General features: G+C 59.2%; 59 protein-coding genes and 1 riboswitch (2 of these 60 only partly in view). Of the genes, 34 read left to right on the top strand and 25 right to left on the bottom strand.

The window, feature by feature from the left end; all coding sequences use genetic code 11:
- The 11 genes from CWM54_RS12200 to tssE all read left to right on the top strand — a co-directional run.
- Positions 1-448, top strand: partial view of a DUF2345 domain-containing protein gene (locus CWM54_RS12200; protein ID WP_100697267.1) — the 3' portion only. Its footprint begins 2033 nt before the window's first position; only the last 448 of its 2481 coding nucleotides appear in the window; the start codon falls outside the window, past its left edge; its stop codon occupies positions 446-448.
- Between the two features lie 19 nt (positions 449-467).
- A complete protein-coding gene (locus tag CWM54_RS12195) occupies positions 468-2261 on the top strand; it encodes an esterase/lipase family protein (RefSeq protein WP_100697265.1) in 1794 nt (597 codons plus the stop codon).
- Positions 2236-3357 carry a T6SS immunity protein Tli4 family protein gene (locus tag CWM54_RS12190; protein ID WP_100697263.1) on the top strand — a complete coding sequence of 374 codons (1122 nt, stop codon included), beginning with the start codon at positions 2236-2238 and terminating at the stop codon, positions 3355-3357. Before CWM54_RS12195 ends, CWM54_RS12190 begins: the two co-directional genes overlap by 26 nt.
- Positions 3358-3453: 96 nt before the next feature.
- A complete protein-coding gene (locus tag CWM54_RS12185; RefSeq protein ID WP_100697261.1) occupies positions 3454-4554 on the top strand; it encodes a T6SS immunity protein Tli4 family protein in 1101 nt (366 codons plus the stop codon).
- 179 nt (positions 4555-4733) lie between these two features.
- Entirely contained in the window at positions 4734-4994 is a 261-nt protein-coding gene (locus tag CWM54_RS12180) for a PAAR domain-containing protein (RefSeq protein ID WP_071839042.1), read from the top strand.
- A gap of 1 nt (position 4995) precedes the next feature.
- Entirely contained in the window at positions 4996-6144 is a 1149-nt protein-coding gene (locus tag CWM54_RS12175; protein WP_100697259.1) for a hypothetical protein, read from the top strand.
- Positions 6144-9479 carry an ImcF-related family protein gene (locus CWM54_RS12170; RefSeq protein WP_100697257.1) on the top strand — a complete coding sequence of 1112 codons (3336 nt, stop codon included), beginning with the start codon at positions 6144-6146 and terminating at the stop codon, positions 9477-9479. Before CWM54_RS12175 ends, CWM54_RS12170 begins: the two co-directional genes overlap by 1 nt.
- Before the next feature lie 124 nt (positions 9480-9603).
- Positions 9604-11364, top strand: a complete 1761-nt coding sequence (gene tssF, locus CWM54_RS12165; protein WP_100697255.1) for a type VI secretion system baseplate subunit TssF — start codon at positions 9604-9606, stop codon at positions 11362-11364.
- Positions 11328-12410: a type VI secretion system baseplate subunit TssG gene (gene tssG / locus CWM54_RS12160; RefSeq protein ID WP_100697253.1), complete on the top strand. Its 1083-nt coding sequence runs from the start codon at positions 11328-11330 to the stop codon at positions 12408-12410. The genes tssF and tssG overlap by 37 nt, the downstream gene beginning before the upstream one ends.
- Positions 12391-12924, top strand: a complete 534-nt coding sequence (gene tssJ, locus CWM54_RS12155; protein ID WP_100697251.1) for a type VI secretion system lipoprotein TssJ — start codon at positions 12391-12393, stop codon at positions 12922-12924. Before tssG ends, tssJ begins: the two co-directional genes overlap by 20 nt.
- Before the next feature lie 3 nt (positions 12925-12927).
- Complete coding sequence (gene tssE, locus CWM54_RS12150) at positions 12928-13353, top strand: type VI secretion system baseplate subunit TssE (protein WP_004181152.1); 426 nt, start codon at positions 12928-12930, stop codon at positions 13351-13353.
- Between the two features lie 224 nt (positions 13354-13577).
- Here tssE and cobT read toward each other — a convergent pair whose 3' ends face one another.
- The 21 genes from cobT to pduF form a co-directional block, all read right to left on the bottom strand.
- Positions 13578-14633 carry a nicotinate-nucleotide--dimethylbenzimidazole phosphoribosyltransferase gene (gene cobT, locus CWM54_RS12145; protein ID WP_100697249.1) on the bottom strand — a complete coding sequence of 352 codons (1056 nt, stop codon included), beginning with the start codon at positions 14631-14633 and terminating at the stop codon, positions 13578-13580.
- 43 nt (positions 14634-14676) lie between these two features.
- Positions 14677-15222 (bottom strand): bifunctional adenosylcobinamide kinase/adenosylcobinamide-phosphate guanylyltransferase, encoded by a 546-nt coding sequence (gene cobU, locus CWM54_RS12140; protein ID WP_004205511.1) that lies wholly within the window; start codon positions 15220-15222, stop codon positions 14677-14679.
- Positions 15216-16739: a cobyric acid synthase gene (locus CWM54_RS12135; protein WP_100697247.1), complete on the bottom strand. Its 1524-nt coding sequence runs from the start codon at positions 16737-16739 to the stop codon at positions 15216-15218. The genes cobU and CWM54_RS12135 overlap by 7 nt, the downstream gene beginning before the upstream one ends.
- A complete protein-coding gene (locus CWM54_RS12130; RefSeq protein ID WP_100697245.1) occupies positions 16736-17560 on the bottom strand; it encodes an energy-coupling factor ABC transporter ATP-binding protein in 825 nt (274 codons plus the stop codon). Before CWM54_RS12130 ends, CWM54_RS12135 begins: the two co-directional genes overlap by 4 nt.
- An 8-nt stretch (positions 17561-17568) precedes the next feature.
- Positions 17569-18246, bottom strand: coding sequence for an energy-coupling factor ABC transporter transmembrane protein (locus CWM54_RS12125; protein ID WP_100697243.1), 678 nt, complete (start codon positions 18244-18246; stop codon positions 17569-17571).
- Positions 18233-18514, bottom strand: a complete 282-nt coding sequence (locus tag CWM54_RS12120) for an energy-coupling factor ABC transporter substrate-binding protein (protein ID WP_012967312.1) — start codon at positions 18512-18514, stop codon at positions 18233-18235. The genes CWM54_RS12125 and CWM54_RS12120 overlap by 14 nt, the downstream gene beginning before the upstream one ends.
- Before the next feature lies 1 nt (position 18515).
- Positions 18516-19253, bottom strand: coding sequence for a cobalt ECF transporter S component CbiM (gene cbiM / locus CWM54_RS12115; protein WP_061153455.1), 738 nt, complete (start codon positions 19251-19253; stop codon positions 18516-18518).
- Positions 19253-19963 (bottom strand): cobalt-factor II C(20)-methyltransferase, encoded by a 711-nt coding sequence (locus CWM54_RS12110; protein ID WP_100697241.1) that lies wholly within the window; start codon positions 19961-19963, stop codon positions 19253-19255. The genes cbiM and CWM54_RS12110 overlap by 1 nt, the downstream gene beginning before the upstream one ends.
- Complete coding sequence (gene cbiK, locus CWM54_RS12105) at positions 19960-20754, bottom strand: sirohydrochlorin cobaltochelatase (protein WP_100697239.1); 795 nt, start codon at positions 20752-20754, stop codon at positions 19960-19962. Before cbiK ends, CWM54_RS12110 begins: the two co-directional genes overlap by 4 nt.
- 10 nt (positions 20755-20764) lie before the next feature.
- Positions 20765-21550 (bottom strand): cobalt-precorrin-6A reductase, encoded by a 786-nt coding sequence (locus CWM54_RS12100; RefSeq protein ID WP_100697237.1) that lies wholly within the window; start codon positions 21548-21550, stop codon positions 20765-20767.
- Complete coding sequence (locus CWM54_RS12095; RefSeq protein WP_061153452.1) at positions 21547-22272, bottom strand: precorrin-3B C(17)-methyltransferase; 726 nt, start codon at positions 22270-22272, stop codon at positions 21547-21549. Before CWM54_RS12095 ends, CWM54_RS12100 begins: the two co-directional genes overlap by 4 nt.
- A complete protein-coding gene (cbiG, locus tag CWM54_RS12090; RefSeq protein ID WP_100697235.1) occupies positions 22272-23327 on the bottom strand; it encodes a cobalt-precorrin 5A hydrolase in 1056 nt (351 codons plus the stop codon). Before cbiG ends, CWM54_RS12095 begins: the two co-directional genes overlap by 1 nt.
- Positions 23308-24081, bottom strand: coding sequence for a cobalt-precorrin-4 methyltransferase (locus tag CWM54_RS12085; RefSeq protein WP_004149602.1), 774 nt, complete (start codon positions 24079-24081; stop codon positions 23308-23310). Before CWM54_RS12085 ends, cbiG begins: the two co-directional genes overlap by 20 nt.
- Positions 24074-24643, bottom strand: a complete 570-nt coding sequence (locus CWM54_RS12080; protein WP_100697233.1) for a decarboxylating cobalt-precorrin-6B (C(15))-methyltransferase — start codon at positions 24641-24643, stop codon at positions 24074-24076. Before CWM54_RS12080 ends, CWM54_RS12085 begins: the two co-directional genes overlap by 8 nt.
- Entirely contained in the window at positions 24633-25238 is a 606-nt protein-coding gene (locus CWM54_RS12075; RefSeq protein ID WP_100697231.1) for a cobalt-precorrin-7 (C(5))-methyltransferase, read from the bottom strand. Before CWM54_RS12075 ends, CWM54_RS12080 begins: the two co-directional genes overlap by 11 nt.
- Entirely contained in the window at positions 25232-26371 is a 1140-nt protein-coding gene (gene cbiD, locus CWM54_RS12070) for a cobalt-precorrin-5B (C(1))-methyltransferase CbiD (protein ID WP_100697229.1), read from the bottom strand. The genes CWM54_RS12075 and cbiD overlap by 7 nt, the downstream gene beginning before the upstream one ends.
- The gene (locus tag CWM54_RS12065) at positions 26368-27003 is read right to left on the bottom strand and encodes a cobalt-precorrin-8 methylmutase (protein WP_002915711.1); all 636 of its coding nucleotides are present in this window, start codon (positions 27001-27003) and stop codon (positions 26368-26370) included. Before CWM54_RS12065 ends, cbiD begins: the two co-directional genes overlap by 4 nt.
- 10 nt (positions 27004-27013) lie before the next feature.
- Positions 27014-27973, bottom strand: coding sequence for an adenosylcobinamide-phosphate synthase CbiB (cbiB, locus tag CWM54_RS12060; protein WP_100697227.1), 960 nt, complete (start codon positions 27971-27973; stop codon positions 27014-27016).
- Complete coding sequence (locus CWM54_RS12055; protein WP_100697225.1) at positions 27970-29346, bottom strand: cobyrinate a,c-diamide synthase; 1377 nt, start codon at positions 29344-29346, stop codon at positions 27970-27972. The genes cbiB and CWM54_RS12055 overlap by 4 nt, the downstream gene beginning before the upstream one ends.
- 92 nt (positions 29347-29438) lie before the next feature.
- Positions 29439-29617: riboswitch (cobalamin riboswitch) on the bottom strand.
- A gap of 280 nt (positions 29618-29897) precedes the next feature.
- Positions 29898-30809, bottom strand: coding sequence for a transcriptional regulator PocR (pocR, locus tag CWM54_RS12050; protein ID WP_032736359.1), 912 nt, complete (start codon positions 30807-30809; stop codon positions 29898-29900).
- A 202-nt stretch (positions 30810-31011) separates the two neighbouring features.
- Positions 31012-31821 (bottom strand): propanediol diffusion facilitator PduF, encoded by an 810-nt coding sequence (gene pduF, locus CWM54_RS12045; protein ID WP_012967303.1) that lies wholly within the window; start codon positions 31819-31821, stop codon positions 31012-31014.
- 525 nt (positions 31822-32346) lie between these two features.
- Here pduF and pduA point away from each other — a divergent pair.
- The 21 genes from pduA to CWM54_RS11940 all read left to right on the top strand — a co-directional run bounded on the left by pduA (position 32347) and on the right by CWM54_RS11940 (position 49117).
- On the top strand, positions 32347-32631 hold the full coding sequence (gene pduA, locus CWM54_RS12040; protein ID WP_002915737.1) for a propanediol utilization microcompartment protein PduA: 285 nt from the start codon (positions 32347-32349) through the stop codon (positions 32629-32631).
- On the top strand, positions 32628-33440 hold the full coding sequence (gene pduB, locus CWM54_RS12035) for a propanediol utilization microcompartment protein PduB (protein ID WP_008806300.1): 813 nt from the start codon (positions 32628-32630) through the stop codon (positions 33438-33440). The genes pduA and pduB overlap by 4 nt, the downstream gene beginning before the upstream one ends.
- Before the next feature lie 18 nt (positions 33441-33458).
- Positions 33459-35123, top strand: coding sequence for a propanediol dehydratase large subunit PduC (gene pduC, locus CWM54_RS12030; RefSeq protein WP_032731191.1), 1665 nt, complete (start codon positions 33459-33461; stop codon positions 35121-35123).
- A gap of 10 nt (positions 35124-35133) precedes the next feature.
- Positions 35134-35823 (top strand): propanediol dehydratase medium subunit PduD, encoded by a 690-nt coding sequence (gene pduD / locus CWM54_RS12025; protein ID WP_100697223.1) that lies wholly within the window; start codon positions 35134-35136, stop codon positions 35821-35823.
- A gap of 14 nt (positions 35824-35837) precedes the next feature.
- Positions 35838-36362 carry a propanediol dehydratase small subunit PduE gene (gene pduE / locus CWM54_RS12020; protein WP_100697221.1) on the top strand — a complete coding sequence of 175 codons (525 nt, stop codon included), beginning with the start codon at positions 35838-35840 and terminating at the stop codon, positions 36360-36362.
- Between the two features lie 12 nt (positions 36363-36374).
- The gene (locus tag CWM54_RS12015; RefSeq protein ID WP_100697219.1) at positions 36375-38207 is read left to right on the top strand and encodes a diol dehydratase reactivase subunit alpha; all 1833 of its coding nucleotides are present in this window, start codon (positions 36375-36377) and stop codon (positions 38205-38207) included.
- On the top strand, positions 38197-38547 hold the full coding sequence (locus CWM54_RS12010; protein ID WP_100697217.1) for a glycerol dehydratase reactivase beta/small subunit family protein: 351 nt from the start codon (positions 38197-38199) through the stop codon (positions 38545-38547). Before CWM54_RS12015 ends, CWM54_RS12010 begins: the two co-directional genes overlap by 11 nt.
- 18 nt (positions 38548-38565) lie before the next feature.
- Positions 38566-38841, top strand: coding sequence for a propanediol utilization microcompartment protein PduJ (gene pduJ, locus CWM54_RS12005; RefSeq protein ID WP_002915806.1), 276 nt, complete (start codon positions 38566-38568; stop codon positions 38839-38841).
- Positions 38842-38862: 21 nt separating this feature from the next.
- Positions 38863-39312: a BMC domain-containing protein gene (locus CWM54_RS12000; RefSeq protein ID WP_100697215.1), complete on the top strand. Its 450-nt coding sequence runs from the start codon at positions 38863-38865 to the stop codon at positions 39310-39312.
- Positions 39312-39944 carry a phosphate propanoyltransferase gene (locus CWM54_RS11995; RefSeq protein WP_012540670.1) on the top strand — a complete coding sequence of 211 codons (633 nt, stop codon included), beginning with the start codon at positions 39312-39314 and terminating at the stop codon, positions 39942-39944. The genes CWM54_RS12000 and CWM54_RS11995 overlap by 1 nt, the downstream gene beginning before the upstream one ends.
- On the top strand, positions 39941-40432 hold the full coding sequence (pduM, locus tag CWM54_RS11990) for a microcompartment protein PduM (RefSeq protein ID WP_100680760.1): 492 nt from the start codon (positions 39941-39943) through the stop codon (positions 40430-40432). Before CWM54_RS11995 ends, pduM begins: the two co-directional genes overlap by 4 nt.
- 3 nt (positions 40433-40435) lie before the next feature.
- Positions 40436-40711, top strand: coding sequence for a EutN/CcmL family microcompartment protein (locus tag CWM54_RS11985; RefSeq protein ID WP_008806309.1), 276 nt, complete (start codon positions 40436-40438; stop codon positions 40709-40711).
- Positions 40712-40721: 10 nt separating this feature from the next.
- On the top strand, positions 40722-41738 hold the full coding sequence (pduO, locus tag CWM54_RS11980) for a two-domain cob(I)yrinic acid a,c-diamide adenosyltransferase PduO (protein ID WP_061153436.1): 1017 nt from the start codon (positions 40722-40724) through the stop codon (positions 41736-41738).
- Positions 41735-43123: a CoA-acylating propionaldehyde dehydrogenase PduP gene (gene pduP / locus CWM54_RS11975; RefSeq protein ID WP_100697213.1), complete on the top strand. Its 1389-nt coding sequence runs from the start codon at positions 41735-41737 to the stop codon at positions 43121-43123. Before pduO ends, pduP begins: the two co-directional genes overlap by 4 nt.
- Positions 43124-43134: 11 nt before the next feature.
- Positions 43135-44247: a 1-propanol dehydrogenase PduQ gene (pduQ, locus tag CWM54_RS11970; protein WP_100697211.1), complete on the top strand. Its 1113-nt coding sequence runs from the start codon at positions 43135-43137 to the stop codon at positions 44245-44247.
- A complete protein-coding gene (locus tag CWM54_RS11965) occupies positions 44244-45596 on the top strand; it encodes a 4Fe-4S dicluster domain-containing protein (protein ID WP_100697209.1) in 1353 nt (450 codons plus the stop codon). The genes pduQ and CWM54_RS11965 overlap by 4 nt, the downstream gene beginning before the upstream one ends.
- Before the next feature lie 2 nt (positions 45597-45598).
- Entirely contained in the window at positions 45599-46153 is a 555-nt protein-coding gene (gene pduT, locus CWM54_RS11960) for a propanediol utilization microcompartment protein PduT (RefSeq protein WP_023298168.1), read from the top strand.
- A complete protein-coding gene (pduU, locus tag CWM54_RS11955) occupies positions 46153-46503 on the top strand; it encodes a propanediol utilization microcompartment protein PduU (protein WP_016161761.1) in 351 nt (116 codons plus the stop codon). Before pduT ends, pduU begins: the two co-directional genes overlap by 1 nt.
- A gap of 4 nt (positions 46504-46507) precedes the next feature.
- Entirely contained in the window at positions 46508-46948 is a 441-nt protein-coding gene (gene pduV / locus CWM54_RS11950; protein WP_100697207.1) for a propanediol utilization protein PduV, read from the top strand.
- Positions 46945-48159: an acetate/propionate family kinase gene (locus CWM54_RS11945; RefSeq protein WP_100697205.1), complete on the top strand. Its 1215-nt coding sequence runs from the start codon at positions 46945-46947 to the stop codon at positions 48157-48159. Before pduV ends, CWM54_RS11945 begins: the two co-directional genes overlap by 4 nt.
- Before the next feature lie 91 nt (positions 48160-48250).
- Positions 48251-49117, top strand: coding sequence for an L-threonine kinase (locus CWM54_RS11940; protein WP_133123757.1), 867 nt, complete (start codon positions 48251-48253; stop codon positions 49115-49117).
- Between the two features lie 3 nt (positions 49118-49120).
- Here CWM54_RS11940 and cobD read toward each other — a convergent pair whose 3' ends face one another.
- Together cobD and amiC are read right to left on the bottom strand one after the other, a co-directional pair.
- Positions 49121-50197: a threonine-phosphate decarboxylase CobD gene (cobD, locus tag CWM54_RS11935; protein ID WP_100697203.1), complete on the bottom strand. Its 1077-nt coding sequence runs from the start codon at positions 50195-50197 to the stop codon at positions 49121-49123.
- A 17-nt stretch (positions 50198-50214) separates the two neighbouring features.
- Positions 50215-51468: an N-acetylmuramoyl-L-alanine amidase AmiC gene (gene amiC, locus CWM54_RS11930; RefSeq protein WP_008806319.1), complete on the bottom strand. Its 1254-nt coding sequence runs from the start codon at positions 51466-51468 to the stop codon at positions 50215-50217.
- Positions 51469-51695: 227 nt separating this feature from the next.
- On the opposite strand from amiC, the gene argA reads away from it, so the two are divergent.
- Both argA and CWM54_RS11920 read left to right on the top strand, forming a co-directional pair.
- A complete protein-coding gene (gene argA, locus CWM54_RS11925) occupies positions 51696-53027 on the top strand; it encodes an amino-acid N-acetyltransferase (protein WP_100697201.1) in 1332 nt (443 codons plus the stop codon).
- Positions 53028-53258: 231 nt separating this feature from the next.
- Positions 53259-53579 (top strand): hypothetical protein, encoded by a 321-nt coding sequence (locus tag CWM54_RS11920; RefSeq protein ID WP_100697199.1) that lies wholly within the window; start codon positions 53259-53261, stop codon positions 53577-53579.
- 58 nt (positions 53580-53637) lie between these two features.
- On the opposite strand, the gene recD is transcribed toward CWM54_RS11920, so the two are convergent.
- Positions 53638-55482 carry an exodeoxyribonuclease V subunit alpha gene (recD, locus tag CWM54_RS11915; RefSeq protein WP_100697197.1) on the bottom strand — a complete coding sequence of 615 codons (1845 nt, stop codon included), beginning with the start codon at positions 55480-55482 and terminating at the stop codon, positions 53638-53640.
- A protein-coding gene (gene recB / locus CWM54_RS11910) for an exodeoxyribonuclease V subunit beta (protein WP_100697195.1) crosses the window boundary here: on the bottom strand, positions 55479-56940 show its final stretch. 2075 nt of this gene lie beyond the right edge of the window; only the last 1462 of its 3537 coding nucleotides appear in the window; its start codon lies beyond the right edge, outside the window — the gene reads right to left on this strand; the stop codon is at positions 55479-55481. The genes recD and recB overlap by 4 nt, the downstream gene beginning before the upstream one ends.

The following is a 56940-nucleotide window of genomic DNA, read 5'->3' as shown; positions in this document are numbered from 1 at the left end:
CAAAGTGGAGATTCAGGCACAAAGCGATGAAATGCTCCTGGATGCATGTAAAGATCTGCGCATAAGCAGTAGCGACGGAAAAATTCTTATTAGCGCAAAAAATGAAATCATCCTAACCAGTGGTGGTGGATATATTCGAATTGGAGGCGGCACGGTGGAATGTGCCGCACCAGATAAAATTATAGAGCGTGGAGCGGTTTGGCAAAAATTCAGTGGTCAGAGTATCAGTCAGGCCATGCAGGAATGGGATTCCACTGATTTTGCCATCACCCCTGAGATCCTCTGGAAGCAAACCGGCAAACCGGCAAAGAATCAAAAGGTACGCGTTACCCGCGGCGATGGCACTATCGTTGAAATGACGACTGACGATCAAGGGAAACTACCTGTGCAGAGCGGGCTTTTTGTTGAATCAATAAAAATTGATCTGTTAGATAATCAGGAAGATTAAGGATATTCGGAGGGAATATATGTCTACGACGATGCATATGGATCGTGCCGATAAAAATAAAGTTGGCACCGCGGAGATTGAGGATCGGCGGGTAATTCCGGTTATTTTTCTGCCAGGAATAATGGGAACGAATCTTAAAGTAAAGCCCAAAGATGATGGTGAAGATTCGATAGCCGTGTGGCGGTATGATAGCAAAACCTCACTGCTGGGCTGGACGCTTCCTTCATCAGGACCAAAAGAGAGAAAACGGCTACTACATCCTGACCGGGTGAAGATTGACAACAGAGGGCTTATTCCCATGTCGCCAGATGTACAGAAATATATTGATCTGGTAATAGCCACGCAATACCCCAGTAATATCGCTGATAAAGAAGAAATGGAGCGATTTACAAAAGCTTTACTAAAGGCTGAGGAAGAAGATCATCCCGAAAAAAAACTCTTTGGCTCACGACACGATCGGGGTTGGGGCGAGGTAGCCGCCCCAAGCTACGGCGCTTTTCTTGATGCACTACAGACTGCTCTGTACCGGGATAAGCCAACGATAAAAGACAATACGCTGAGTGCGATTTATCAAAAATTAGTTGATGAACCACTAGGGCTGGAATTTGGCGTGGATTCACTGGATGAAACATACCTTGAAGTCATGAAACTGTATCAGTTTCCAGTACATGTCGTGGGCTACAACTGGCTAGGCTCCAATGTACTCTCGGCAAAAAGACTTGGCGAAGAAGTCGATAGGATTATTGACAAGTATCAAACTCAGGGCATGAAGTGCAGCAAAGTCATTCTGGTGACCCATTCTATGGGAGGACTAGTGGCACGATATTATTCCGAATGTCTGGAGGGCAGAGATAAGATTTACGGTATTGTTCACGGTGTGATGCCGTCTATTGGCGCGGCGGCGACCTATACCCGCATGAAGCGCGGTACTGAAAATACAGAGTCCGGTTTGGCTGGCGCTGTAGGATATCTCACCAGCCATATCCTTGGCCGCAACGCAGCAGAGATGGTGGCGATTGGCTCTCAGTCTTCCGGCGCGCTGGAGTTACTCCCTGCCAACGATTATGGTGACGACTGGCTTAAGGTCGTTGACCGTGACGGTAGTATATTAACGCTGCCCCGAGATCTCCCGGTTGGAGAAGACGATAAGAAAGAAAACTGTCTTTATAGTGGGCTTTATCTGAACCGAGAGAAATGGTGGAAGCTAATGGATGAAAACCTGTTGAATCCGTTTAACACTACATTGAATTCAAGTCAAATTAATACAGATTGGGAAGCTTATAGTAATTTACTGGCTGATGTTCAGGCATTTCATGAAAATCTGATGGGGAAATATCATCCCCAGACCTACTCATTTTATGGAAAATCAAAAGGGGGAGAATTACCCGCAGCGCATCGGACTCAGGAGACGGCGGTCTGGAGCGGGGCGCTGGCAAGCGGCCAAATAGGAGAGACGCCGCCAGCACCAAAAATGAATGACGAACGCCTTTATTTAAGTGAAATCGGTGCCGATAGAACGGTGATGGATGAGCTTTCGCCGGAAGAGCAGGCATGGACATTCAAAGGCGATAACAACGTAGTATATGGCTGGGTAGGACAACGTTTTACACTACGGGATGCCTGTGAAAATGGCGACGGTACGGTGCCTTTGCGCGCCGGTCAAATCGTTCATAAGAATATTCGGGAGCGTCTGGCAGTACAGGTTCTCCATGAAGCCGCTTACCGGGATACTCTCAGTCAAGCTTTTGTCTTACGCTCTATTATAAAAATTGCCCAGCAGGTCAATAATGATAAAGAAATGGTTTTTGCTTAATGGCCCACATCGCCTGAGAAACGGCCTGCTGCTGGCGACGGTGATATTTATCACGGGATGGCTGGCATTCAAACCCGGCGCGTATCAGTATTCATTAAATGACAGGGAGAAAGTGATGGTCACCTCATTATTGCAGCACCCCGAAACGCGGTACTTTGGTTTTTATTCTGTGGCGCTTCCGGCTGAATTTACGCCAGCCGGGATGGTGATGTTTATCCAGGGTTCAGAGATGACCCCAGTGGAAACAAAACGGCAATACTATCCTCCGTTCCGGCAGTTTCTGACGCGCTATGAAGAAAAGCTCAGGAATACGTCCGTCGTCGATCCGCAGGATGCGCCTTACCTGAAGGGAGTTTATCCACTAACCTCACCAATGAGCGGTGTCATTTTTGAGCGGATGGCGGCTGAGCATACTCCAGATATGGCAAGAGTACTGGATGCCTGGAAATGGGCAGATGGCATTACGTTTTCAGTTAAAATGAAAGCAAGAGACGAACGGGCTGCCCGTTATGATGTTTATTGGTATGGTAAAAGTAAAGAAGTCACTGATACCTTTCGATATAATGTCCCGCAGAAAAAATCACAATTACTGGCTATTCTGTCAGGGTTGCAACCCCGTCAGGATAATCAGCGTCCCTCAGGCAATCAGTTAGCTATTCAGTATGGGCAGGTTGATGCCTCACTGCTCGGAGAGTATGAAACCTCCGTAAGCTATAAAAACGGTAAAAAAGTGTTCGTTGCACTAAAAACAGATAACGACAGTTATACCGGTACACCGCTGCTGGATAAAGACGCCCGGGTGGTGGAAACAGAACACGGAAAAACCCTGTACAAAGGCAAACGTAAGGTCAACGGCCTTGAAATTTCAGAATGGTGGATTAAAAGACTTGTAGTTAATGACGCAGACCCATCGCTAAGTTATATTTTTTATCTCACTATCCATGAAAATAAAATTAATGGCAGCAAACCGCTTGATCTGAAAATGTCTTACCGAATTGATTTCCTAAACCCTGGAGATGTATTAACCGAGAACGAACTGGTAGCGCTGTGGGAGAATATAACCGAAACAATTAAATATCACTCCACCCGGTGGTGAAAACAGATTATCATACAGCGCCTGATTAACGATAACATTTCAGCTATTTTTTGGCTTTACACGCCATAATAATGATTTCCCGGCAGGTCAATTACGATGAAAAAATGGTTTTTGCTTAATGGCCCACATCGCCTGAGAAACGGCTTGCTGCTGGCGATGGTGATATTTATCACGGGATGGCTGGCATTCAAACCCGGCGCGTATCAGTATTCATTAAATGACAGGGAGAAAGTGATGGTCACCTCATTATTGCAGCACCCCGAAACGCGGTACTTTGGTTTTTATTCCGTGGCGCTTCCGGCTGAATTTACGCCAGCCGGGATGGTGATGTTTATCCAGGGTTCAGCGATGACCACGGTGGAAACAAAACGGCAATACTTCCCTCCATTTCAGCAGTTCTTGATACGACATGAAGAAGAACTCAGAAACATGCAGCCTCAACTTCCTCAAGATGCGCCTTATCTTAAACAGATTTATCAACTGCCTTCTGACATGAAAGGAAAAATATTTGAATATATAAATATCAATTCAATTTCCGATGTGTTCAGAACGCTTGAGGCCTGTAGGTGGAACGATGGAGTATCCTTTATTATAAAAATGAAAGCTCAGGATTCTCGTGATAAAAAATATGACATTAAAAGAAAAATATTTAGTCTAAAATATAACATCCCTGAGAAAAAATCACAATTACTGGCTATTCTGTCAGGGTTGCAACCCCGTCAGGATAATCAGCGCCCCTCAGGCAATCAGTTAGCTATTCAGTATGGGCAGGTTGATGCCTCACTGCTCGGAGAGTATGAAACCTCCGTAAGCTATAAAAACGGTAAAAAAGTGTTCGTTGCACTAAAAACAGACAACGACAGTTATATCGGTACACCGCTGCTGGATAAAGACGCCCGGGTGGTGGAAACAGAACACGGAAAAACCCTGTACAAAGGCAAACGTAAGGTCAACGGCCTTGAGATTTCAGAGTGGTGGATTAAAAAACTTGTAGTTAATGACGCAGACCCATCGCTAAGTTATATTTTTTATCTCACTATCCATGAAAATAAAATTAATGGCAGCAAACCACTTGATCTGAAAATGTCTTACCGAATTGATTTCCTAAACCCTGGAGATGTATTAACCGAGAACGAACTGGTAGCGCTGTGGGAAAATATAACCGAAACAATTAAATATCACCCCAGCCAGTGGTAATGACAATAACATGCTTAGCAAGCGTCTGTTTTTTGGAAAATTAAAATACATCAGCGCAATATTACAATACTGTCTACCACAGTAATGAACGCGTTGAATATTATAGCTATATCTTCACACCCTGCCCTTTTATAACGCTTTATAATTTCTTTTACCAACCGTTCAACAGGATAGAAAATATGCCAGGACTTGTTTGTTTAGGTGATGCTACTACTCATGGAGGTAAGGTCATAACCGCATCTTCAACCATGTTTATTAACGGCGTACAGGTTGCATTGGTAGGAGATTTAGTTTCCTGTCCTAAACACGGGGTTAATCCTATACAGGAAGGTGATTCGACAGCGATGGAACAAGGTAAAAACATCGTCGTGAATAATTGCCAGTGCGCATGTGGATGCCGTGTCATAAGCTCCCAATCGGAAAACAGTATAGAGTCATAATATGGGATGGATGATACCCGTAGTACCGGAAAGAAGCCCTCTTCCTAAACCAAATTACAGACGTTGGATTATATTGTTAATTCCCATGTTAACCATAGGTGGACTGTGCGGGCTATTTGCCTTTAATCTTGTCACATATGGTGACGTATTGATATATGGCATATTACCAGCATTACTCCTCTGGTTATGCATCATGGGCGTTGTGATCAATAAATATGAACAATCCGTTGCCTCCTGCCTGGCGTGGAACACTGAAAAAGAGCAAATAAAAGAACACTGGCGGAAATGGAGTCAAAAACAATTAGCAGTAGTTGGCAATATTATTTACACTCCAGATGGCGAAGGAATAGATTCATTACTGGGACCACTTAAGGATATTCCTGCATATCCACAAAAAGCGAGACCTCTCTCTTTTCCATTGCGCAACACTATCACTGCAATAACGAGTAACATCCATCAAAACCTGGAGCATCAGTATCCAGGTTATCGCAACTATTTGCAGACAATTTATATATTACAGTCTAAAAACAAAGAGTGTAAAACAATAGAGCAAGCGGTTCTCTCGCAGTGGGATCTGGTTCCAGAGACAGTCAACTCCATTGAATGCATTGAGTCATTCTATGATAATGAAAATTTCGACGGTTTGGTTTTAGTCATTTGCCTACAACGCTGGTCAGGAGATGCCTCTGGCAAACACAGTGAATTAGTTTCTGGTCAGTTAATTACTTCTTATTCATTTGCAAAACGACATGCCATCCCCGTTATCGCTGGCATAGGTCGAACCATGATATTAGAACCCGAGGGGCTGAAATCGAATTTAAATACACTAGTTGAATACAATCAATTAAATAAAAACAAGTTACAACACATCTGGGTTTCTAATATTAATAATGAACTAATAGAAAACATTATGCAGTATGCTAACCAATACGAATGGGAACTGCCAAGGAGACAGCCGCTGCACATGATTGACCATTCTTTTGGCCCAGGAAGTGAGTTAGCCTTTCCATTATCTCTGGCGATATTAACTGAAGCCACCAGGAAAATGAGCAAAGAACAGTTGGTTATTTGTCAAACATCACAAAAAATTGAAACAAAGTGGCTTTGTTTAATTACACCAGGCCACTATTTTGAGCGTGAGGAAAAATAATGCATACTGCGCGCTATGGTTTCTGGGGCTATCTTCTTCTTATTATAGGGCTGGCAGGAATTTGTGCCTTATTGATTTTCATTAATCAGGATTTGTTGGCAAGGAGAGGAGTATCCGCCCAACAGGCGTGGTCACTATGGGGAGGGATATTTGCAATCCTGTTATTCGGACTGGTGTGTTCACCATTCTGGTGGCTCAGGAAACAAAAGAAAGAGCAGACGATTTATCGGCCTGAAGTGCCGGCCAAAAATGAAAAGCGACTATCTGATGATTTTTACATCCTTCTTAAATCAAAACTTCGGTCCCGCTATGGCCTGCTCTGGCGACATAAAGTCCGCCTGCTATTGGTGATGGGTGAATCGACGCAGGTGGAAGCGATTGCACCAGGATTAACGGCGCAGCGCTGGCAGGAAGGCGAGTACACAGTGTTAATATACGGAGGCTCCGCGTCGGCAGCCCCGGATACGACACTTTTGACATCCCTGAAAAGACTGCGCCATTTCCGTCCGCTGGACGGCATTATCTGGCCGCTGACGGAAAAACAATGTTGCCAGACGGCGCAAGTGGATAAAGGTTGGCGTGAGCTGGCTACCTGCGGAAAATTGCTCGGTTTTCAGGCCCCGTTATATCTGTGGCAAGTTTGTGATGACGGTGGTTATCAGGCTGGGCGTACGCTACAAAGCGTCGGTTGCCTGTTGCCTGAACGCTGCGTGCCGGAACAACTGGCGTCGCTGCTGGAAGCGCGGACACTGCAGTTGACCGCACAGGGAGTACAGCAGTTACTGAATAACGACCACCACGATTTCCTGTTACGGCTTGCCCATCAGCTCGCTGAAGGCGGTATTGTTAAATGGAAGACGGCGCTAAAACCGCTCCTTGCCGGTGGCGCGTTTTCTTGCATGCAACTGCGTGGTCTGATGTTCAGCCCTCCGCTTCCCCCCGCGCCAGAGGCCGCGATCCACGCATGGTTGCCATCGCCGGTATGGTTGGGCGTGACTGGCGATAATGAGCGGGGGCGCAGAGTGGGTTTTCCGTGGTGGCGCACTATGTTAGCGATCTGCGCCTGTGTGCTGGCGGTATGGGTGGCCGGAATGATGACCTCCTTTTTCGCCAACCGTGCCCTGATTCAGGAAACCGGGATACAGGCGACGCGGGCGCGTGATATCCGACTGCCGCTTTCAGAACAACTGACCGCACTGCATACCTTACAGAGCCAACTCGAGCGTCTGCAGTACCGTATTCGCCACGGTGCGCCGTGGTATCAGCGTTTCGGTCTTGAACGTAACGCGCATCTGCTCAGCGCCGCCTTTCCTGGTTATGCCCAGGCGGCAAACCGGCTGGTGCGCGATGTCGCAGCCGCGTATCTGCAGCAACAATTGAACGCCTTTGTCGCCCTGCCGCCGAACAGTCCGCAACGCACCGCAACGGGAGAACAGCGTTATAAACAGCTTAAGGCGCTGCTGATGATGTCCCGCCCGGAAAAATCTGACGCCGCCTTTTTCAGCACCACGCTGATGGCAGAGCATCTGCGCTATGCAGCTGTACCGGAAGGTACCCGGCAAAGCGTGCTGCCATCGCTGCTGACCTTTTGGATGGCTAATCTGCCGGAGCATCCACAGTGGAAAATCGCCCCGCAGCCGCAACTGACCGGTGAGGTACGCAAAATTCTGCTGCGCCAGATTGGGGCGCGCAATGCGGAAAACACCCTCTATCAGAACGTCCTGAAACAGGTCTCCCGTAACTACGCCGATATCACGCTGGCAGACATGACCGGCGACACGCTGGCGGACCCGCTTTTCAGTACCGAACAGACCGTGCCGGGAATGTTTACCCGTCAGGCGTGGGAAGGACAGGTAAAAGAGGCAATAGAACAGGTGGTCACCGCCCGGCGTGAGGAAATCGACTGGGTGCTCAGTGACCGTCGGCAGGACGCATCCGCCGATATCTCGCCGGAGGTGCTGCGCGCCCGCCTGACAACACGCTACTTCACTGATTTCGCCGGTAGCTGGCAGACCTTCCTCAACAGCATTCGCTGGAAGAAAGAGGACTCGCTTTCCGGCGTGCTTGTCCAGTTAACGCTGATGGCTGATGCCCGCCAGTCGCCGCTGATTACGCTCACGGATACCGTGGCATGGCAGGCGGCAACCGGAAGGGAAAGCGCAGGCCTGTCGGATTCATTGGTAAAGTCGGCAAAAGCACTGTTTAACGGCAAGGAAAATACGTCGCATGCCGTCCGTAAAGATGAAACACCGGCGGGACCAATGGACAAAACGTTTGCCCCGCTGTTGCGACTGACCGGGGATACAACCGGAGGGCGGGGTGATACTCAGCTCAGCCTGCAAACCTGGCTGACCCGCGTCACCCGTGTGCGCCTCAAGCTGCAACAGGTGATTAACGCCCCCGACCCGCAGGAGATGACCCAGCAGCTGGCGCAGACCGTATTTCAGGGGAAAACGGTCGATCTTACCGATACCCGCGATTATGGCCGTCTGATAGCCGCCAGTCTGGGTGAAGAATGGAGTGGTTTTGGCCAGTCGTTGTTTGTTAGCCCGGTGGAGCAGGCATGGCGACAGGTGCTGACGCCCGCAGCGGATAGCCTTAACCGGCAGTGGCAGCGCGCTATTGTCAACCTCTGGGAGCAGGATTTTGCCGGGCGCTACCCGTTCAAAGACACAGCGAATGACGCCTCACTTCCCCTGCTGGCGCAGTACCTGCGTGACGACGGGCGGATAAATCAGTTTATTGCCACCAGCCTCACCGGAATGTTGAAACGCGAAGGCCGGTACTGGGTGGCTGACACCATGAACACGCAGGGACTGGCGATCAACCCGGCGTTTTTACGCGCCCTGAATCGCCTGCGCGATGTGGCCGACACAGCCTTTGCCAGCGGCGATGCCGGGGTACATTTTGAACTGATGGCAAAACCGGCACGTGACGTGATGAAAACGCATCTGGTGATTGACGGCCAGCAACTGGAATATTTCAACCAGAAAGAACGCTGGCAGCGTTTCAGCTGGCCGCATGAGCAGTGGCTGCCCGGCGCATCGCTGAGCTGGACCAGTACGCAGAATATGGAACGTATTCTGGCCGACTTCCGGGGAAGCTGGAGTTTTATTCGTCTGCTGGAACAGGCGCAGGTCACACAGCTGGACAGCAGCAGCTTTAAGCTGCTGTGGCAAGCGCCGGACGGTCTGCCGCTGCATTACCTGATGCGCGTCGAGCAGGGCAAAGGCCCGTTGGCGCTTCTGACGCTGAAAAACTTCCGCCTGCCAGGGCAGGTATTCCTGACAGAGAAAGGGGCGGCGGACAGGAGGGAATATGGAGAGGATGAGTGACTGACTGCAACTGTAAACCCGCTGGCGGGTAAAGGCCCCTGCAACCAGAAGCCGCCATATGCCTGACAGGGAAAGCCTCCACGACAGGCCATTATCATCACCGGCTATCAAGGAACCGCTCATTATGGATGATTTAACCCAACGCTATTACGAAGCCGAAATGCGCTACCTGCGTGAAGCGGGTAAAGAGTTTGCACAAGCGTATCCTGATCGCGCCGCTATGCTCAATCTCGATAAGCCCGGCGCGCGCGACCCTTATGTCGAACGTCTCTTCGAAGGTTTCGCCTTCCTGATGGGCCGCCTGCGGGAAAAACTGGATGACGATCTACCTGAACTGACTGAGGGGCTGGTGAGCCTCCTGTGGCCTCATTATCTGCGTACAATCCCGTCGCTGTCGGTGGTGGAACTGTTAACCGATCATCGACAAATGAAGCAGAGCGAAACACTGAGTGATTTTCAGGTGCTCTCGAGGCCCGTCGGCGAACACCGGACACGTTGCTGCTACAGCGCCACGCGGGATATCACCCTGCTTCCGCTGGCTTTACCAGAGGTGTCGTTACAGTACGAACAGGACGGACGCTCGGTTATCCGTCTGCGCTTTGAGTGCAGCCCGCTGGCTGGCGACGGGTCACAGATTGATTTATCGAGACTGCCGCTCTATCTCAATGCGGACAGTCCGCTGGCCTGTGCATTACACCGGGCGCTGACGCTGGGGGTGCAGCAAATCTGGTTTCGCCTGCCGGGGGAGGAACGTCGGACACTGGACGGCTATTTTTCCCCGATGGGGTTCGGTAAGGACGATCCGCTCTGGCCAAAAGGCGAATCGGCCTTCAGCGGCTACCAACTGCTGCTGGAGTATTTCACCTTCCGCGAGAAGTTTATGTTTGTCGCCCTCAACGGGCTGGAGAATGTGGTCTGGCCGGCAGGAATGAGTGGATTCGAAATTGATGTGGTGCTGGCGGAAAGCTGGTCTCACGATCTGCCGTTCAGTACCGAAAATATCCGCCTGCACTGCGTACCGGTGATCAACCTGTTCCCGCTGGAAGCCGATCCACTGCATCTTTCTCCGCTGGAAAATGAATACTTGCTGCGCCCCATGCGTATTCAGGACGGGCATACGGAAATTTACTCCGTCGATAATATTATTTCTTCGCGACACACCGGCAGTCAGGCATATGTGCCCTTTTCCAGTTTTCGCCACCGGGGCGGGATGTTGCGTCATGATTCGCCGGAACGTTATTACCATACGCGGGTAAAACGCGGCCCTTCCGGTTTGCATGATACCTGGCTGATCCTTGGGGGCGACGCATTCGATATCGACCGCCTGCTGGAAGACGAAACCCTGTCCCTGAGTCTGACCGGCACCAACGGTCAGCTTCCGCGTAAAGCGCTGCAAAGCACGGTGCTGGACACCCCCGTCAACGCCATGCAGCATGCACTGCGGGTGCGCAACCTGTGTGCGCCGACGCAGCCCTGTTATCCCCCGGCGCGTGACCGTTTCCACTGGCGGGTACTCAGCCACTTAGGCTCCAACTTCCTGTCAATGATGGACAACGCCGAAATCTTGCGCGGCACGCTGGCGCTGTACGACTGGACGGAAAGCGAAATGAACCGACGCCGTCTGGAGGCGATCGTTGACGTTCAGCATCACCTAATTCAGCGTTTTGAAAAAGGTTTTCTACTGCGCGGCGTGGATATTCAGATCACGCTGGACAGCAACGGTTTCGCCGGCGAAGGCGATATCACCCTGTTTGGCGAACTGCTGCACCGCTTTTTCGCCCTGTATGCCGACATCCACTTATTTACTCAGTTGACGCTGATTCTGCAACCTACAGGAAAATGTTTGCAATGGACAGAACACCACAGCCAGCGCGTACCGGGCTGACGGAAAGGCTTGCTCCGGACATTAACCGAATTAACTTTTACCGTTTCTGCCAGCTTCTTGAACAAAGCCAACCACAGACGCCACCGCTGGGGAGCACAACCAATCCGGCAGACGATCCCGTCCGTTTTCGTCCACATCCGGGGATGGGGTTCCCGGTAAGCGAACTAAAAAGCGTCGAACAGGATTTGGATCATCCTGACGCGCCACACACGGTGCGCACCACGTTTCTGGGGCTGTACGGTGTGGATTCACCGCTGCCGACAGCCTATCTCGACTACATCGCGCAGCGCCGGGACGGCCATGAAGCGATGATGGCGTTTCTGGACATTTTTAACCATCGTTTTATCACTCAGTACTATCGTATCTGGCGCAAATATAATTACCCTACGTCGTTTGAACCGGGAGCCGTGGATAATATTTCCCGCTGCCTGCTGGGATTGATTGGTCTGGGCATTCCCGGCAGCGAAAATCATATCGCCACGCCAGTCTCGCGTTTTCTGGCATTACTCAGCGTGATGCGTCTGCCGACGCGTACAGCAGAAGGCATAACGGCGCTGGTCAGATTACTGGCCCCAAAGACGAAAGCGATGGTTATACCGCACGATCCACAACAGATTGTCCTGCCTGAACCTGCGGGTTTATCAAAAAGATCGCGTATTTGCCTGAAAACTCGGGCACTGCTGGGCAACACCGGCACTGACGTTAACAGCCAGTTACTGCTGAAACTGTATACCGAAGATGACGGAGAGGCACGCGGCTGGCTGCCAGGTGGGCAACTACATACCGACCTGCTGGTGCTGTTGCGTGTCTATCTGGGCTGGCGCTACCAGACCCGCCTGCAACTAACCTTGCCCGTCAGTCTGCTGCCTCCGGCACAGTTGGGAAAACAGCGCGTTCAGGTAAGCCGAACGGGCGTGCTGCGGGCGTCTTTTGCTGCCCCAGTCGCCGGTACGGTCACGGTCAGTCTCGGGCGTTATCAGGGACTCATGCCCACATCATCCACCCGCAACAGGGAGAGTGTTACTCATGTTTCTTACACCCTATAAACGACATGCTGTCAGCGCACTTGCCGCCGCGACGCTGCTGAGCGGCTGCGGTCTGACCCAGAGAGTGACTGACGGCACTAAAGAAGTAGCATCGGCCATTTTCTACAAGCAGATCAAAACGCTGCATCTCGATTTTGTATCGCGCAGCGCGCTGAATACAGATGCGCAAGACACACCGCTTTCCACGATGATCCATGTCTGGCAACTGAAAACACGTGAGCGTTTTGACGAGGCCAACTATGACACGCTGCTTATGCAGGAAGAAAAAACGCTGAAGTCAGATGTACTGGCCAAACATACCGTCTGGATGAAGCCAGCGGGTGCGGTTTCCCTGAATGTCCCTCTGGATAAAGAGACCCAGTTTGTCGCCATCGTTGGTCAGTTTTATCACCCCGATGAACAAAGCAACAGTTGGCGACTGGTACTCAAAAGGGATGAACTGGAAGCTGACAGGCCCCGCACCATAGAGCTGATGAGAAGCGATCTCCGCCTGCTCCCCCTTCAGGATAAGTAACCGATGGCAGCATCTTCTTTATTTGAAATGCTGACTTTCAGCTTCAGTGGTGAGCTGCCGCTGGAGCAGGTCAGCGAGCGGGATCAGCTTATTCTCTCCGTTATGGACAACATGCAGCGCATCATCAACTGCCGGGCAGGAACGCTGGCGCATTTACCGGATTATGGTTTGCCGGACCTCAGCATGATTCATCAGGGAATGACCGCGGGTATTCATGGTTTGATACACCAGATAGAAGAGACGTTACTGCGCTACGAACCCCGCCTGAGCCAGTTGCGCGTGGAGTTGCAGCCGCAGCCCCGTCCGGGGCACCTCAATTATCTTATTTATGCCCAACTTCCCGATACCGGCTGGATACGCTTTGATGGTATATTTTCTGCGGAAGGCCGGATTGTGCTGCGTCATCTCAAACAGCAGGAGCGCGCGTGACTTATGTCAGGTAGCGCACCTTCATTGAGCTTGCAGATTGCGCCAGAAAAGTAACAAGGAAAATCAATTTATTGATTTTCGGTTGATAACCACAAAGGAGGAAAAACTACGCTTTTTCCTTTTTTGCCAGCAACCTGAAACACCCTCAAGGGTGTTTTTTTGTTTCTGCCGCCAGCAAAACCTCTGCCGAAAACGGGAACGGCTATTGCCGCCCCCTCACCGGTTTACCCCTTCGGTAACACAATATTGCTTGCCGACAGCATGCCCATGCGATGGTACATCGCACAGGCCGCCTCGACGATCGGCATCGCCAGCGCCGCGCCGCTGCCTTCTCCCAGACGCATACCCATATTGAGATACGGTTCGAGTCCCAGGTGCGCCAGCGCGATACGCGCCCCCTTCTCCGCCGAATAGTGGGACGGGATCAGATACGGTTTCACCTCCGGCGCTATCTGGCACGCCGCCAGCGCCGCCGCGTAGGAAAGAAAGCCATCCAGCACCACCGGCAGCCCGCAGGCCGCCGCCCCTAGCATCACCCCCGCCATCCCCAGCAGATCGAAACCACCGACTTTGCTCAGCACGTCGAGGCCATCATTCGAGTCGGGCTGATTGACGGCGATAGCCCGCCGCACCACCTCCACCTTGTTGCCAACCTTCGCCAGCGGCAGATTGGCGCCAATCCCAACCACCTCCTGCGCATCGCTGCCGGTCAGGACGCTGACGATCGCCGCCGCCGGCGTGGTATTGGCCATCCCCAACTCGCCGACACCAAACAGAGTAACGCCCTCCTGGGCCAGCGCGCGGGTGTAGCGCATCACCTCCAGCAGCAATTCCTGCCCCTGCTCGCGGCTCATGGCCGGGCCGCGGGCAATATTGCCGCAGCCCCACGCCACCCGCATATTCACCACGCCGGGGAGCGGTTCGCTATCGATACCGACATCAATCACATGCACTTTCGCCCCGGCCTGGGCGGCGAGCACGCAGACGCCGGTGGTGCCGCGGGTCATATTCGCCGCCTGGATGGCGGTGACCGCTTTCGGTGAAATCGCCACCCCTTCGTCCCACACCCCATGATCGGCGCACATCACCAGCAGGGCCTTTTTCGCCACCTGCGGCTGGCCGCCCAGGCCGGGCATTCCCGCCAGCTGCACCGCCAGCGCCTCCAGACGCCCGAGGCTGCCGGGGGGCTTGAGTAAGCCGTCGATGTGTTGCTGTGCCCGCGCCATGGCGTCGGCGTCCGGCGCGGGGATCGCCCGCAGAACCGTGTTTAAATTTTCCATACAGAATCCCTGCCAGGGCTGGCCCGGTCAGCCAGCGATTGAGTTATTTGATTTTGACGCCGATACCAGAGACCACCAGCCAGACTGCATCCGCCGCGGCCGCCAGGCGCTGATTGACCCGCCCGGCAATATCGCGAAAATGCCGCGCCAGGCGATTCTCCGGCACAATGCCCATCCCCACCTCGTTGGTCACCAGCACGACGTGCGCCGGACAGCGCTGACAGGCGGCAATCAGCACGCCAATTTCGTCATCAATAGCCCGCTCCATGGCGGCGTAATCCCAGCCATCGGGGTCGCTGTCGCCGCCGAGCGCGAACAGCAGGTTGGTGACCATGGTGGTGATGCATTCCAGCAAAATCGCCTCCTCTGGGGCGATATCCGGGGTGATCAGTTCATCAAGCTGCTGCCAGCGCTCGGCGGTGCGCCAGTGGGCGGGCCTGCCGTCGCGATGATGCTGGATCCTTGCGGCCATCTCGTCGTCAAAGATTTGCGAGGTGGCGATATATAACACCTGCGGCGCATCGGCAATCAGCGCCTCGGCATGGCGGCTTTTGCCGCTGCGCGCGCCGCCGGTAACCAGAGTCAGCATAGGGGCTCCTGATGTTGGCGCATGATGGCGTAAATTTTATCGATGGCGATATGTTCGCGCATGGCGTCCGCCAGCCGATCAAACTGCTGGGTTTTATAGCGGGCATATTCCAGCGCGCTATCCAGCGGCGCCAGCCCTTTGCGCTGACGCAGGCCGTTGAGCAGCGCCCGGGTAAAGGCATCGCTGTCGAACAGGCCATGGAGATAGGTGCCGAATGCCAGCCCGTCGTCGCTTATCGCCCCGTCCTCTACTGACTGCCCCGCTTTATGCAGTTGCAGCAGCGGCGGGCAGCCTGCCTCGCGGCGCGTCTCGCCCATATGAATTTCGTAGCCACTGACGCGCAGACCCGCCGCGTCGGCTAACCAATCCGGGAGCGCAGACCCCAGAGTCGCCTGTACCTGGGTGGTGGTTTTGTGCTGGGCGAAGTGGGTCACGGTCTTCAGCACCGCCAGTCCGGGCTGAGTGCCAAGGCCAGACTCCACCTCATCGATAATGGTTTCGCCCAGCATCTGATAGCCGCCGCAGATCCCCAGCAGCGGCACCTTGCGTTGCCGGGCCTGCTCGACCGCATGCGCCATGCCGCTCTCGCGCAGCCAGCACAGATCGCCGAGGGTATTTTTACTGCCCGGGAGAATGACCAGGTCGGCGTCGGCCAGCGCCTGCGGATCGCGGACATAGCGCACCCGGACGTCAGGCTGCGCCGCCAGGGCGTTAAAGTCGGTAAAATTGGCGATATGTGGCAGGTGAACCACGGCGATGTCGATGTCGCGCCGGTCGGTGCGATGGTATTTCCCGGCCTGCAGCGCGACGCCGTCCTCATCCTCGAGATCCACGTCAAGCCACGGCATAACGCCCAGCACCGGCACCCCGGTCAACGCCTCAATTTGCTCGATCCCCGAGCGCAGGAGCGCCACATCGCCGCGGAATTTATTGATGATCACCCCTTTCACCCGCGCCCGCTCCTCGGGCTGGAGCAGCGCCAGCGTGCCGTAAATCGCGGCAAACACCCCGCCGCGGTCGATATCGGCCACCAGGATCACCGGACATTGCGCCATCTCGGCCATGCCCATATTGACGATATCGCGGTCGCGCAGGTTAATCTCCGCCGGACTGCCGGCGCCTTCCAGCACCAGCGCCTCATACTCCCCGGCCAGGCTCTGGTAGACCGCGAGGATCTGCTCGCGCAGGCGCGGCTTGTACTGGTGATAGCTCACCGCGTCCATGCTGGTCGCCACCTGCCCCATCAGCACCACCTGCGCCTGACGGTCGCTGGTGGGCTTGAGCAAAATCGGGTTCATGCGGACATCCGGCGCGATCCCTGCCGCTTCGGCCTGGAAAATCTGTGCCCGGCCCATCTCTTTGCCATCCGGCGTAATGCCGGAGTTCAGCGCCATATTCTGTGATTTAAACGGCGCGGTACGCAGCCCATCCTGATGAAAAATGCGGCACAGTCCCGCCACCAGCACGCTTTTCCCGACGTCGGAAGCCGTGCCCTGTAACATCACTGCCAGCGTCATGACTCCTCCTTTATCGCGCCTATCGCGTTGTTGTGCATCCGCTGAAAAAACTCCGCTTCGGTTTTACACAGCGGCAACCCCAGTTCGCTATGAAGTTTCACCAGCCACGGCTGCGTCAATCCCGCCTGGGCCATGATCGCCGCGCAGGCAAATACCTCGCCGGGATCCCCCTCGGCCAGCACTTCGCCGTGACGCAGAACGTAAACGGCGTCGCTCACCTCATAGATCAGATCGATATCGTGACTGGAGATCACCACGCGTCGCCCCTGCCCGACAATGCGCTGGATGATGGCGATCATCTGCGCCCGCCCCCGGGGATCGAGGCCCGCGGTGGGTTCGTCAAGCAGCAGGTAACGCGCCTGCAGCACCAGCGCCCCGGCGATCGCCACCCGTTTTTTCTGCCCATGGCTGAGGCACTGGATCGGCTGCTGGCGAAACCCCTGGGCATCGACGAGGGTCAACGCTTCATCCACCCGGCGGGCGATCTCCTCTTCCGCCACCCCGAGGTTACGCAGACTAAAAGCGATATCGCTGTCGATATCGGTATAGAAGATTTGCTGGTCCGGATCCTGAAAAACCGTCGCCACCTGCTGGCGCAGCGCCAGCAGACCGCGCTTGCTGTAATTCAGCGCCTCTCCCTGCCACAGCACCGCCCCCTGCTGCGGGCGCAGCAGGCCGCTCAGGTTCATAAACAACGTCGACTTTCCGCAGCCGTTGGCCCCCACCAGGCCGGTCACCGCGTGGCGGGAAAAATCCAGCGTCAGCCCTTTGAGTACCGGCTCATCCTGATAGCGAAACCAGAGATCGGTTGTGGCAAGCATACTTATCCTTAGAGGTGAAAATCACCCTGGTACAATTTGATATCCAGCGCCGTGCTCATCTGCTGATAGCGCAGGAGGACGCGGGTGAACAGCAGTCCCACCAGCATCGCCAGCGAGCGATAGCCCTGCGGCACGCTACCATAGCCAAAACGCAGGGTTTGCGCGCGGTGAATCGCCATCGCCTCGTCTAACAGAATAAAAATGAAGCGCCAGGTCAGCAGGATCTGCTCCGTCAACAGTCGCGGTACGCGACCGCGCTTGAGTAAGATAATCAGCTGCGGGAAAGGCAGATTAAGCACCAGCCAGAGCGTGGCCGCCATCGCCGCCAGGCTGCGCCAGAAGGTCTCCCCGGCCACGGCCAGCCCTTGGGCGGAAATCCCTATCGAGAAAGCGCCCAGCCGAAAGCTCGTTAACAGCATCTGCGGATCGCGGCTGATGCTGAACAGAATGGTCAGCACGCCGACCAGCAAAAAGCCAAAGGGCAGCGCCATCCACCGGCACCAGCGCCAGAATGAGACCCGCAGCAGCCAGCAGGTCAACGCGGCGGTCAGCGCCAGCGTCAGCGCCTGGCCCCACGCCGGCAGCGTAAAGGCCAGCACCATCAGCAGCAGCCAGAGCAGAAACTTCCGCTCTGGCGCCACCTGCAACCAGCGGCTCTGGTAGCTGAGTCGGTCAAACCCGGTCATCACGGCGCTGCCTGCCCCTCGCATACCCGAGAATGTAAAAAATCACCGCCGCGCCCAGCGAGCCCTGCAGGGTAAACAGCAGGCTCTCAATCTCACCGCTCGCCGGTTCGTACAGCGGCTGGAACCAGGGTTGATAATCTGGTGCCACCACCTGGATCTGGCTCTCCGCTTCGCCGTCCGAGCCGCCAAACTCACCACCGTGGTTAATAAAAAAGGGCAGGATCATCAGGGCAACTACCATCGCTAACAGGATCAGCGTCTTTTTCATATTAATGTCCCTCCGCGGCGATCAGCCGCCGTTTGGTCAGTTGATCGTAGATCATCACGGTAAGCAATCCTTCCGCGATGGCGATCGGGATCTGCGTCAGGCAGAAGATCCCCATAAACTTGACGATCGATCCGCCTGCCCCGGTGGCCGGATCGGGAAAGGCCACGCCGAGCTGGACGGAGGTGACAAAGTAGGTCATCAGATCCGCCAGCATCGCGCAGAGAAAGACCCCGACATCGCGCCGGATCCCCGCCCGGCAGGCCAGCTTCCACACCAGATAGCCGACCATCGGGCCGATCACCGCCATCGACATCCCGTTGGCGCCAAGAGTGGTCAGGCCGCCATGCGCCAGCAGTAACGCCTGGAACAGCAGAACGATCGCCCCCAGCACCGCCACCACACCCGGCCCGAAGAGGATCACCGCCAGACCGACGCCGGTCGGGTGCGAACAGCTGCCGGTCACCGACGGGATCTTCAGCGCCGAAAGAACAAAAATAAACGCCCCGCAGAGGGCCAGCAGCACCTTCTGATTGCTCTCCTCCTGGACGATACGCCGCAGGCGCACCAGGCCGTACCACAGGCAGGGTAAAAACAGCAGCCACCACGCCAGCGCCCACATCGGCGGCAAAAAGCCCTCCATGATATGCATGGCGAACGCCTCCTGCGGGACGATGATCAGCAGAACAGCCGCTGCCAGCCCCCCGTACGAAAGCTGCTTCAGCGATTTCACCTGATTCATTACGCCTCCTCCCACTGTTTGTTAACCAGGATGGTCGAGAAATAGGGCAGCGGCTGGTCATCGCTGACCTCGCGCAGACGGCGCCAGCACTGCTCGCCCGGCAGGGTGGCCTCTGACATCATCAGCGCCGCATCCAGCAGCCCCGCCTGCGCCAGCAGCGCCTTAATGCGGGCGAAGCGGCCGTAGACTTTCATCAGCACCAGACTGTCATGCTGGCGCAGCGCCGCGGCAATGTCCGCTTCCGGCGCGGTGCAGGAGATCACCGCCAGCGACTGCTGTTCCATAGCCAGCGGGGTTTTCGCCCGCGCGGCAATGGCGGCGAAGGAGGTAACGCCAGGGACAATCTCCAGCCAGTCCGGGCAGCCAATCCGCTGCAGCAGAAAGACCCAGGTGCTGAACAACATGGCGTCGCCGAGGGTGATAAATCCGACCTGCCTGCCCGCCACCACCTCCTGGGCCAGCGCCGCGGCAACGCCGTTCCACACCGCCTCTTTTTCCGCGCTGTCGGCGCTCATCGGAAAATGGCAGCAGCGGACCTCCGTGTGTGCGCCAAGGTACTCGCGCACGATGGAGAGGGCCAGGCTGTCGCCGCCTTTGCGGCCGGCTGGCGCATACAGCACATCCAGCTGGCCGAGGATCCGCGCCGCACGCACGGTGATCAGATCGGCCGCCCCCGGCCCGGTGCTCAGGGCGTAGAGTTTGCCGCTCATGCTGCTTTCTCCATCGCGTCGTTCAGCGCCTGCTGCAGATGGGCAACAAACATCGCCCGCACCGCCGGATTCTCCCCTAACCCGTTCAGCCACGGCGTGGCGGGGATGCCGGCGGCATTGAAGCGGGTTTTCCACGAATCGTCTTCGTCGGAGGCCATATCATTAATGGCATGATCGCCGGCCACCAGCATCAGGGGCATCAGATGCACGCCGGTCACGCCCTGCCGGGAGAGTTCGTTAATCACGATGTCCACTTCGGGATAGCTTTCCACCGCCCCCACCCGCGCCGGAAAACCCTGCACCGCCATCATATGATCCAGACAAGCGTAGGCCGCGAAAGCGTGGTGGCTGGCGCCGTGCCCCATAAACACCACTCGCTCCGTCGCCGCCAGCGGCGGCATCTGCTGGCGCAGGGCCTGCATCAGCTGAACATAATCGCTATGCCCGCTCAGCAGCGGCACGCCCAGCGTCAGACGCTGAAAGTGCGGGCGCATGCTCTGCACTTCGCGAACGATCTTCTCGTACTCGTCGCCGTTGATAATGTGCAGGGACTGGATCGCCACATCCTGATACCCCTGCTCGACCAGCTTTTGCAGGGCCTGCAGCGGGGTATCGATATGGATACCGTCGCGCTGCCGCAGTTTGCGAATAATCATCCCCGAGGTGAAGGCGCGGAACAGCGTGCGGTCCGGGCAGCTGGCGGCCAGATCGCGCTCGCAGGCGGTAATGTTCTTCTCGCGGGTGTCGTGATAGCTGGTGCCGAAGCTCACCACCAGAAGTGCTTTTTTCATATCCTGTTCCTCAAGTCGCCGACAGCCAGCGCGTCAGCCGCGCAGCGAAATCGGCCTGGCTTTCCAGTAATTCATCGCCCTTCACCAGCGGCGCCGGGCGGGTAATGACGATGCAGGGGATCCCCGCATCAAGACAGGGTTGTACTTTTTCCTGATAGCCCCCTTCCGCGCCCGAGGCTTTCGTGACCACAACATCAGCCCGGCACTGGCGATAAAAGGCGGCGTTAAATTCGGCGCTGAACGGCCCGCAGAGGGCAAAGATCTCCCCGACGCCAAACCCCAGATCGCTACAGTGCTGAACCACCTCCGGCACCGGCAGCACCCGGGCGAGCAGCGTTTTCTCCGCCAGTCCCGCCCGCCAGGCCGCCAGATCTTTGCTGCCGGTGGTCAGCAGGATCCGCTCACCGAGGCGACGAGCCACCGCGCAGGCCTCGTTCAGGTCGCCGACCACGTGAAGTAACGGATGGCGCAGATCGCTCAGTTGCTCCGGCCTTTGATAACGGCTTAGCAGGACCCCAACGCTGGCGCAGGCGCGCACAATATTCTGGCTGACCACCTCGGCGTAGGGGTGAGAGGCATCGATCACCCAGCGGGTGCGCTGCGCCCTCAGCCACTCAGCCATCTGCTGCCACTCCATGCGCCCGCAGCGTATCCGCCCGCGGATATCGCCGGCCAGCCGCTCGCCGGTGGGGGTCGCCACCGACAGGGTGTAGCGCACGCCAGCGGCGTCCAGCTGCTGGCAGATTGCCCGCGCATCGGTGGTGCCCCCGATAACCAGCACGTCGCCGTGGTTCACAGCGTGTAGCCTCGCGGGGTGATCATCAGACTGTTGTCGATGTAAGTCGCTTTGTTGCCGACGATGACCAGACTGGTCATATCCACCGGGGCAAAATCCATCTCCCCGAGGGTGGTCAGCCATTTCTCCTGCTTTTTGCGCCCGGCGGATTTGACTACGCCGACCGGCGTATCCGGGCTTTTGCTGGCCGCCAGCAGCGCAAAGGCGCGCGCCAGATGCCCTTCGCGGCCGCGGCTGCGAGGGTTGTAAAAACAGATAACGAAGTCCGCTTCCCCTGCGGCGACTATGCGTTTTTCAATCACTGGCCACGGCGTCAGCAGATCGCTGAGGCTGATATGGCAGAAATCATGCATCAGCGGCGCGCCGAGCAGCGAGGCGGCGGCGATACTGGCCGTCATCCCCGGGATCAGGCGGACCTCAATGTCCAGCTGCTGCTTATTGACCAGCTCCAGCACCAGCCCCGCCATGCCGTAGATGCCGGCGTCGCCGCTGCTGATAAGCGCAACGTTATGCCCGGCCTGCGCCAGCTCAATGGCCGCCTGACAGCGTTCAATCTCTTTGCACATGCCGGTTTTGATCACCTGCTTGTCGCCGGTAAAGGCTTTTACCAGGTGGGTGTAAGTCTTGTAGCCCACCACAATCTCTGCCGCCTGCAGGGCCTCCACGGCTTCCATGGTCATCATCGCCTGCGAGCCAGGGCCAATTCCGATTACGCTTAACATCAATGTGTTACTCCCAAAGTAATGGTCACGCCCTGCTCGCGCAGGGTTTCGCCGGACAGGTTTCCCTGACTCAGCAGCCAGGCCACCGGGCCGGAGACGCTGCCGACACCGACCGTCTCCCGGACAAAAGACGAGGCTGGAAAGCGGTGCTCGTGCTCGCGCAGCGCCTCGGCGCTGAAGGTTTCGAACGGCACCCGGCAGCGGTGAGCCAACTGGCGCAACCCCGGCTCGTTTGCCTTCAGGCTCACGCTGCCAATCGCTTTCAGCGCCAGCGGGTCAAGACGCTGAGCGGCAAGCTGGCGATCCAGCAGCGTACAGAGCAAGGAACAGGGGGTGTCGCGCCGACAGCCGATCCCCGCCACCACCCGCTGGGGCACCAGCTTCCAGTGAGGTACCGGCAGCGGCGGCAGCGACCGGCGCAGGGTGACGCAGATCAGCGCGTCGAGCGCCGGCAAGCGCGCCAGGTCGCTTACCGGGATAAAGCCGCGTTGGTCGCACCGGCTTAGCGCCTCGGTGAATTCGTCGTCGTACCACAGCCCCACCCGCTTGCCGCTCACCAGCATCTGGTTGATGGTTTTCACCGCCGCGCGAAAATCGGTCATCCGGGCGTTCAACTGGAAGGCCAGCGTGTCGAGGGCGGCCAGCTCGTTAACGTCAGTCGCTGTGGTGATCACCGGATCGGCATCGAGCATCCCGGCGAGATAGCGGGTCAGCGCATTCGCCCCCCCGGCATGGCCGGAGAGCAGGCTGATGACGTGCCGGGCGCGCTCATCAATCACCACCACCGCCGGGTCGCTGAACTTGTCATTCACCAGCGGGGCCAGCACCCGCACGGCAATCCCGGTGGCGCCGATAAAAATCAGCGCCGAGAAGCTGCTGAATGCCTCGCGGGCTGCGCTGGCAAAGCCGCCATTGAAGGGGATAAACCCCTCCTCCTGCAGCGCTTCGCTGGTGTAGCAGGTGAGCGGCAGCATGGCCGCCAGCCGTTTTGCCAGCCGCACGCCGCCGGGCGTCAGGCAAAACAGGGCAATGGATTCAGGCTTTACGGTATTCATGGCTAAAATCCGCTGCGTACAGTTTTGAGTAGTGATACTCATCGCCAAGGAAGGGACCGACCAGGATCAGCGCCGTTTTGCGGATCCCGGCGTCGCGTACTTTGTCGCCGATGTCCGCGAGGGTACCGCGGACGGTCTGGCTTTCCGGCCAGGTGGCCTTGTAGATCACCGCGACCGGGGTGGTCGCGGGGTAGCCGCCCTCCACCAGCCGCTCCGCCACCCGGTGAATACGCTGCACCGACAGGTAAATCGCCATGGAGGTTTGATGACTGGCAAAGGCCTCCAGCTGTTCGCGCGCGGGAACCGGCGTGCGCCCTTCCAGACGGGTAATAATCAGACTTTGCGATACCTCGGGCACCGTGTACTCCACCCCCAGCTCGGCCGCCGCGCCGAGGAAGGCGCTGACGCCCGGCACCACCTGCCAGCGGATCCCGCGGCGGGTCAACTCTTCGCCTTGCTCGCGCACCGAGCCGTACAGCGAAACATCGCCCGTCTGCAGACGCACCACCGTTTTTCCCGCCTTCACCCCCGCCTCCATCAGGTCGAGGATCTGCTCCAGATGCAGCGCGGCGCTATCGTGGCACTCCGCCTGTGGCGGACAGTAGGCCAGCAGCTCAGTGTTGATCAGCGACCCGGCGTAGATCACCACCTGCGCCTGCTGCAGCAGACGGTATCCTTTGAGAGTAATCAGTTCGCGATCGCCAGGACCGGCGCCGACGAACCACACGCAATGGGGATCAAAAGTCTCAGCCATGGTTTTCTTCCTTCTGACAGGCGATGACAAAAACGGGATTATGGGGTTTGAAATAGTGGCCGCTGCCCAGCGTGGCCAGCGTGGAGACCGCCAGTTGCTGGCAGTCCACCTCGCGGATGCCGCACTGCCGCAGATGCGCCAGGGCGCTATGAAGGTTTTCCTGCAAAATAAAGGTCATCACCAGCCGGCCGCCGGGATGCAGCTGCACCAGCGACCAGTCGATCAGCGCCGTCAGGTGGCCGCCGCTGCCGCCCATAAAGATCGCGTCGGCTTTGTCAGCGACCGCCAGCGGCGCGACGCCCGCCACGATAGCGATATTGTCGCAGCCAAAGCGCTGCCGGTTGTCCGCCAGCAGGCGCAGCGCGTCGGCCTGACGCTCAATCGCCGTCACCCGCAGCGCCGGGTTCTGCAGGGCAGCCTCAATGCTGACGCTGCCGGTGCCCGCGCCGATATCAATCAAGTGGCGCGCCCGGTGCAGCTCCAGCTTCGCCAGCGCCAGCGCGCGCACGGCCTCTTTGGTCATCGGCACCTGGGCGCCGCGCAAAAACAGCTCATCTTTCATCGAGGATCACCACCGCATTCATCTCATATTCGTCCTCCACGGCGCTGACCGGCAGCCAGTGGATCCGCTCGTTTTCCATCGCCAGATTCTCGCCAATCACCATCCAGCGATGGCCTTTGCCGCGGGCCGTCAGTTGGGCGGCAATCTCCCGCGGCCCGCAGCGGCCGTCGGTCACCATGGCGACTTTCTGGTGGGCGGCCAGCGCATCGACGCTCACCTCCCGGCCATGGCTGCTGGTCAGCCACATGTCGTTCATGTCGATGCCCGCCCGGGCGCAGAGGTACTGCACCGCGCTGATGCCGGGGATCACCTGCACCCGTTCCCGGCCAAAGTGGGCAATCAGCCGGGTGCCAATGCCATAGAACAGCGGATCGCCGGAGGCCAGCACCACGACGTGGCGCCCGGCGCGGGCCTCGATCCACGCCAGCAGCGCCGGAATATCAGCCCCCAGCGCAAAGCGCTCCCCGGCGAAGGCGGGAAACTGCTGGAGATGGCGGCTGCCGCCCACCAGCGCCTCGGCGGCGGCGATCGCCTCGCGCGCGGCCGGGGTCAGCCACTGCAACCCCGCCGGGCCCATCCCCACGACCGTCAACATGCCAGCTCCCGGGCAATCGCCTCCAGCGGACGGCTGCTGCCCAGCACCTGGTTATCAAAAGAAAACAGAACCGCGTCGCAGGTGGGCGGTTGCTGAGTGAAGCGCAGCATCTCAAGAACGCGCTGGCAGATACGCTCAGCCAGATGGTTATAGAGGCGCTGGTATCCCCAGGCGTCGATATGCTCCATTGCCGCTTCGGTGGTATCGCACTCGCTGACCAGCGTCAGCAGCGGCAGCGGCGCGCCAAGCAGCGCCAGATGGGCGACGAGGGTTTCCATCCGCGCATCGGCGATATGGCTGTGGGTATGAAAGATCCCAGCGGCGATTTTGATCAGTTTGCCGGGGTGGCCGATGAGCACAATCTGGCGGAAACCGAGCCGGACCGCCTCTTCAATCATGTAGCCGACGAAGTTGCTCATGGTGACGACCACCTGCGGGTCGATCCCCATCTGCTCGCGGACAAAGCGCTCGCCGTGGTTACCCGGCACCAACACCACGCGATCCAGCCCGGCGACGCGTTTTATCTCCAGCTCGAGGGAGAGCGAACGCTTCCAGCTCTCTTCCGACATTGGGGTGACGATCCCGGTGGTGCCGATAATCGAGATCCCGCCGAGGATCCCCAGCCGCGCGTTATAGGTTTTTTGCGCGCGAAGTACGCCTTCCGGGGCAAAGATCTCCACCTGCGCGCCGCGGGAAGGGCCAATCGCTTCGCGCACAGCGGTCTCGATGGTGTGCCGCGGAGTGCGGTTTATCGCCGGGCTACCTGTCGGCAGACCGATCCCTTTGCGGGTCACCGTGCCGATGCCCTCGCCGCCCTGCAGGCTAATCTCTCCGCTGTCATTGAGGGTCACCCGGGCAAAAATCAGCATGCCGTGGGTGGCGTCGACATCATCGCCGCCGTCTTTACGGATCGCGGCGACCGCCTGCTGCCCTTCGACGTGCGGGGACTCAACGTTCAGGCACAGGGTGACGCCGGAGGGGGTGACGATCGAGACCTGATGGATCAGATGCTGGCGCATCACCATCAGCGCCGCCACTTTTGCCGCCGCCGTGGCGCAGGAGCCGGTGGTGTAGCCCTTGCGCAGCGCTTTGCCGTGATGCCACACCGGAGCGTCAAAGGTCTGGTCGCTCATTGCGCCTCCCGCAGGTGGTAAAGCAGAGCGTTCACAATCGCTGCCGCCACGTTGCTTCCTCCTTTGCGGCCGAGCGCGGCGATAGCCGGCAGGCCACTCTCGCTGAGCGCCGCTTTCGACTCCGCCGCGCCGACGAACCCGACCGGTACCCCCACCACGCCGCCGATGGCCGTCTCGCGATGTTCCAGCAGGCGAAACAGCGCGGTTGGCGCATTGCCGAAGACGAACACTTTCTCCCCTGGCTCCTGCACAGCAATATCCACCGCCGCCATCGAACGGGTCATCCCCCGGCTTTGCGCCTCGCGCACCACCCGCGGGTCGCTGATATAGCAACGGCATTCGCCGCCAAAGCGGGCCAGCAGGGTTTTGTTGATCCCGGACAACGCCATGGTGGTATCGGTATACAGCGTGCAGGGCCGGCTCAACGCCTCGCTCAGCGCGATCAGGGCATCCGGAGAAAACCACAGAATATCCAGCCAGTCGAAGTCAGCGGTGGTGTGGATCACCCGCTTGATAATCGCCTCGTGCAGTGGGCTGGCAAAACGGTAGTCCGGGCGCGTTTCAGCGATGATCTCGCTGATGATGTCGAAGCTTTTCGCCTCGATCGCCTGCGGTTGTTGGATGTACTGCATCAGGTTCTCCTCAGGCCGCGCCGACCAGCCAGTAGCGCACGCCGATAAATAGCGCCAGCGCCAGGGTTGACGCCACCCACATTAATCGAATGGTTCGGGAAATATCGTCCACCGCGATGTCGCGGACGGCGTCGCCTATCCAGGGCTTTTCAACGCGCTGGCCGAAGTAATCGTTCGGGCCGCCAAGGCGGATCCCCAGCGCGCCGGCGACGGTCGCTTCCGGCCAGGCGCAGTTAGGACTGCTGTGCTGATAGCGATCGCGCCAGCCGGTCCGCAGCGCCCGGGCGCCATCTTCCCGGCATAGCACTGCGGCAAGGCTGAGCAGCAGCCAGCTCAGCCGGGCGGGAAGGAAGTTGGCCACATCGTCAAGACGGGCGCTGACCATGCCGATCGCCCGATATTTTTCGTGTTTATAGCCGACCATGGAATCAAGGGTGTTGACCGCTTTATAGGCCATGGCCAGCGGCGCGCCGCCCAGCAGCAGGAAAAAGAGCGGCGCGATAATGCCATCCACCGTGTTTTCCGCCACGGTCTCCACCACCGCACGGTTGATCTGCGCTGGCTGGAGCTGAGAGGTGTCGCGCCCGACAATCCAGGAGAGCTTATGCCGGCTTTCGGCGAGATCCCCGGCCTGCAGCGGCCGGGCCACCGCCATCGCCGACTGCGCCAGGCAGCGCCCCGCCAGCGCGGTGAAGATCATCCACACCTCCACCAGCCATCCGAGCCAGGGATGGAGCCCGTGCGCCAGCGCCAGTACGCCCCAGGCCACGCCCCACGTCAGGCCGGTCACCACCAGCCACATCACTCCGCCGCCGATGCGCAGCGCCCGGTCGCTATGGCAGACGCGCCGCACTACACGTTGGCTGACGGTGATCAGGCGACCTATCCAGCGCACCGGATGCGGCCAGTGCGGCGGATCGCCAATGACGACATCAAGTATCCAGGCCACACACCAGGCGAGAAGGGTCATTGCGCCCTCCTTGCCGCTCGCAGCCAGTGGTTGAGCATGGTGGGGCGCTGGGCAAAGTGGACATGGAGATAGCTGGCAAAGGCGCTACCGGACTGCCATCCTCCCGGCCACTGCTGGAGCGTCTTACCGTCTCGCTGTTTACGGCAGGCCAGTACGGCAGGGGTGGCGGGAGAAAAATCGGAGTAATGAAATTCATGACCGCGCAGCCACTCGCCAGGAGCGGCCAGCAGCGTCTGCTGCTGCGCCTGCGCTTCGCAGTAGCCGAACCGGGTCAGACGCGTCCCCATTCGGCTGTGTCCAGGAATAATATCCGCCATGGCGTAGCGCTCGCCGCCGGTGACTTCCAGGGTCGTGCCCAGATACATCAGGCCGCCGCACTCGGCGTAGATCGCCACCCCGCGCCGGTGCGCCGCGCGAAGCTGCGCCAGCATCTCATGGTTGGCGGACAGCCCGGCCGCATGCAGCTCCGGGTAGCCGCCGCCGAGCCAGATCATCTGGCAGGCCGGCAGCTGGCGATCGCGCAGCGGGCTAAAGCGCACCATCTTCACGCCGCAGCGCGCCAGCAGCGCCAGGTTATCGGGGTAATAAAAATTGAAGGCCTCATCGTCGGCGAGGGCCAGCGTCAGTCCTTCGCCGGCGTCGGCGGCAAGCTGTTCCCCCCACTCGCCGGCCGGCATGGCGGCCAGTTCGCTGAGGGCCAGTAGCCGGTCTATGTCGAGGGTGCGCCCCAGCAGGCTGGCAAAATCCCGCCATGCCTGCTGATTGACCACCGACTCGCGGGCGGTCACCAGCCCCAGATGCCGTTCGGGCAGCGCCACGCCTTCCACGCGCGGCACATAGCCGAGCACTGGCACCTGACAGTAGCGCTCAATGGCGCTTTTCAGCAGCTGGAAGTGCGCGTCGCTGTTAACCCGATTGACGATAACGCCAGCAATGTTGAGGGCCGGATCAAAGTGTTGAAAGCCCATCACCGTGGCGGCGATAGAGGTCGACACCGCTTTGCCATCCACCAGCAAAATCACCGGGCAGCCAAGCTGTTTAGCCATCGCCGCGCTGCTGCAGTAGTTGGGGTCGGTGCCGTAGCCGTCATACAGGCCCATCACCCCTTCGATAACCGCGATGTCGGCCTGCTGCAGTTGTTCAGCAAACAGCGCGTTGAGTATCGGGGCGGGAAGCATAAAGCTGTCGAGATTGCGGGAGGCGATGCCGCTGATGGCGGTATGCCAGGCGGTGTCCAGGTAGTCTGGCCCCACTTTACAGGGTTGCACCCGCAAACCGCGCTGTTGGAGCAAGCTGAGCAGGCCAAGCGTAACGGTGGTTTTGCCACAACCGCTGCCGGTACCCGCAAGAATAAACGCACGCCTGGTTGCCATACCCTGTCCTGTTCAGGTGGTCGGGGTATAGCTGCGCGCATGCCTGGTCCTGCAACCACGCACCGCTAAGCCACCCACTTCCCACCGAAGTTGTTGGTCAGTTACCGGCAGGCAGGTCTTCTGGCTTAGCCTCGTTCTCGCCCGCCCTTCCCAATCTTTCGATCAGTGGTTTTTGCGGGGTCGTCAGCATCACAGCAGCGGGGGCTGCGGGGGATTTACACCCCCTTCCCTGACACCAAACTGGTGTCGAACCTGTCGGTTGTATTCGCCGATGCGCCATGCATCCGCGGTTAATGTTTCAAGCTTACTTTTACCGTCTCATCACCTGCAAAATGACATCAGCGAGGTGAAGCGGTGTTGTGATATTCATCAGTCTCGTATTAACGGACACTCTATCCCATCACAAAAATAAAAACTGGTGTAGTTTATCCCTCGAATATCACTATTTTGTTGCGCTATGACAATTTATTGCTCTACTGTCGTTTTTTTCATTTTATAATGATGAAGATACTCCGGGATATCAAAAATCGGCAATAGCAAAATATTGTCATTTAAAAAGACTCAGTTTGTGATCCGGCATTAATTTGCTGACGAAATGCCTGCGGCGTTACCTGATAGGTCTGGCGAAACACTTTACAAAAATAGCTGGTTTGCGAAAAACCTAAATTCCGCGCGATGCTGGCAATGCTCCAGTCGCTGTGGCATAGAAGCTCTTTTGCGCTCGCCATCCGCTGCTGATTGACCCAGGCGTTAAAGCCGATCCCCTGATACTTTTTAAACAGTTTGCTGAAGTAGTACGGGCTGAGATAGACATGCGCCGCCACGTCCTCCAGACGCAGCTCATCGGAGAGATGCGCGTCGATATAGCGCAGCGCCTTCTTCATTTTGCCATCGTGCGGCGAGGCCGCCCGGCTGGCCTGCGCCGGGTCGTTCTGCGGCGGGTTATCTTTGATAACCACAAAGTTGAGCTGTTTTTTCAGGCAATTCTCGACGATCAGCTTCAGCAGATCCGCCGAAGCGATAACCCGCGAATAGTCCATTTCAGGCACATCGCGAAACGCCTGGACCAGCGCCGGATCGTCCTGCCAGCGGTCATCCACGTTCAGAATATCAACCAGTTCAATATCATTGCTCAGACGCACCTGGCCGCATAGCACGAAGCCAACGAGGTGGCCGGCGATCACCAGCGGGATGGAAAAATCGGTTAACCCCGCGTGACAGCGGTAGATACACAACTGGTCATTTTTCGAGGCTTCCAGCCCGCCGCAGCGGTCGCTCATGCGACAGCGTCCACTGTGCTCCGGGTGCTGACGCATGAGTTGGCAAAACGGCGTGAAATTAAACAGTTCAGAAATCTCATCACCGTGAATATTGACGACCACAACCGCCAGACTGGTGGCTTGCGCAAAATCCTGTGCGATTTTATTGATGAGTTCTGAGTTCAGGGTACTCGCAGAAATCATGATAAAACCCCTCAGTTAATTTTTTGTTATAAATAAAACATATTTTTCATATTTACCTTTTTTAGCATCAGACTCCTTCGACGATAAAAAAGTGCATTGACAATAACAAAAGTCTCCCAACCCGGGGAGACTTTTTGAGCGGTTCGTGATATCGGTTCATGAAATAGTTTTGCTATTTCAGTAATACATTTTTCACTGGATGCTAACGCGTATTTTTCTCCTCAACGCAGGTATGGCAGGGAAGATTATTGGCGATGAGAAAACGATAAATTGCGGCGCCGAGGCAGGCGCCCAGCAATGGCGCGATGATGGGCACGATAAAATAGGGAATATCCCTTCCGCCAGTCATCGCGATGTCTCCCCACCCGGCGAGCCAGGCAAATAATTTCGGGCCAAAATCACGCGCCGGGTTCATCGCGAAACCGGTAAGCGGCCCGGTCGAGGCGCCGATCACCGCCACCAGAATGCCAATCAACAGCGGCGCCAGCGGGCCCTTGGGTACGCCATTGCCATCATCGGTGAGCGCCATGATCATCCCCATCAGCATTGAAGTGATCACCACCTCCACCAGCGCCGCATGCCAGATGCTGAGCTCAGGTGCCGGGTAGGTACTGAAGATACTGGCCAGCTGCAGGCTTTCCAGGCTGCCACGTACCATGTGATGCACCGTTTCAAATTGCGTAAACAGGGTGCTGTAAAGTATCCAGGCTAACACGGCGCCGCCAAACGCGCCGGCGACCTGGGCCACGATATAGGGCAACACTTTTCTGCCCGGGAAGCAGGCAAACAGCCACAGGGCGACGGTGACCGCGGGGTTCAGATGCCCCCCCGAAATGCCGGCCGTCAGGTACACCGCAAGAGAAATACCCAGTCCCCAGATAATACAGATCTCCCACAGCCCCAGGCTGGCGCCAGCCAGCTTCAGAGCGCTCAGGCAGCAGATACCAAAAAACAGAAACAGCCCGGTGCCTAAAAACTCGGCGATACATTGCGCACGTAAAGAACCATTCATTGTGACACCTCTTGACGAAGTTCGTGTCCAGGCCAGCCAACCATCCGCTGGCGCCTTGGGTACGGCGAGGCCCACTATAGAAACCGGCGGCAGCAAAGTGTTGGCATCCTGCTGAAAACGGGCAGCGTAAAATCGCTGAAGAAGAGCAATTTATTGCTATTTGCTCGCGAATTCATGCAGCAATGGCGGGCGTTCAGGGGATATTTTTATTTCCAACTCAATAATAAAAAATTGCAAAAGCGCAGTGCTTATTTTCCAACAAATATCACACCACGCAAAATCTCGCGTAGCAAAAATAATTAAAAAAATCACGCCTGAAAATGTAAATATGGAACAGCACCCGCAAGATAATCACATTAATAAGTAAAATAAAAAAATAATAAAAACAACAACATAAATAAAATAATAGCTATTTATTATCATATAAAAACCACTATTTTTTCGCTCTACACTATCAACTCAGCCATTCTTTTTCGCCGCCCCGCCATATAGTTCCCTCACTGGAACATACCCTGCGAGGTCTTTATGCAACAAGAAGCATTAGGAATGGTAGAAACCAAAGGCTTAACCGCAGCCATAGAGGCCGCTGACGCAATGGTTAAGTCGGCTAACGTCTTATTAGTTGGCTATGAAAGGATCGGTTCAGGCCTGGTGACCGTTATCGTGCGTGGCGACGTGGGGGCAGTTAAAGCCGCTACCGACGCCGGTGCCGCCGCAGCCCGCCACGTGGGCGAGGTGAAAGCCGTACACGTCATTCCCCGCCCCCATACCGATGTTGAAAAAATCTTACCGAAGGGGAATAGCCAATGAGCAGCAATGAGCTGGTTGAACAGATCATGGCGCAAGTCATAGCCCGTGTGGCGACGCCAGAGCAGCAGGCGCTTCCCGATACCCCCCATCCCACAGGAGAGACGGCTATGGCAGAGAAAAGCTGCAGCTTAACGGAATTTGTCGGGACCGCCATTGGCGACACCCTCGGGCTGGTCATCGCCAACGTGGATGCTGCATTGCTGGAAGCCATGAAGCTTGAAAAACGCTATCGCTCTATCGGCATCCTCGGCGCTCGCACCGGCGCCGGGCCGCACATTATGGCCGCCGATGAAGCGGTCAAAGCCACCAACACCGAAGTGGTCAGCATCGAACTTCCACGCGACACCAAAGGCGGCGCAGGCCATGGCTCGCTGATTGTGCTGGGCGGGAACGATGTTTCCGACGTCAAACGCGGGATTGAGGTCGCGCTGAAAGAGCTGGACCGTACCTTCGGCGATGTTTACGGCAACGAGGCGGGTCATATCGAGCTGCAGTATACCGCGCGCGCCAGCTACGCCCTCGAAAAAGCCTTCGGCGCCCCGCTGGGCCGCGCCTGCGGGATTATCGTCGGCGCACCGGCGTCTGTCGGGGTGCTGATGGCCGATACCGCGCTGAAATCAGCCAACGTCGAAGTGGTAGCTTACAGCTCACCGGCCCACGGCACCAGCTTCAGCAACGAAGCCATCCTGGTGATTTCCGGCGACTCCGGCGCGGTGCGCCAGGCGGTGATCTCCGCCCGGGAGATCGGCAAAACCGTACTGGGGACGCTGGGCGCCGAACCGAAAAACGATCGCCCCTCCTACATTTAATACCCGCGAGGCTGATTCATGAGATCGAAAAGATTTGAAGCACTGGCGAAACGCCCTGTGAATCAGGATGGTTTCGTTAAGGAGTGGATCGAAGAGGGCTTTATCGCGATGGAAAGCCCTAACGATCCCAAACCCTCTATCCGCATTGTCAACGGCGCAGTCACTGAACTCGACGGCAAACCGGTTGACCAGTTCGACCTGATTGACCACTTTATCGCGCGCTACGGCATCAATCTGGCGCGTGCCGAAGAAGTGATGGCCATGGATTCGGTCAAGCTCGCCAATATGCTCTGCGACCCGAACGTTAAACGCAGTGACATCGTGCCGCTCACCACCGCGATGACCCCTGCGAAAATCGTCGAAGTGGTGTCGCATATGAACGTGGTCGAGATGATGATGGCGATGCAAAAAATGCGCGCCCGCCGCACGCCGTCCCAGCAGGCGCATGTCACCAATATCAAAGATAACCCGGTACAGATTGCCGCCGACGCCGCTGAAGGCGCATGGCGCGGCTTTGACGAGCAGGAGACCACCGTCGCCGTGGCCCGCTACGCGCCGTTCAACGCCATCGCCCTGCTGGTCGGTTCACAGGTAGGCCGCCCAGGCGTCCTCACCCAGTGTTCCCTGGAAGAAGCTACCGAGCTGAAACTGGGCATGCTGGGCCACACCTGCTATGCCGAAACCATTTCGGTCTACGGTACGGAACCGGTGTTTACCGATGGTGATGACACCCCGTGGTCGAAAGGCTTCCTCGCCTCCTCCTACGCCTCGCGCGGCCTGAAAATGCGCTTTACCTCCGGCTCCGGCTCTGAAGTACAGATGGGTTATGCCGAAGGCAAATCGATGCTTTATCTCGAAGCGCGCTGCATCTACATCACCAAAGCCGCCGGGGTGCAAGGCCTGCAGAATGGCTCCGTCAGCTGTATCGGCGTGCCGTCCGCCGTGCCGTCGGGGATCCGCGCCGTACTGGCGGAAAACCTGATTTGCTCAGCGCTGGATCTGGAGTGCGCCTCCAGTAACGATCAAACCTTTACCCATTCGGATATGCGGCGTACCGCGCGCCTGCTAATGCAGTTCCTGCCAGGCACCGACTTTATCTCCTCCGGTTACTCGGCGGTGCCGAACTACGACAACATGTTCGCCGGTTCCAACGAAGATGCCGAAGACTTCGACGACTACAACGTGATCCAGCGCGATCTGAAGGTCGATGGCGGCCTGCGGCCGGTGCGTGAAGAGGACGTGATCGCCATTCGTAATAAAGCCGCCCGCGCGCTGCAGGCGGTATTTGCCGGCATGGGTTTGCCGCCAATTACGGATGAAGAGGTGGAAGCCGCCACCTACGCCCACGGTTCAAAAGATATGCCGGAGCGCAATATCGTCGAGGACATCAAGTTTGCCCAGGAGATCATCAACAAGAACCGCAACGGCCTGGAGGTGGTGAAAGCCCTGGCGAAAGGCGGCTTCCCCGATGTCGCCCAGGACATGCTCAATATTCAGAAAGCCAAGCTCACCGGCGACTACCTGCACACCTCCGCCATTATCGTCGGCGAAGGCCAGGTGCTCTCAGCCGTGAATGACGTGAACGATTATGCCGGTCCGGCAACAGGCTACCGCCTGCAAGGCGAGCGCTGGGAAGAGATTAAAAATATCCCGGGCGCGCTCGATCCCAATGAACTTGGCTAAGGGGTGAAAAATGGAAATTAACGAAACGCTGCTGCGCCAGATTATCGAAGAGGTGCTGTCGGAGATGAAATCAGGCGCAGATAAGCCGGTCTCCCTTAGCGCGCCTGCGGCTTCTGTCGCCTCTGCCGCACCGGTCGCCGTTGCGCCTGTGTCCGGCGACAGCTTCCTGACGGAAATCGGCGAAGCCAAACCCGGCACGCAGCAGGATGAAGTCATCATTGCCGTCGGGCCAGCGTTTGGTCTGGCGCAAACCGCCAATATCGTCGGCATTCCGCATAAAAATATTCTGCGCGAAGTGATCGCCGGCATTGAGGAAGAAGGCATCAAAGCCCGGGTGATCCGCTGCTTTAAATCTTCTGACGTCGCCTTCGTGGCGGTGGAAGGCAACCGCCTGAGCGGCTCCGGCATCTCGATCGGTATTCAGTCGAAAGGCACCACCGTCATCCACCAGCGGGGCCTGCCGCCGCTTTCCAATCTGGAACTCTTCCCGCAGGCGCCGCTGCTGACCCTGGAAACCTACCGCCAGATTGGCAAAAACGCCGCGCGCTACGCCAAACGCGAGTCGCCGCAGCCGGTGCCGACGCTTAACGATCAGATGGCTCGTCCCAAATACCAGGCGAAGTCGGCCATTTTGCACATTAAAGAGACCAAATACGTAGTGACCGGCAAAAACCCGCAGGAACTGCGCGTGGCGCTTTAACAAAGGATATCCCGATGAATACCGACGCAATTGAATCCATGGTACGCGACGTGCTGAGCCGGATGAACAGCCTACAGGACGGGGCAACGCCCGCGCCAGCCGCACCGAAAAACGACACCGCTCGCCAGCCTAAAGTCAGCGACTACCCGTTAGCCACCCGCCATCCGGAGTGGGTCAAAACCGCTACCAATAAAACGCTCGATGACCTGACGCTGGAGAACGTATTAAGCGATCGCGTTACGGCGCAGGACATGCGCATCACCCCGGAAACGCTGCGTATGCAGGCGGCGATCGCCCAGGATGCCGGACGCGATCGGCTGGCGATGAACTTTGAGCGGGCCGCCGAGCTCACCGCGGTTCCCGACGACCGGATCCTTGAGATCTACAACGCCCTGCGCCCATACCGTTCCACCCAGGCGGAGCTACTGGCGATCGCTGACGACCTGGAGCATCGCTACCAGGCCAGGCTCTGTGCCGCCTTTGTTCGGGAAGCGGCCGGGCTGTACGTCGAGCGTAAGAAACTGAAAGGCGACGATTAACAGGGGGCAAGCATGCGCTATATCGCTGGTATTGATATTGGCAACTCATCGACAGAGGTCGCCCTGGCGACGGTCGATGACGCAGGTGTGCTGAACATCCGCCACAGCGCGCTGGCTGAAACCACTGGTATTAAAGGCACATTACGTAATGTGTTCGGTATTCAGGAAGCGCTAACACAGGCGGCAAAAGCGGCAGGCATTCAGGTCAGCGATATCTCGCTTATTCGCATTAACGAAGCTACGCCGGTCATTGGCGATGTGGCGATGGAGACCATTACGGAAACCATCATCACCGAGTCCACCATGATCGGCCACAACCCGAAGACACCCGGCGGCGTCGGACTGGGGGTCGGTATCACCATCACACCGGAGGCGCTGCTGTCCTGCTCCGCGGAGTCCCCCTATATTCTGGTGGTCTCCTCGGCCTTTGACTTTGCCGATGTCGCCGCGATGGTCAATGCGGCAACGGCGGCGGGCTATCAGATAACCGGTATTATTTTGCAGCAGGATGATGGCGTGCTGGTCAATAACCGGCTACAGCAACCGCTGCCGGTGATCGACGAAGTTCACCATATCGACCGTATTCCACTTGGCATGCTGGCGGCGGTCGAGGTCGCTTTACCCGGCAAGATTATCGAAACGCTCTCCAACCCCTACGGTATTGCCACCGTTTTCGATCTCAACGCCGAAGAGACCAAAAATATCGTGCCAATGGCGCGGGCGCTGATTGGCAATCGTTCGGCCGTAGTGGTGAAAACTCCCTCCGGGGACGTCAAGGCCCGCACTATTCCGGCGGGGAATCTGCTGCTCATCGCTCAGGGGCGCAGCGTACAGGTTGATGTGGCCGCCGGGGCGGAAGCCATCATGAAGGCGGTTGACGGCTGCGGCAAACTGGACAACGTCGCGGGAGAAGCGGGCACGAATATCGGCGGCATGCTTGAGCATGTGCGCCAGACCATGGCGGAGCTCACCAATAAGCCAGCTCAGGAGATTCGTATTCAGGATCTGCTGGCCGTTGATACGGCGGTGCCGGTCAGCGTGACCGGCGGCCTGGCAGGTGAGTTCTCGCTGGAGCAGGCGGTGGGTATCGCCTCGATGGTCAAGTCGGATCGCCTGCAGATGGCCCTCATTGCGCGTGAAATTGAACACAAGCTGCAGATCACCGTTCAGGTGGGTGGCGCCGAGGCGGAAGCGGCCATTCTCGGGGCGCTCACCACTCCCGGCACCACGCGCCCGCTGGCGATCCTCGATCTGGGCGCCGGGTCGACCGACGCTTCCATTATCAATGCGCAAGGAGAGATCAGCGCCACTCACCTGGCCGGTGCCGGCGATATGGTCACGATGATCATCGCCCGCGAGCTGGGGCTTGAGGACCGCTACCTGGCGGAAGAGATCAAAAAATATCCGCTGGCGAAAGTCGAAAGCCTGTTTCATCTGCGTCATGAAGACGGCAGCGTCCAGTTTTTTCCGTCGGCCTTACCACCGGCGGTATTTGCCCGCGTCTGCGTGGTGAAACCGGATGAACTGGTTCCCCTGCCCGGCGATCTGCCGCTGGAGAAAGTGCGCGCCATTCGCCGTAGCGCCAAATCACGCGTCTTTGTCACTAACGCCCTGCGGGCGCTACGCCAGGTCAGCCCTACCGGCAACATTCGCGACATCCCGTTCGTGGTGCTGGTGGGCGGCTCGTCCCTCGATTTCGAGATCCCCCAGCTGGTCACCGACGCGCTGGCGCACTACCGGCTGGTTGCCGGGCGCGGCAACATCCGCGGCTGTGAAGGCCCACGCAATGCGGTCGCCAGCGGATTACTCCTTTCCTGGCAAAAAGGAGGCACGCATGGAGAGTAGCCTCGTCGTCCCGGCCATCGTCATTGCCGTCACTGACGAATGCAGCGAACAGTGGCGCGATGTCCTGCTGGGCATTGAAGAGGAGGGCATTCCTTTCGTTCTGCAACCGCAGACCGGCGGCGATCTGGTCCATCACGCCTGGCAGGCGGCGCAGCGCTCGCCGCTGCTGGTGGGCATCGCCTGCGACCGGGAACAGCTCATCGTGCACTACAAAAATTTACCCGCATCAACTCCGCTGTTTTCGTTGAGGTATCACCAGGACAGGCTGGCCCGGCGAAACACTGGCAACAATGCGGCTCGTCTCGTCAAAGGGATCCCATTTCGGGATCGCAATGCTTAATCCACAGGAGAACACAATATGAATAACGCACTAGGACTGGTTGAAACGAAAGGCCTAGTTGGCGCCATTGAAGCCGCTGATGCAATGGTGAAATCTGCCAACGTGCAGTTGATTGGTTACGAAAAAATTGGCTCCGGGCTGATTACCGTGATGGTCCGCGGAGACGTCGGTGCAGTAAAAGCCGCCGTTGACGCCGGGAGCGCGGCGGCCAGCGTGGTCGGCGAAGTCAAGTCCAGCCACGTGATCCCACGCCCGCACAGCGATGTTGAGGCCATTCTGCCGAAATCCGTCTGACCTGGAAAGAAGGAGCACCGCGTGAAGCAATCACTGGGATTACTTGAGGTCAGCGGCCTGGCCCTGGCCATCACCTGCGCCGACGCCATGGCGAAAGCGGCCGCCATCACGCTGCTCGCCCTGGAAAAGACCAACGGCTCCGGCTGGATGGTGGTGAAGATCGTCGGTGATGTGGCCTCTGTCCAGGCGGCGGTGATGACCGGGGCCGAACTCGCCGAACGGCAGCAGGGGCTGGTGGCGCAGAAGGTTATCGCCAGGCCCGGCGCAGGCCTGCTGCCAGCCCGCGTCGAAGCGCCCTTACCCGCGCCTGACGACGTCGCCGTGACAGAGGGGAATGCAGCACCCGCAGACATCCCCTCCCACTCTACGGAGCTGGTGACCTGCAACCTGTGCCTGGACCCACACTGTCCACGGCAAAAAGGCGAACCCCGCTCGCAGTGCCTGCACGCCGGAAAACGAGATGACGCGTAATGGATAAACAACAGCTGGCTTCAACAGTCAACAAAGTGCTGGATGAGATGCGCCAGCGTCCCATCCCAATCGGTATCTCCAGTCGCCATATCCATTTAGCGGCGGAGGACTATGCCAGACTTTTTCCCGCTCAGCCCATCCAGCCGAAAAAAGCGCTGCTGCAGCCCGGACAGTATGCTGCAGAGCAGACGGTGACCCTGGTTGGCCCCAAAGGACGATTAAACAACGTGCGCCTGCTCGGCCCTTTGCGCCAGACCAGCCAGGTGGAAATCTCACGCACCGACGCCCGGACTCTCGGTATCGCCGCGCCGCTGCGCATGTCAGGCAATCTGCAGGACACGCCGGGGATCCGCCTGATAAGCCCCTTTGCCGAACTGGAGCTGAGCAGCGGGACGATCGTCGCCCAACGACATATTCATATGTCCCCGCTTGATGCCCTGATCCTGCGTGTCGCCCATGGCGATAGCGTCGCGGTGGCGATCGAAGGCAGCGACAGGCGGCTTATCTTCGACAATGTAGCGGTCCGCGTAGCCCCGGATATGCGTCTTGAGATGCACATCGATACTGACGAAGCCAATGCGGCAGGCGCTGACGCTGCGCAGGCCTGGGCTACGCTGGTGACGAAGCCATGAACCACGCGATGCTGCAGCGTATCGTCGAGGAGGTCGCCGCCCGCCTGCGCCGTCGCGCCCTGAGTACGGCCACGCTCAGCGTGGCCCAGCTCGGCGAAGCGGATATCCGCAGCCTGCTGTGCCAGCACGCTTCACTGCGCATCGTGCAGGTGGATTTACCGCTGCTGGAACAGCTTATCGGCCAGCGCGCGCTGGCGGCCGCCGGTTGCGCACTGCATGAGGCGATGGCCTGGGGCGTTCGGGTACAGCTAACGCTGCTTCCCGCCCTGCTCCCCGCGCTGGCGGTAAAAAAACTCGCCCGCTTGCCGCTGACGTTCAGCGACCCGCTTGGCCAGCCCGTCAGACTTCACGCCGCGTCGGTGCTCACCTACGCCGACGTGGCCCGCCTCCACGGAGGTTATCTGGTGCTGCGCCGCCACCCCATTATCACCGCCCTCGCCCGCGAAGCGGCCGTCGCGCGGCATGTTCAATTGATTAAGCAGGAGTGAACTATGCATCTGGCACGCGTGACCGGCGCCGTCGTCTCGACGCAAAAATCGCCCTCTCTGAACGGCAAAAAGCTGCTGCTGGTGCGCCGGGTAAGCACAGACGACGAACATCCATTTCCGCCCGCGAGCGGCGATGAAGTGGCGGTAGATTCGGTTGGCGCTGGCGTCGGCGAGCTGGTGCTGCTCTGCAGCGGCTCGAGCGCACGCCACGTCTTTAGCGGCCCGAATGAGGCCATCGATCTTGCCGTTGTGGGCATTGTTGACTCACTTTCACGCTAAGGGGGCGCCTGTGGCTATCTATACCCGAACCGGCGATGCCGGCAGTACATCACTCTTTACCGGCCAGCGGGTCAGCAAGACGCATCCGCGCGTCGAAGCCTACGGCACCCTGGATGAACTGAACGCGGTGCTGAGCCTGTGCGTCTGCGCCGTCGCTGAAGAGGAACACCGCGTCCTGCTCGAAGCCCTGCAGCAGCATATTTTCTGGTTCAGCGCGGAGCTCGCCAGTGACAGCGAACAGCCATCACCGGGTAAGCGCTATATCAGCAGCGAAGAGATTGCCCTGCTGGAGCAGACCATCGATCGCGAGATGGCCCGCGTGCCGGCGCTGCACCAGTTTGTGTTGCCCGGACGGTGCGAAGCCGCCAGTCGCCTGCACCTGGCCCGCACCGTTGCCCGTCGGGCGGAGCGCCGGCTGGTCGAGCTGGCGGCAGAGGTCACTCTCCGTCAGATACTGCTGCGTTATCTGAACCGCTTATCTGACTGCCTGTATGCCCTGGCGCGCAGCGAGGATCATGCCGCTCACCAGCGCCGGCTCGTCGCGGAGATCGCGGCCCGCTACCTGGCCGCCAGCGGGTCGCCTGCGTCCGACGCGCCCAAAGCCCAATCCGGGGCACTCTCCTTTCACGAGCTGCATCAGCTCACCCGTCAGGCTATCGAACACGCCCGCCAGCTGCAGGTGCCGGTGGTGGTCAGCATCGTTGACGCACACGGTACCGAAACCGTGACCTGGCGAATGCCCGATGCGCTGCTGGTCAGCAGCGAGCTGGCGCCAAAAAAAGCCTGGACCGCCGTCGCCATGAAAACCGCCACCCACGAGCTCGCGACGACCGTACAGCCAGGCGCTGCGCTGTACGGTCTGGAGAGCCATCTGCAGGGCAAAGTCGTCACCTTTGGCGGCGGATATCCGCTGTGGCGCGATGGCCAGCTAATAGCCGGCCTCGGGATTAGCGGCGGCAGCGTCGAGCAGGATATGGCTATTGCACAGGCTGCCATGGCGGCCATTAACGTGAGAACACATCAATGAATACAGCAGAACTGGAAACCCTTATCCGCACCATTCTCAACGAAAAGCTCGCGCCGACGCCTCCTGTCCCTCAGCAAGAGCAGGGCATTTTTCGCGACGTCGGCAGCGCCATCGGCGCCGCCCATCAGGCTTTTCTGCGCTATCAGCAGTGTCCGCTAAAAACCCGCAGCGCCATTATCAGCGCCCTGCGGGAGACGCTGGCCCCCGAGCTGGCGACGCTGGCGGAGGAGAGCGCCACGGAGACCGGCATGGGCAACAAAGAAGATAAATATCTGAAAAATAAAGCCGCGCTTGAAAACACGCCGGGCATTGAGGATCTCACTACCAGCGCCCTCACCGGCGATGGCGGGATGGTGCTGTTTGAGTACTCGCCGTTTGGCGTCATTGGCGCCGTGGCGCCCAGCACCAACCCAACAGAAACCATTATCAATAACAGTATCAGCATGCTGGCGGCGGGTAACAGCGTCTATTTCAGCCCTCATCCCGGCGCGAAAAAGGTCTCGTTAAAGCTTATTGCCAGGATCGAAGAGATCGCCTACCGCTGCAGCGGGATCCGTAACCTGGTGGTAACCGTCGCCGAGCCGACCTTTGAGGCCACCCAACAGATGATGGCCCACCCGCAGATCGCCGTTCTGGCTATCACCGGCGGCCCTGGCATTGTGGCGATGGGGATGAAAAGCGGTAAAAAAGTGATCGGCGCTGGCGCTGGCAATCCACCGTGCATCGTTGATGAAACGGCCGATCTCGTCAAAGCCGCCGAAGATATCATCAGCGGCGCCGCCTTCGATTACAACCTGCCCTGTATCGCCGAAAAAAGCCTGATCGTCGTCGCCTCCGTCGCTGACCGCCTGATCCAGCAAATGCAGGATTTTGACGCGCTGTTGTTGAGCCCGCAGGAGACCGATATCCTGCGCGCCGTCTGCCTGCCCGACGGCGCGGCGAATAAAAAACTGGTCGGTAAAAGTCCGGCTGCGCTGCTGGCGGCCGCCGGTCTCGCCGTTCCGCCCCGCCTCCCTCGCCTGCTGATAGCCGAGGTGGAGGCGAACGACCGCTGGGTGACCTGCGAGCAACTGATGCCGGTGCTGCCGATCGTCCGGGTCGCCGATTTTGACAGTGCCCTGGCGCTGGCGCTGCGCGTTGAGGAGGGTCTGCACCACACCGCCATCATGCACTCGCAGAATGTTTCGCGGCTCAATCTGGCGGCACGCACGCTGCAGACCTCCATTTTTGTCAAAAATGGCCCGTCTTACGCGGGAATCGGCGTCGGCGGCGAAGGGTTTACCACCTTCACCATCGCCACGCCAACCGGGGAAGGCACCACCTCCGCGCGGACGTTCGCCCGCCTGCGGCGCTGCGTGTTGACCAACGGTTTTTCCATTCGCTAACCGGGGGCGCCATGCACACCTTTTCTTTGCAAACGCGCCTCTACAGCGGCCCGGGGAGCCTGGCCGCGCTGCAGCGCTTTAGCCATCAGCACATCTGGATCGTCTGCGACGGCTTCCTGGCGCGATCGCCGCTGTTCGAGCGGCTGCGCGCCGCGCTGCCCGCCAGCAACCACGTCAGCGTGTTCAGTGATATTACACCGGATCCGACCATTCACACCGTGGCGAAAGGAATAGCGCAGATGCAGGCCCTGCGTCCGCAGGTGGTGATCGGCTTCGGCGGCGGCTCGGCGATGGACGCCGCCAAGGCGATCGTCTGGTTCAGCCAGCAGGGCGGGCTGCCTGTCGACACCTGCGTAGCGATCCCCACCACCAGCGGTACCGGGTCGGAAGTGACCAGCGCCTGCGTCATCAGCGATCCGGAAAAAGGGATCAAATACCCGCTGTTCCATGAGGCACTCTGTCCCGATATGGCGATCCTTGACCCGTCGCTGGTGGTCAGCGTACCGCCCACCATCACGGCCCATACCGGACTGGACGTCCTGACCCACGCCCTTGAGGCATGGGTATCGCCGCAGGCCACCGATTTTACCGATGCGCTGGCGGAAAAAGCCGCCAGGCTGGTATTTCGCGCCCTGCCCGTTGCGGTTCGCCAGGGCGACTGCGTCGCGACCCGCAGTAAAATGCACAATGCCTCAACCCTTGCCGGCATGGCCTTTAGCCAGGCTGGCCTCGGACTCAATCATGCTATCGCCCATCAGCTTGGCGGCCAGTTTCACCTCCCCCATGGCCTGGCCAACGCGCTGCTGCTGACCGCGGTGATCCGCTTCAACGCCGGCGAGCCGCGAGCGGCGAAGCGCTATGCGCGCCTGGCCAGGGCCTGCCGGTTCTGCCCGCCGGAAGCTGGCGAACAGGAGGCTCTCCAGGCGCTGATTGCCGCGGTGGAAACACTGAAACAGCAGTGCGCCATTCCCACCCTCAAGGGCGCCTTGCAGGAAAAATATCCCCTTTTCTTATCGCGAATTCCCGCCATGGTGCCGGCCGCGCTGGCCGACGCCACCCTGCGCACCAACCCGCGCCCGGTCGATGGTGAGGCCATCGCACGACTGCTGGAGAGCCTGCAATGAGTGAAGCGATAGTGCCACTACCAGACATTGACGCGGCGGAGATCCGCGAGCGCGTCCGGGCCGCCGGCGTGGTGGGCGCCGGTGGGGCGGGCTTTCCGACCCACATCAAACTGCAGGCCCGGGTAGATACCGTGCTGGTGAACGCCGCCGAATGCGAACCGATGCTGAAGGTTGATCAACAGCTGATGGCGCATCAGGCTGACCGACTGATTCGCGGCCTGGGTTACGCGATGACCGCCACCGGCGCCCGGGAAGGGATCATTGCCCTGAAGGCGAAATATGCTCAGGCGATTGCGGCGTTAACCCCGCGACTCCCGGAATGGGCCCGGCTGCATATTCTGCCTGATGTCTATCCGGCCGGGGATGAGGTGCTCACTATCTGGCTGGCGACGGGACGTCGCGTGCCGCCCGCCGCGCTGCCGGTCAGCGTCGGCGTAGTGGTCAATAACGTGCAGACGGTGCTGAATATCGCCAGAGCCGTGGAGCAGGGCTATCCGGTGACCCGCCGGACGTTGACCGTCAATGGCGCTGTCGCCCGTCCGCTGACGCTGACCGTACCACTGGGCATGTCGTTGCGCGAGGTGCTGGATCTGGCCGGCGGCGCGACGGTTGCCGATCCGGGCTTTATAAACGGCGGGCCGATGATGGGCTCGCTTATGACCTCCCTGGAGACACCGGTCACCAAAACCACCGGCGGCCTGCTGGTGCTCCCGAGCAACCATCCACTGATCCAGCGACGGCGGCAGGATGAACGAACGCAGCTCGCCATCGCCCGCACCGTCTGTGAACAGTGCCGTTTATGCACAGATTTATGCCCCCGGCACCTGATCGGCCATGAGCTTTCCCCTCATCTGCTGGTGCGGGCGGTGAACTATCGCCAGGCGGCCACCCCGTCGCTGCTGCTCAGCGCCCTGACCTGTTCGGAGTGCAACGTTTGCGAGAGCGTCGCCTGCCCGGTGGGTATTTCCCCCATGCGCATCAACCGTCTGCTGAAACGTGAGCTGAGGGCGAAAAATCTGCGCTACGAAGGACCGCTGCGTCCGGCGGACGAGATGGCGAAACACCGCCTGGTGCCGGTCAAACGGCTCATCAGCAAACTGGGGCTTGATCCCTGGTATCAGGAGGCGCCGCTGACGGCGGCGGAGCCGGAGGTGGGCTGCGTCACCCTGCCGCTGCGCCAGCATATCGGCATCAGCGCCGTTCCCTGCGTCGCACCGGGAGAGCGAGTAACGCGCGGCCAGCTGCTGGCAGACATCCCTGCCGACGCCCTCGGTGCACCGGTACACGCCAGTATTGACGGCCTGGTCTCCGCCATCACGGAGCAGGCCATTACGCTTGTAAGAGGTTAATCATGACCCAGGCTATCGGAATTTTAGAACTGACCAGCATCGCCAGGGGGATGGAACTGGGCGACGTCATGCTGAAAAGCGCGAACGTACAGCTCCTGCTTTGCAGAACCCTTTGCCCCGGAAAATTCCTGCTGATGCTGGGCGGCGACGTCGGCGCCGTGCAGCAGGCAATCGCCGCCGGCACGGCGCGCGCCGGGGAGATGCTGGTGGACAGCCTGGTGCTGGCCAACATTCATCCCAGCGTACTGCCGGCGATCAGCGGCCTCAACGTGGTCGAGCAGCGGCAGGCGGCGGGGATCGTCGAAACCTGGAGCGTGGCAGCGTGCATCAGCGCCGCCGACCGTGCGGTGAAAGCGGCCAACGTCACCCTGGTGCGCATCCATATGGCGTTTGGTATCGGCGGCAAGTGCTACATGGTGGTGGCTGGCGATATCGCCGATGTCGACAACGCCGTCACGGTGGCCAGCGACAGCGCAGGCGAGAAAGGATTGCTGGTTTACCGGGCAGTGATCCCGCGACCGCACGACGCGCTGTGGCAACAGCTGATGGAGGGATAATGGAACCGCAAACCCCTACCGAACGCATGATCCAGGAGTATGTCCCGGGCAAACAGGTCACTCTGGCACACCTCATCGCCAATCCGGGCAAAGATCTGTTCAAAAAGCTGGGCCTGCCGGACGCGGTCTCCGCTATCGGCATTCTCACCATTACCCCCAGTGAGGCGTCGATCATCGCCTGTGACATCGCCACTAAGTCCGGCGCGGTGGAGATCGGCTTTCTCGATCGCTTCACCGGCGCGGTGGTGTTGACCGGCGATGTCTCCGCCGTGGAGTACGCGCTAAAGCAGGTTACGCGCACGCTCGGCGAGTTGATGCGCTTCACCGCCTGCCCGATCACCCGGACCTGAGCCCATGAAGCGCCTGATGCTTATCGGACCCAGTCAGTGCGGCAAAACCTCGCTGACCCAGGTATTGCGTGGCGAAACGCTGCGTTATCAGAAAACGCAGGCCATCGTCTGGACGCCGGCCGCGATCGACACCCCGGGGGAATATCTGGAAAACCGCTGCCTGTACAGCGCGCTGCTCACCAGCGCCTGCGAGGCCGATGTCATCGCGCTGGTACTGAATGCCGATGCGCCCTGGTCACCTTTTTCTCCGGGGTTTACCGCCCCGATGAACCGCCCGGTTATCGGGGTGGTCACCAAAGCCGATTTGGCCGCCTCGCCCCGTCTGCAACAGGTCCGGGCATGGCTCGACGCAGCGGGCGCCGAACATATCTTTATCACCAGCGCGTTAACCAGCGACGGGCTTGATGACCTGCTCGCCTGCCTGAACGCAGAGGAACATCAATGACCTATAAAATCATGGCGATCAACGCCGGCAGCTCCTCCCTGAAGTTTCAGCTGCTTAACATGCCGCAGGGGGCGTTGCTCTGTCAGGGGTTGATCGAACGTATCGGCCTGCCCGAGGCCCGCTTTACGCTGAAAACGTCGGCGCAGAAATGGCAGGAGACGCTGCCCATCGCCGATCACCACGAAGCCGTGACCCTGCTGCTGGAGGCGCTGACCGGCCGCGGGATCCTGAGCAGCCTGCAGGAGATAGACGGCGTTGGCCACCGCGTCGCCCACGGCGGCGAACGCTTCAAAGACGCCGCGCTGGTCTGCGACGACACCCTGCGGGAGATCGAACGCCTGGCGGAGCTGGCGCCGCTGCATAACCCGGTCAATGCGCTGGGCATTCGTCTCTTTCGCCAGCGGCTGCCGGCGGTACCGGCGGTGGCGGTCTTTGATACCGCCTTTCACCAGACCCTGACGCCGGAGGCCTGGCTCTATCCCCTGCCCTGGCGCTATTACGCCGAGCTGGGCATTCGCCGCTACGGTTTTCACGGCACCAGCCATCACTATGTCAGCAGCGCGCTGGCGGAAAAGCTGGGGGTACCGCTGAGCGCCCTGCGGGTAGTGAGCTGCCACCTGGGCAATGGCTGCAGCGTCTGCGCCATCAAAGGCGGGCAGTCGGTGAATACCTCAATGGGCTTTACCCCCCAGTCCGGGGTGATGATGGGCACACGTAGCGGCGATATCGACCCGTCGATTCTTCCCTGGCTGGTGGAGAAAGAGGGGAAATCCGCCCAGCAGCTCAGCCAGCTGCTGAATAATGAATCTGGGCTGCTTGGCGTCTCCGGTGTGTCCTCTGACTACCGCGACGTCGAACAGGCAGCCGACGCCGGCAATGAACGCGCAGCTCTGGCGCTGTCGCTGTTTGCCGAACGCATTCGCGCGACTATCGGCAGCTATATCATGCAGATGGGAGGCCTGGATGCGCTGATCTTTACCGGCGGCATTGGCGAGCATTCCGCCCGGGCGCGGGCGACAATCTGCCGCAATTTGCACTTTCTCGGCCTCGCGCTGGACGACGAGAAAAACCAGCGGAGCGCGACCTTTATTCAGGCGGATAACGCGCTGGTCAAAGTCGCGGTGATCAACACCAATGAAGAGCTAATGATTGCCCGCGACGTCGTGCGTCTCGCATTGCCGCAGGCGCGAGAGCTGGTTGTGTCGGCATAAACGACGTACCTCCTCTTGCGGAGAATCATGGTAACCGGCGGGTCGCCATGCCACTATGCGCCCTGGCGAAGGTAAGCGGAAAGGTGAAAACGTGGCTGTTGCACAATGTCCCGCCTCGTGCGGAGAACTTATCCAGGGCTGGATCCTCGGCAGCGAGAAACTGGTCTCCTGCCCGGTGGACTGGTACAGCACCGTCGAGGTCGAGACCGGGGTGCCGCGAAAAGATGAGCGGCCGCTGTCACGGGCGATGGTCGACCAGCTGCTGGCCCACTGGGGCTACCCCCCAGCGCTGAGCCAGCAGATCCGCATCACCCTGCACTCAACAATCCCGGTGGCCAAAGGGATGGCCAGCAGCACCGCCGATATCGCCGCCACCGCCGCCGCCACCGCCCACCATCTGGGCCATCCGCTGGATGAGCCGACGCTGGCGCGTCTGTGCGTCGCGCTGGAGCCTACCGACAGCACCCTGTTTCGCCAGCTGACGCTGTTCGACCATAATACCGCCGCCACGCAAATCGCCTGCCCTGCGCCGCCGGCGCTCGACCTGTTAGTACTGGAGAGCCCGCTGACGCTGCGCACCACCGACTACCACCAGCTGCCACGCGAGGCGGGTCTGTTGGCTAACGCCTCCCGGCTGCAGCTGGCGTGGGAGAAAGTGCAGCAGGCCTGCCACTGCGGCAGCCCACAGCTTCTGGGCGAAGCGGCGACCATCAGCGCCATCGCCAGCCAGCAGCTGTTGCCCAAACCGGGGTTTGACGCGCTACTGCAACTGGTGGAAAGCGCAGGACTCTATGGCCTTAACGTGGCGCACAGCGGCAGCGTCGTCGGCCTGCTGCTGGACCGCCGTCGTCATGACGTCGAATTTCTCCAGTGGCGACTGGCAGACAGCAACATCGCCGCCCACTGGCCGCAGCAGCATCTGCTGGCGATGGTGCGCGGGGGCGTCACCCTGCAGTAAGGCTCAGGCCAGCGCCCGGCGCAGCGCCGCCAGCAGTTGATCGTTTTCGCTGGCGCTGCGGATCGCCACCCGGAAATAACGGCTATCCAGCCCCGGGTAGTTGGCGCAGCTGCGGATCAGCACGTGCTGGCGCAACAGGGCGTATTGCAGGTCAAGCCCTGGCCTGTCGCAGCGCAAGAACAGATAGTTGGCGCGCCCGGGCCACACGGTCAGCCCGGCAATCTCCTGCAGTTGCGCGTAGAGACGCATCCCCTCCTCCTGCAGCCACTGCCAGGTGGCCCGCTGATACTCCCGGTCCTGGAGGATAATCTCCCCGGCCAGGGCGGCATAGGCATTGATGGACCACGGCATTTGTCGCTCGCGCAGCCGGGCCACTGCCTGCACGTCAGCGTTCAGCAGGTAGCCGAGACGCAGCCCCGGAATGGCATAAAATTTGGTGAGAGAACGCAGAACCCAGACGTGCGGGTACTGCGCCAGCAGGGGAATAAATCCCGGCTGGTCGGGCATAAAATCGAGGAAGGCCTCGTCAAGGATCAGGCTGATGTTCAGTGCCCGACAGCGCTGCGCAATGGCTTCCAGCAGGCCCCGCTCCGGCAGCAGGCCGGTGGGGTTATTCGGGGTGCAAAGAAACAGGCAGTCCAGCCCCGGAGTGAGGGCATCGAGGATCGCGTCAGTCAGTTGCCAGCCATCGCACTCCCGGAGGGCATACTCCACCACCTCGCAATCCACAATCTGCAACGCCCGCCGGTACTCCGCGAAACCGGGAATGACGATCATCGCCCGCCGCGGCTTAAGGCCGTGGACGAGGGTGAAGATCGATTCAGTTTCGCCGTTGCCGGCAAGGATATGCGCCGCCGGCAGCTGATGGTGGGCCGCCAGCGCCTGGTGCAGCTGTTGATACTCAACGTCAGGATAGCGCTCGGCGCAGCCTGGGTTGTCGACGATCGCCTGCCTGAGCGAAGCTGGCATCCCCAGCGGATTGATGTTGGCGCTAAAATCCAGCAGCTCTGCGGGGGCAATACCCAGCAGGGCGGCGGCCTCGCGGATATTGCCGCCATGGGCGCTTTTCAGTAAGGCCATGTCCCTTTCCTGTGTGGTTATCCGCGACGGGCCAGCGTCGCGCCGTCGGCGAAGTAGGCTTTAATCCCGGCGAGGATCGACTCGGCCACCTCCTGCTGGAATTTGGCCGTTTTCAGCTTCCGCTCTTCTTCCACGTTACTGATAAACGCCGTCTCCACCAGAATGGAGGGGATATCCGGCGCCTTCAGCACCGCAAAGCCCGCCTGCTCTACCCGATTCTTGTGCAGGTTATTGATGTTGCCCATTTTCTCCAGCACCGCCTTGCCAAATTTGAGGCTGTCGGCGATGGTCAGGGACTGCACCATATCGAACATGGTGTGGTCGACATAGCGGTCGCCGCTCTTGCTGACCCCACCGATCAGATCCGAGGCGTTCTGCGTCTGGGCGAGATATTTTGCCGCGGTACTGGTTGCCCCCCTGGTGGAGAGGGCAAACACTGAGGAACCGCTGGGCTGGCGGCTGGTAAAGGCGTCGGCGTGAATCGACACGAACAGGTCGGCACGCTGCTTCTGTGCCTTGGCGACACGCACCTTCAACGGGATAAACACGTCTTCGTTGCGGGTCATATAGGCCTTCATATTGCCTTCTTTGTCGATCAACGCCCGGAGGCGGCGGGCAATCTGCAGCACCACATCTTTCTCGCGGGTGCGATACTTCCCCACGGCGCCGGAGTCTTCGCCGCCGTGTCCGGGATCGAGCATAATGACAATCGGCCGGTCGCGCCCGGCTTTGCCCGGCTGTGGTCCGCTTTGCGCCGGCGGAACCTGACGCTCCAGATCGCCTTTGTTGTAATCCTCGAGCAGCGCCAGCAGCGGATCCTGAACATCGGTGGCGTTGGCGGGGTAGAGGTCCATCACCAGACGCTCTTTAAAGCCGGCCACCGGCGCGAGGGCAAACAGCTGCGGCTTGACGTTCTGCTTGAGCTCAAAAACCATGCGCACGGTTTGCGGATCAAACTGGCCCACGCGGGCGGACTGAATAAAGGGGTCGTCATCGCGGATCTGCCCCCCCATGCCCTTCAGCACAGAGTTCAGGTTAACCCCTTCCAGATCCACCACCACCCGCTCCGGGTTACTGAGGGCAAACTGCCGGTATTTCAGCACATGATTCGATTCTACCGTGACGCGCGTGTAGGTCGATGCTGGCCAGACACGGACGGCGACCACTCGCGCATCGGCAGCCAGCCCCACAGGGCTCACGCTCATTAACCACATGGCGCCCGCGCCCTGCAACAGACGGCGACGGCTTAATCCAGAGTTGTTTCCCGACATGCCACTCCCAAGCAATAAAAACGCATTTGTACCCAAAACAAACAGATTGACCAGAAACTTTAACGAAAGCCATATAACCTGTCATCTATAAAAGGGTAAACATTCATTGACACCCTGCGCCGGGTCACATGTTTTTCGTGTCTTAGCCTAAAATTGGCACTTGCGTTTAACGGCAAAACAGAATAAAAATACAATAATTACGAATAATCATGCATTGAGGGTTTGTCATGGTGAAGGAACGTCGCACTGAACTGGTAGAAGGATTCCGCCATTCTGTTCCCTATATTAATGCCCATCGGGGAAAAACGTTTGTCATCATGCTGGGCGGCGAAGCCATTGAGCATGAGAATTTTTCAAGTATTGTCAATGATATAGGATTACTGCATAGCCTGGGCATTCGCCTGGTCGTGGTCTATGGCGCCCGCCCGCAGATTGACGCTAACCTCGCCGAGCACCATCACGAGCCGGTCTATCACAAGCAGACGCGAGTGACTGACGCTAAAACGCTTGAGCTGGTTAAGCAAGCGGCGGGGATGCTGCAGCTGGAGATCACCGCCCGCCTGTCGATGAGCCTCAACAATACCCCGCTGCAGGGAGCCCATATCAACGTCGTCAGCGGCAACTTTATCATTGCCCAGCCGCTGGGTGTCGATGACGGTGTCGATTATTGCCACAGCGGACGCATTCGCCGCATTGACGAAGAGGCGATTCATCGTCAGCTCGACAGTGGCGCCATTGTACTGATGGGGCCGGTCGCAGTGTCGGTCACCGGCGAGAGTTTTAACCTGACCTCTGAAGAGATCGCCACCCAGTTGGCCATTAAGCTGAAGGCAGAGAAAATGATCGGCTTCTGTTCGTCGCAGGGGGTCTACAACCAGGAAGGGGAAATTGTCTCCGAACTGTTCCCCAACGAAGCACAGTCCCGGGTCGAAGAGCTGGAAGCGGACGAAGATTATAACTCCGGTACCGTGCGCTTTCTGCGCGGGGCCGTGAAGGCCTGCCGCAGCGGCGTGCGACGCTGCCACCTGATCAGCTATCAGGAAGACGGCGCACTGCTGCAGGAGCTATTCTCACGCGACGGCATCGGCACCCAGATCGTGATGGAGAGCGCGGAGCAGATCCGCCGGGCGACCATCAACGATATCGGCGGTATTCTTGAGCTGATAAGCCCGCTTGAGCAGCAGGGCATCCTGGTGCGCCGCTCCCGCGAGCAGCTGGAGATGGAAATCGACAAATTCACCATTATTCAGCGCGATAACACCACTATCGCCTGCGCTGCCCTCTATCCTTTCCCGGAAGAGAAGATCGGCGAAATGGCCTGCGTGGCGGTGCATCCGGATTACCGGAGCTCGTCGCGGGGAGAGGTGCTGCTGGAGCGTATTGCCGCCCAGGCCAGACAGATGGGGCTGAGCAAGCTGTTCGTGCTAACCACCCGCAGCATCCACTGGTTCCAGGAGCGCGGCTTCACGCCGGTGGATATCGACCTGCTGCCAGAGAGTAAAAAGCAGATGTATAACTATCAGCGCCGGTCGAAGGTGCTGATGGCCGACCTCGCTTAAGCCCTTCTTCACTCTTTCTAACGGCCCGGGATAAAACGGCGTTTATCGTCTAATTCCGGGCCGTTCTTCAGCCCCTCTTCGCAACGGCGCCTGTCTGCGACAAGCGGGCGAAATTCCTGGTTTCCGCGCAAGCCATTTCTTTCTCGCTGGCTCACCGATATGCTACTGACTGTCGACAGGACGTCGACTGGCGCAACGGCCACCACCCGCCCTGCAAGGATCGCTGAAATAATGGAAACCAAACCGAACTGGCTGGTCAGACATATCAACCTCATTACCGCCACGGTCACCCTCTATCCGTGGTTGCTGATGATACTGCTCCTCTGGGATAACCAGCGCCATCATCAGCATGGTTATGCCGCGCTCGGCGCCGCCATCGCGATATTATTCCTGCTGGTCCTGACATCCGGCATGAATGTTCTCATCTCCTCGCTGGTGATTTTTGTTGCCCGCTGTTCCTCCCCACCGCTGGCCAGCGGCGCGGCAGTCCGCTTTTTCGCGATGAATTCGATATCGGTGCTCTGGCTCATCCCCATGTTCTTCAGCTACTGATTTTTCTGCCAGCCGGGCAACGGGCTGCATCATTTTCCCATCGCCCGGATGCGGCCTCTCAGGGGGATTCGCGCCCGGCGAAAATCTCCGCCAGGCCGCTGCGCCGCTCGGTGCGCGTCACAATGGCCTGGGAGAGCACCTGCTCGTCGGCATAGAGTGACAATCGCTGTTTCGCGCGGGTGATCGCCGTGTAGACCAGTTCGCGGGTCACCAGCGGGACGCTGCGCGCCGGCAGGATCAGCGCCGCATGTTCGAACTCGGAGCCCTGCGATTTATGCACGGTCATCGCCCAGGCGGTATCATGCTCCGGCAGGCGACTCGGCTGCACCGACTTGATGGTGCCGTCGGGCATCAGGAACCACACCCGCAGCTCGCCGTTGCGCTCGAGCGCTATCCCGATATCGCCGTTAAACAGCCCCAGCGCGCTGTCATTGCGCGATATCATGATCGGTCGGCCGTCATACCAGCGGGAGTGGCGCGGCAGAGCGATCGCCCGCTGGCGGTTGAGCCGCTGCTCCAACCGCTCATTGACGCCGCTCACGCCGTACGGCCCTTCGCGCAGCGCGCACAGCAGCTGGAATTCGCTGAAAGCGGCCAGCATGGCCTGCGGTTCGGCCCGCTCGCGGCGCAGCTGCAGGTAGCGTTCATAACCCTGCTGGGCCGCGCCGAGCATGGCCTCGTACTCGTCGGTCGTGCTGAGGGGATGAAGCGCGATATCGTCAAACGGCTGGCGCAGCGTGGCCTTCACCTCCGCGCGCGCGCCAGCATTCACCGCCCGCGCCAGGCTCCCGATGCCGGAGTGACTGCCGAAGCGATAGCTCTTTTGCAGCAGGCACAAGCTGTCTCTCAGCGCGCCAGCGATAGTCCCATCGCCCGCCGGCACCGGAGAACCGGTCAGCCGGGTCAGCTCCTGCGCCCGCGCGGCAGTGTAGCCCGAGCTCGCCCAGGCGCAGATATCCCCCAGCACCGCCCCCGCTTCCACGGAGGCCAGCTGGTCGCGATCGCCGAGGAAAATCACCCGCCCGTGGGCCGGCAGCGCGTCGATAAGCCGCGACATCATCGGCAGGTCAATCATCGAGGCTTCATCCACCACCAGCACATCCAGATGCAGCGGGTTGCCGGCGTGATAGCGCATGCGCTGGCTGCCGGGCTGGGCGCCCAGCAGACGATGCAGCGTGCTGGCCTCGGTGGGAATTAACGCTTTCTGCGCATCGGTCAGCGGCAGCTTTCTCAGCGCCGCGCCCAGCGATTCGGTCAGGCGCGCCGCCGCTTTCCCCGTCGGTGCCGCCAGGCGAATACGACAGCGCGGACTGTCGTCAATCTGGATCAGCGCCGCCAGAAGCTTCGCCACGGTGGTGGTTTTCCCGGTCCCGGGACCGCCGGAGATCACCGAGATGCGGCGAGTCAGCGCCACCGCCGCGGCCACTTTTTGCCAGTCGGTTTCGCCAGTGGCGGGAAACAGCGCATTTAGCGTTGACGCCAGCCGCGCCTCATCCATCTCCAGCACCCGGTTGGCTTCGTTAAAGAAGCGGGCGACGGTCAGCTCGTTGCGCCACATCCGATTCAGATAGAGCCGGTCGCCGCACAAAATCATCGGCGTCGGGGCATCGCCACTGCTTACCGCCGATGAGGAAAGCAGTAACGCTGGCCAGTCCTCCGGCGCGCCGGCTTCGGCCAGCAGCCGATCGCGGATCTCCCCCGCTTTCCCGCTCAGCGCCTCATCGTCGTTCAGCCGCGAGAGCGGCAGGCAGACGTGCCCTTCTCCGGCATCCCGGCTCAGTAACGCCGCCGCCAGCTTAACCGCCGGCGGGTCGTTTTGCGCCACCATCAGGGCAAACTGGACGTCCAATGGCCGCAGCAGACGCTGCTCCACCGCGGCCAGCAGTAGTTGTTCGAAAGTCATGAGGCCTCCTCCTGAGTTTCTCCGGCAAAAAGCTGATCCAGACCGTCAATCAGCGGTCGCACCGGCCGGGTGGTGAAGATCCCCTGCTCCCCCTCCTGCCCGTCCATGCCGCGCAGGAAGAGATAAATCACGCCGCCGAAGTGGCGGTCATAGTCATAATCGGCCAGCCGGTGGCGCAGATAGCGGTGCAGCGCCAGGCTGTACAGCTGATACTGCAGATCGTAGCGGTGGGCACGCATCGCCTGCTCCATCGCCGGCCGGGTGTAGGCCTCGCGATCTTCCCCCAGCCAGTTGGATTTGTAATCCAGCAGGTAATAACGGCCTTGGTGGCGGAAGACCAGATCGATAAAGCCCTTCAGCATGCCGCGCACCTGGCGGAAATCCAGTGGCGGCGTGTCGGCGGAGAGCGGATCGTACTGGCGGATAAGCGCATCAAGGCGCTCCGCCGTCAGCAGCTGGGCGATAGGCAGGTAAAACGCCATCTCCACCTGTTTGTCCCGCGCCGCAAGCTGATTGAGCGCGATATCCGCCCCCGGCAGGCGGGTCTTCAGCACGCCGCCCAGCCAGTCGGTCAGCACCGGCGCCCACTGCGCATCAAACCCGCTCAGCTGCAGCTTCTCTGCCATCCATCCGTCGGGCACCGGCTGGGTGAAGTCCAGCTCCTCAAACAGGCTGTGCAGGAAGGTCCCCGGCGCGGCGCCGCGCGGGAACTGGTGTGGCGTCAACTGCGGCTCTTCCACGACTTCGCCGACGCCGGCGGCATCGACATCCAGGCGCGGCAGCAGATCCTGCCCGCCGCTGAAACCATGCTGCTGCAGTCCGGAGTAGCTGGTCACCCGCCAGTCATCGGCGATGCGGCGCTGCAGCTCGCGCGCCGACAGCGGGGGGATGGTCGCCGCGGGCGCCTGCCACGGGGTCAGATCCAGCTCGCCCGGTCTCTGTAATGCAATATCGCCATGACAGAAGTCTGCCAGCTGCGCGGCCAGCCCGGCGGCGTCCATGGCTTCGCCCGCCTGCAACAGCCGCCCCAGCGCGCTGAGGTGGAAATTGCTGTTGCCAGATTTCCGGCTGCTGAGCGGCGCCACCCCGAGGCTGCAGTGCCAGACCGCGCGGGTCAGGGCGACGTACAGCAGGCGCAGATCTTCCGCCAGCCGTTCCGCCTCCGCCAGCTCGAGGCTGGCCTCATCCTGGCCCAGATCCAGTACCGCCGCGAACGTCTCGCGATCGTGGTAGAACGCCTGGTCCTGTTTACGAAACCGGGCGATAAACGGCAGCCAGACCAGGGGGTATTCCAGCCCTTTTGACTTGTGAATGGTGACAATTTGCACCAGGTGCTTATCGCTTTCGAGACGCATCTGCTGGCTGGCGGCGTTGCTGTCCGGCTCGGCGATATGCTGCGCCAGCCAGCGCACCAGGGCATGCTCGCTTTCCAGTTGGCTGGCCGCCTCCTGCAGCAGT

Source organism: Klebsiella sp. D-Nf1 (assembly GCF_002810515.1).
Lineage (GTDB): Bacteria > Pseudomonadota > Gammaproteobacteria > Enterobacterales > Enterobacteriaceae > Klebsiella > Klebsiella variicola.
Note: the sequence above shows the minus strand (reverse complement) of the source record. Positions and strands in the feature narration are given on the sequence as shown.

Coding starts and splice junctions, on each gene's coding strand:
- pocR (WP_032736359.1), bottom strand. CDS start 30,809: ATGATTTCTGCGAGTACCCTGAACTCAGAACTCATCAATAAAATCGCA.
- recD (WP_100697197.1), bottom strand. CDS start 55,482: ATGACTTTCGAACAACTACTGCTGGCCGCGGTGGAGCAGCGTCTGCTG.
- pduB (WP_008806300.1), top strand. CDS start 32,628: ATGAGCAGCAATGAGCTGGTTGAACAGATCATGGCGCAAGTCATAGCC.
- pduJ (WP_002915806.1), top strand. CDS start 38,566: ATGAATAACGCACTAGGACTGGTTGAAACGAAAGGCCTAGTTGGCGCC.
- CWM54_RS11985 (WP_008806309.1), top strand. CDS start 40,436: ATGCATCTGGCACGCGTGACCGGCGCCGTCGTCTCGACGCAAAAATCG.
- CWM54_RS12075 (WP_100697231.1), bottom strand. CDS start 25,238: ATGTTGACGGTCGTGGGGATGGGCCCGGCGGGGTTGCAGTGGCTGACC.
- CWM54_RS11945 (WP_100697205.1), top strand. CDS start 46,945: ATGACCTATAAAATCATGGCGATCAACGCCGGCAGCTCCTCCCTGAAG.
- CWM54_RS11920 (WP_100697199.1), top strand. CDS start 53,259: ATGGAAACCAAACCGAACTGGCTGGTCAGACATATCAACCTCATTACC.
- pduQ (WP_100697211.1), top strand. CDS start 43,135: ATGCACACCTTTTCTTTGCAAACGCGCCTCTACAGCGGCCCGGGGAGC.
- CWM54_RS12185 (WP_100697261.1), top strand. CDS start 3,454: ATGAAAAAATGGTTTTTGCTTAATGGCCCACATCGCCTGAGAAACGGC.
- pduF (WP_012967303.1), bottom strand. CDS start 31,821: ATGAATGGTTCTTTACGTGCGCAATGTATCGCCGAGTTTTTAGGCACC.
- pduM (WP_100680760.1), top strand. CDS start 39,941: ATGAACCACGCGATGCTGCAGCGTATCGTCGAGGAGGTCGCCGCCCGC.
- cbiD (WP_100697229.1), bottom strand. CDS start 26,371: ATGAGCGACCAGACCTTTGACGCTCCGGTGTGGCATCACGGCAAAGCG.
- cobD (WP_100697203.1), bottom strand. CDS start 50,197: ATGGCCTTACTGAAAAGCGCCCATGGCGGCAATATCCGCGAGGCCGCC.
- cobT (WP_100697249.1), bottom strand. CDS start 14,633: ATGGAAAATTTAAACACGGTTCTGCGGGCGATCCCCGCGCCGGACGCC.
- amiC (WP_008806319.1), bottom strand. CDS start 51,468: ATGTCGGGAAACAACTCTGGATTAAGCCGTCGCCGTCTGTTGCAGGGC.
- CWM54_RS12085 (WP_004149602.1), bottom strand. CDS start 24,081: ATGGCTGAGACTTTTGATCCCCATTGCGTGTGGTTCGTCGGCGCCGGT.
- CWM54_RS12110 (WP_100697241.1), bottom strand. CDS start 19,963: ATGAGCGGCAAACTCTACGCCCTGAGCACCGGGCCGGGGGCGGCCGAT.
- CWM54_RS12135 (WP_100697247.1), bottom strand. CDS start 16,739: ATGACGCTGGCAGTGATGTTACAGGGCACGGCTTCCGACGTCGGGAAA.
- tssG (WP_100697253.1), top strand. CDS start 11,328: ATGGACAGAACACCACAGCCAGCGCGTACCGGGCTGACGGAAAGGCTT.
- pduU (WP_016161761.1), top strand. CDS start 46,153: ATGGAACCGCAAACCCCTACCGAACGCATGATCCAGGAGTATGTCCCG.
- CWM54_RS12170 (WP_100697257.1), top strand. CDS start 6,144: ATGCATACTGCGCGCTATGGTTTCTGGGGCTATCTTCTTCTTATTATA.
- CWM54_RS11995 (WP_012540670.1), top strand. CDS start 39,312: ATGGATAAACAACAGCTGGCTTCAACAGTCAACAAAGTGCTGGATGAG.
- CWM54_RS12175 (WP_100697259.1), top strand. CDS start 4,996: ATGGGATGGATGATACCCGTAGTACCGGAAAGAAGCCCTCTTCCTAAA.
- CWM54_RS12095 (WP_061153452.1), bottom strand. CDS start 22,272: ATGTTAAGCGTAATCGGAATTGGCCCTGGCTCGCAGGCGATGATGACC.
- cbiM (WP_061153455.1), bottom strand. CDS start 19,253: ATGAATCAGGTGAAATCGCTGAAGCAGCTTTCGTACGGGGGGCTGGCA.
- argA (WP_100697201.1), top strand. CDS start 51,696: ATGGTGAAGGAACGTCGCACTGAACTGGTAGAAGGATTCCGCCATTCT.
- CWM54_RS12125 (WP_100697243.1), bottom strand. CDS start 18,246: ATGACCGGGTTTGACCGACTCAGCTACCAGAGCCGCTGGTTGCAGGTG.
- cbiK (WP_100697239.1), bottom strand. CDS start 20,754: ATGAAAAAAGCACTTCTGGTGGTGAGCTTCGGCACCAGCTATCACGAC.
- tssJ (WP_100697251.1), top strand. CDS start 12,391: ATGTTTCTTACACCCTATAAACGACATGCTGTCAGCGCACTTGCCGCC.
- tssE (WP_004181152.1), top strand. CDS start 12,928: ATGGCAGCATCTTCTTTATTTGAAATGCTGACTTTCAGCTTCAGTGGT.
- CWM54_RS12010 (WP_100697217.1), top strand. CDS start 38,197: ATGGAGAGTAGCCTCGTCGTCCCGGCCATCGTCATTGCCGTCACTGAC.
- pduT (WP_023298168.1), top strand. CDS start 45,599: ATGACCCAGGCTATCGGAATTTTAGAACTGACCAGCATCGCCAGGGGG.
- cbiG (WP_100697235.1), bottom strand. CDS start 23,327: ATGAATACCGTAAAGCCTGAATCCATTGCCCTGTTTTGCCTGACGCCC.
- CWM54_RS12055 (WP_100697225.1), bottom strand. CDS start 29,346: ATGGCAACCAGGCGTGCGTTTATTCTTGCGGGTACCGGCAGCGGTTGT.
- CWM54_RS12190 (WP_100697263.1), top strand. CDS start 2,236: ATGATAAAGAAATGGTTTTTGCTTAATGGCCCACATCGCCTGAGAAAC.
- pduE (WP_100697221.1), top strand. CDS start 35,838: ATGAATACCGACGCAATTGAATCCATGGTACGCGACGTGCTGAGCCGG.
- CWM54_RS12180 (WP_071839042.1), top strand. CDS start 4,734: ATGCCAGGACTTGTTTGTTTAGGTGATGCTACTACTCATGGAGGTAAG.
- pduP (WP_100697213.1), top strand. CDS start 41,735: ATGAATACAGCAGAACTGGAAACCCTTATCCGCACCATTCTCAACGAA.
- CWM54_RS12065 (WP_002915711.1), bottom strand. CDS start 27,003: ATGCAGTACATCCAACAACCGCAGGCGATCGAGGCGAAAAGCTTCGAC.
- CWM54_RS12130 (WP_100697245.1), bottom strand. CDS start 17,560: ATGCTTGCCACAACCGATCTCTGGTTTCGCTATCAGGATGAGCCGGTA.
- pduC (WP_032731191.1), top strand. CDS start 33,459: ATGAGATCGAAAAGATTTGAAGCACTGGCGAAACGCCCTGTGAATCAG.
- CWM54_RS12080 (WP_100697233.1), bottom strand. CDS start 24,643: ATGAAAGATGAGCTGTTTTTGCGCGGCGCCCAGGTGCCGATGACCAAA.
- CWM54_RS12195 (WP_100697265.1), top strand. CDS start 468: ATGTCTACGACGATGCATATGGATCGTGCCGATAAAAATAAAGTTGGC.
- pduD (WP_100697223.1), top strand. CDS start 35,134: ATGGAAATTAACGAAACGCTGCTGCGCCAGATTATCGAAGAGGTGCTG.
- CWM54_RS11965 (WP_100697209.1), top strand. CDS start 44,244: ATGAGTGAAGCGATAGTGCCACTACCAGACATTGACGCGGCGGAGATC.
- cobU (WP_004205511.1), bottom strand. CDS start 15,222: ATGCTGACTCTGGTTACCGGCGGCGCGCGCAGCGGCAAAAGCCGCCAT.
- pduA (WP_002915737.1), top strand. CDS start 32,347: ATGCAACAAGAAGCATTAGGAATGGTAGAAACCAAAGGCTTAACCGCA.
- tssF (WP_100697255.1), top strand. CDS start 9,604: ATGGATGATTTAACCCAACGCTATTACGAAGCCGAAATGCGCTACCTG.
- cbiB (WP_100697227.1), bottom strand. CDS start 27,973: ATGACCCTTCTCGCCTGGTGTGTGGCCTGGATACTTGATGTCGTCATT.
- CWM54_RS12015 (WP_100697219.1), top strand. CDS start 36,375: ATGCGCTATATCGCTGGTATTGATATTGGCAACTCATCGACAGAGGTC.
- CWM54_RS12120 (WP_012967312.1), bottom strand. CDS start 18,514: ATGAAAAAGACGCTGATCCTGTTAGCGATGGTAGTTGCCCTGATGATC.
- pduV (WP_100697207.1), top strand. CDS start 46,508: ATGAAGCGCCTGATGCTTATCGGACCCAGTCAGTGCGGCAAAACCTCG.